General features: G+C 46.1%; 49 protein-coding genes (1 of these 49 running past the window's edge). 31 read left to right on the top strand and 18 right to left on the bottom strand.

Translation table 11 applies throughout. From position 1 onward, the window contains the following. The 9 genes from NDI35_RS20945 to NDI35_RS20905 form a co-directional block, all read left to right on the top strand. Window positions 1-134, top strand: partial view of a Uma2 family endonuclease gene (locus NDI35_RS20945; protein ID WP_445314413.1) — the final stretch only. 433 nt of this gene lie to the left of the window's left edge; the window shows 134 of its 567 coding nt (coding positions 434-567); the start codon falls outside the window, past its left edge; it ends in the stop codon at window positions 132-134. 148 nt (window positions 135-282) lie between these two features. Continuing rightward, on the top strand, window positions 283-2,037 hold the full coding sequence (gene recN / locus NDI35_RS20940; protein ID WP_445314412.1) for a DNA repair protein RecN: 1,755 nt from the start codon (window positions 283-285) through the stop codon (window positions 2,035-2,037). Window positions 2,038-2,637: 600 nt separating this feature from the next. Next, entirely contained in the window at window positions 2,638-5,820 is a 3,183-nt protein-coding gene (locus NDI35_RS20935; protein WP_445314411.1) for a GAF domain-containing protein, read from the top strand. Window positions 5,821-6,273: 453 nt separating this feature from the next. Beyond that, entirely contained in the window at window positions 6,274-6,822 is a 549-nt protein-coding gene (locus NDI35_RS20930; RefSeq protein ID WP_445314410.1) for an inorganic pyrophosphatase, read from the top strand. A gap of 160 nt (window positions 6,823-6,982) precedes the next feature. Beyond that, complete coding sequence (locus NDI35_RS20925) at window positions 6,983-8,329, top strand: serine/threonine protein kinase (protein ID WP_445314409.1); 1,347 nt, start codon at window positions 6,983-6,985, stop codon at window positions 8,327-8,329. A gap of 159 nt (window positions 8,330-8,488) precedes the next feature. After that, window positions 8,489-10,063: a serine/threonine protein kinase gene (locus NDI35_RS20920; RefSeq protein WP_445314408.1), complete on the top strand. Its 1,575-nt coding sequence runs from the start codon at window positions 8,489-8,491 to the stop codon at window positions 10,061-10,063. 246 nt (window positions 10,064-10,309) lie between these two features. After that, entirely contained in the window at window positions 10,310-10,822 is a 513-nt protein-coding gene (locus NDI35_RS20915) for an inorganic diphosphatase (protein WP_006634582.1), read from the top strand. A 523-nt stretch (window positions 10,823-11,345) separates the two neighbouring features. Beyond that, a complete protein-coding gene (locus NDI35_RS20910) occupies window positions 11,346-12,254 on the top strand; it encodes an MBL fold metallo-hydrolase (protein WP_333345662.1) in 909 nt (302 codons plus the stop codon). A 20-nt stretch (window positions 12,255-12,274) separates the two neighbouring features. Beyond that, on the top strand, window positions 12,275-12,841 hold the full coding sequence (locus NDI35_RS20905; protein WP_445314407.1) for a diheme cytochrome C: 567 nt from the start codon (window positions 12,275-12,277) through the stop codon (window positions 12,839-12,841). A 118-nt stretch (window positions 12,842-12,959) separates the two neighbouring features. Here NDI35_RS20905 and NDI35_RS20900 read toward each other — a convergent pair whose 3' ends face one another. The 5 genes from NDI35_RS20900 to NDI35_RS20880 all read right to left on the bottom strand — a co-directional run bounded on the left by NDI35_RS20900 (window position 12,960) and on the right by NDI35_RS20880 (window position 19,335). Further along, a complete protein-coding gene (locus tag NDI35_RS20900; protein ID WP_445314406.1) occupies window positions 12,960-13,640 on the bottom strand; it encodes a hypothetical protein in 681 nt (226 codons plus the stop codon). A 24-nt stretch (window positions 13,641-13,664) separates the two neighbouring features. Beyond that, entirely contained in the window at window positions 13,665-14,225 is a 561-nt protein-coding gene (locus NDI35_RS20895; RefSeq protein ID WP_445314405.1) for a Uma2 family endonuclease, read from the bottom strand. Window positions 14,226-14,271: 46 nt separating this feature from the next. Continuing rightward, window positions 14,272-15,408 carry a phosphodiester glycosidase family protein gene (locus NDI35_RS20890; RefSeq protein ID WP_445314404.1) on the bottom strand — a complete coding sequence of 379 codons (1,137 nt, stop codon included), beginning with the start codon at window positions 15,406-15,408 and terminating at the stop codon, window positions 14,272-14,274. Window positions 15,409-15,546: 138 nt separating this feature from the next. Beyond that, on the bottom strand, window positions 15,547-18,672 hold the full coding sequence (gene ppc, locus NDI35_RS20885) for a phosphoenolpyruvate carboxylase (RefSeq protein ID WP_445314403.1): 3,126 nt from the start codon (window positions 18,670-18,672) through the stop codon (window positions 15,547-15,549). Window positions 18,673-19,092: 420 nt separating this feature from the next. Continuing rightward, the gene (locus NDI35_RS20880; protein WP_445314402.1) at window positions 19,093-19,335 is read right to left on the bottom strand and encodes a hypothetical protein; all 243 of its coding nucleotides are present in this window, start codon (window positions 19,333-19,335) and stop codon (window positions 19,093-19,095) included. Between the two features lie 617 nt (window positions 19,336-19,952). Between NDI35_RS20880 and NDI35_RS20875 the strand changes: the two genes are divergently transcribed. The 4 genes from NDI35_RS20875 to NDI35_RS20860 all read left to right on the top strand — a co-directional run bounded on the left by NDI35_RS20875 (window position 19,953) and on the right by NDI35_RS20860 (window position 27,368). Further along, on the top strand, window positions 19,953-23,471 hold the full coding sequence (locus tag NDI35_RS20875; RefSeq protein WP_445314401.1) for a hypothetical protein: 3,519 nt from the start codon (window positions 19,953-19,955) through the stop codon (window positions 23,469-23,471). Window positions 23,472-23,586: 115 nt separating this feature from the next. After that, window positions 23,587-26,457, top strand: a complete 2,871-nt coding sequence (locus NDI35_RS20870; protein WP_445314434.1) for a zinc-dependent metalloprotease — start codon at window positions 23,587-23,589, stop codon at window positions 26,455-26,457. Window positions 26,458-26,616: 159 nt separating this feature from the next. After that, window positions 26,617-27,045: an element excision factor XisH family protein gene (locus NDI35_RS20865; protein ID WP_333301874.1), complete on the top strand. Its 429-nt coding sequence runs from the start codon at window positions 26,617-26,619 to the stop codon at window positions 27,043-27,045. Continuing rightward, window positions 27,021-27,368 carry a XisI protein gene (locus tag NDI35_RS20860; protein ID WP_445314400.1) on the top strand — a complete coding sequence of 116 codons (348 nt, stop codon included), beginning with the start codon at window positions 27,021-27,023 and terminating at the stop codon, window positions 27,366-27,368. Before NDI35_RS20865 ends, NDI35_RS20860 begins: the two co-directional genes overlap by 25 nt. A gap of 105 nt (window positions 27,369-27,473) precedes the next feature. Here NDI35_RS20860 and NDI35_RS20855 read toward each other — a convergent pair whose 3' ends face one another. From NDI35_RS20855 to NDI35_RS20805, 11 genes are all read right to left on the bottom strand, one after another. After that, window positions 27,474-28,097 carry a Uma2 family endonuclease gene (locus NDI35_RS20855; RefSeq protein WP_333204656.1) on the bottom strand — a complete coding sequence of 208 codons (624 nt, stop codon included), beginning with the start codon at window positions 28,095-28,097 and terminating at the stop codon, window positions 27,474-27,476. A gap of 79 nt (window positions 28,098-28,176) precedes the next feature. Beyond that, window positions 28,177-28,527, bottom strand: a complete 351-nt coding sequence (locus tag NDI35_RS20850; RefSeq protein WP_445314399.1) for a DUF5615 family PIN-like protein — start codon at window positions 28,525-28,527, stop codon at window positions 28,177-28,179. Next, complete coding sequence (locus NDI35_RS20845) at window positions 28,524-28,853, bottom strand: DUF433 domain-containing protein (RefSeq protein WP_445314398.1); 330 nt, start codon at window positions 28,851-28,853, stop codon at window positions 28,524-28,526. The genes NDI35_RS20850 and NDI35_RS20845 overlap by 4 nt, the downstream gene beginning before the upstream one ends. A 14-nt stretch (window positions 28,854-28,867) precedes the next feature. After that, a complete protein-coding gene (locus NDI35_RS20840) occupies window positions 28,868-29,284 on the bottom strand; it encodes a hypothetical protein (protein ID WP_445314397.1) in 417 nt (138 codons plus the stop codon). 55 nt (window positions 29,285-29,339) lie between these two features. Further along, entirely contained in the window at window positions 29,340-29,483 is a 144-nt protein-coding gene (locus NDI35_RS20835; protein ID WP_445314396.1) for a hypothetical protein, read from the bottom strand. A 27-nt stretch (window positions 29,484-29,510) separates the two neighbouring features. Then, entirely contained in the window at window positions 29,511-31,211 is a 1,701-nt protein-coding gene (locus NDI35_RS20830) for an AIPR family protein (protein ID WP_445314395.1), read from the bottom strand. A 63-nt stretch (window positions 31,212-31,274) separates the two neighbouring features. After that, a complete protein-coding gene (locus NDI35_RS20825) occupies window positions 31,275-31,511 on the bottom strand; it encodes a DUF433 domain-containing protein (RefSeq protein ID WP_445314394.1) in 237 nt (78 codons plus the stop codon). Between the two features lie 123 nt (window positions 31,512-31,634). Then, window positions 31,635-31,874, bottom strand: a complete 240-nt coding sequence (locus tag NDI35_RS20820) for a DUF4926 domain-containing protein (RefSeq protein ID WP_333161570.1) — start codon at window positions 31,872-31,874, stop codon at window positions 31,635-31,637. 10 nt (window positions 31,875-31,884) lie between these two features. Then, on the bottom strand, window positions 31,885-32,220 hold the full coding sequence (locus NDI35_RS20815) for a DUF6883 domain-containing protein (RefSeq protein WP_445314393.1): 336 nt from the start codon (window positions 32,218-32,220) through the stop codon (window positions 31,885-31,887). A gap of 54 nt (window positions 32,221-32,274) precedes the next feature. Beyond that, on the bottom strand, window positions 32,275-32,520 hold the full coding sequence (locus NDI35_RS20810; protein ID WP_445314392.1) for a DUF433 domain-containing protein: 246 nt from the start codon (window positions 32,518-32,520) through the stop codon (window positions 32,275-32,277). 510 nt (window positions 32,521-33,030) lie between these two features. After that, window positions 33,031-33,213 carry a GNAT family N-acetyltransferase gene (locus NDI35_RS20805; protein ID WP_445314433.1) on the bottom strand — a complete coding sequence of 61 codons (183 nt, stop codon included), beginning with the start codon at window positions 33,211-33,213 and terminating at the stop codon, window positions 33,031-33,033. 45 nt (window positions 33,214-33,258) lie between these two features. Here NDI35_RS20805 and NDI35_RS20800 point away from each other — a divergent pair, with 45 nt between their 5' ends. Then, a complete protein-coding gene (locus NDI35_RS20800; protein ID WP_445314391.1) occupies window positions 33,259-34,029 on the top strand; it encodes a CPBP family intramembrane glutamic endopeptidase in 771 nt (256 codons plus the stop codon). 15 nt (window positions 34,030-34,044) lie between these two features. Then, complete coding sequence (locus NDI35_RS20795) at window positions 34,045-34,584, top strand: DUF1349 domain-containing protein (protein ID WP_445314390.1); 540 nt, start codon at window positions 34,045-34,047, stop codon at window positions 34,582-34,584. Between the two features lie 157 nt (window positions 34,585-34,741). Here NDI35_RS20795 and NDI35_RS20790 read toward each other — a convergent pair whose 3' ends face one another. Together NDI35_RS20790 and NDI35_RS20785 are read right to left on the bottom strand one after the other, a co-directional pair. Next, entirely contained in the window at window positions 34,742-35,020 is a 279-nt protein-coding gene (locus NDI35_RS20790; RefSeq protein ID WP_445314389.1) for a photosystem I reaction center subunit PsaK, read from the bottom strand. 298 nt (window positions 35,021-35,318) lie between these two features. Beyond that, window positions 35,319-35,531 (bottom strand): chlorophyll a/b-binding protein, encoded by a 213-nt coding sequence (locus tag NDI35_RS20785; protein WP_333041855.1) that lies wholly within the window; start codon window positions 35,529-35,531, stop codon window positions 35,319-35,321. A 618-nt stretch (window positions 35,532-36,149) separates the two neighbouring features. Here NDI35_RS20785 and hflX point away from each other — a divergent pair. The 16 genes from hflX (at window position 36,150) to NDI35_RS20705 (ending at window position 57,454) form a co-directional block, all read left to right on the top strand. After that, entirely contained in the window at window positions 36,150-37,703 is a 1,554-nt protein-coding gene (hflX, locus tag NDI35_RS20780) for a GTPase HflX (RefSeq protein WP_510182641.1), read from the top strand. A gap of 532 nt (window positions 37,704-38,235) precedes the next feature. Next, the gene (locus tag NDI35_RS20775) at window positions 38,236-38,565 is read left to right on the top strand and encodes a PEP-CTERM sorting domain-containing protein (RefSeq protein WP_445314388.1); all 330 of its coding nucleotides are present in this window, start codon (window positions 38,236-38,238) and stop codon (window positions 38,563-38,565) included. A 491-nt stretch (window positions 38,566-39,056) separates the two neighbouring features. Beyond that, window positions 39,057-39,320 carry a glutaredoxin 3 gene (gene grxC, locus NDI35_RS20770; protein ID WP_333225656.1) on the top strand — a complete coding sequence of 88 codons (264 nt, stop codon included), beginning with the start codon at window positions 39,057-39,059 and terminating at the stop codon, window positions 39,318-39,320. A gap of 67 nt (window positions 39,321-39,387) precedes the next feature. Continuing rightward, entirely contained in the window at window positions 39,388-40,374 is a 987-nt protein-coding gene (gshB, locus tag NDI35_RS20765) for a glutathione synthase (protein WP_445314387.1), read from the top strand. A 163-nt stretch (window positions 40,375-40,537) separates the two neighbouring features. Beyond that, a complete protein-coding gene (locus NDI35_RS20760; protein ID WP_445314386.1) occupies window positions 40,538-41,677 on the top strand; it encodes a Gfo/Idh/MocA family protein in 1,140 nt (379 codons plus the stop codon). A gap of 108 nt (window positions 41,678-41,785) precedes the next feature. Next, on the top strand, window positions 41,786-43,624 hold the full coding sequence (locus tag NDI35_RS20755) for a CHAT domain-containing protein (protein ID WP_445314385.1): 1,839 nt from the start codon (window positions 41,786-41,788) through the stop codon (window positions 43,622-43,624). 166 nt (window positions 43,625-43,790) lie between these two features. Continuing rightward, entirely contained in the window at window positions 43,791-44,372 is a 582-nt protein-coding gene (locus NDI35_RS20750; RefSeq protein ID WP_445314384.1) for a hypothetical protein, read from the top strand. Between the two features lie 749 nt (window positions 44,373-45,121). Continuing rightward, on the top strand, window positions 45,122-47,623 hold the full coding sequence (locus NDI35_RS20745) for a glycosyltransferase family 2 protein (protein ID WP_445314383.1): 2,502 nt from the start codon (window positions 45,122-45,124) through the stop codon (window positions 47,621-47,623). Window positions 47,624-47,669: 46 nt separating this feature from the next. Continuing rightward, entirely contained in the window at window positions 47,670-47,876 is a 207-nt protein-coding gene (locus NDI35_RS20740) for a hypothetical protein (RefSeq protein ID WP_445314382.1), read from the top strand. Between the two features lie 79 nt (window positions 47,877-47,955). Continuing rightward, window positions 47,956-48,234 carry an AAA-like domain-containing protein gene (locus NDI35_RS20735; RefSeq protein WP_445314381.1) on the top strand — a complete coding sequence of 93 codons (279 nt, stop codon included), beginning with the start codon at window positions 47,956-47,958 and terminating at the stop codon, window positions 48,232-48,234. Window positions 48,235-48,428: 194 nt separating this feature from the next. After that, window positions 48,429-49,217 carry an SAM-dependent methyltransferase gene (locus tag NDI35_RS20730; RefSeq protein WP_445314380.1) on the top strand — a complete coding sequence of 263 codons (789 nt, stop codon included), beginning with the start codon at window positions 48,429-48,431 and terminating at the stop codon, window positions 49,215-49,217. Between the two features lie 85 nt (window positions 49,218-49,302). Further along, window positions 49,303-50,160, top strand: coding sequence for a tetratricopeptide repeat protein (locus tag NDI35_RS20725; RefSeq protein ID WP_445314431.1), 858 nt, complete (start codon window positions 49,303-49,305; stop codon window positions 50,158-50,160). A 59-nt stretch (window positions 50,161-50,219) separates the two neighbouring features. Beyond that, window positions 50,220-51,287, top strand: a complete 1,068-nt coding sequence (locus NDI35_RS20720; RefSeq protein ID WP_445314379.1) for a tetratricopeptide repeat protein — start codon at window positions 50,220-50,222, stop codon at window positions 51,285-51,287. A gap of 21 nt (window positions 51,288-51,308) precedes the next feature. After that, complete coding sequence (locus NDI35_RS20715) at window positions 51,309-51,620, top strand: hypothetical protein (RefSeq protein ID WP_445314378.1); 312 nt, start codon at window positions 51,309-51,311, stop codon at window positions 51,618-51,620. Window positions 51,621-51,717: 97 nt separating this feature from the next. Beyond that, window positions 51,718-51,996, top strand: coding sequence for a hypothetical protein (locus NDI35_RS20710; protein WP_445314377.1), 279 nt, complete (start codon window positions 51,718-51,720; stop codon window positions 51,994-51,996). A gap of 112 nt (window positions 51,997-52,108) precedes the next feature. Further along, window positions 52,109-57,454, top strand: coding sequence for an AAA family ATPase (locus NDI35_RS20705; RefSeq protein ID WP_445314376.1), 5,346 nt, complete (start codon window positions 52,109-52,111; stop codon window positions 57,452-57,454). Window positions 57,455-57,671: the final 217 nt, after the last annotated feature.

The raw sequence follows: 57,671 nt of genomic DNA, 5'->3' as shown, positions 1-57,671 counted from the left end.
GATCGATATTAATTTATCCCCCTGGAAAGCAACCAGAAATTTTAGCAAAACCCGAAGAATTGTTGCCAGTTCCAGATTGGGCAGCAGAATTGCGGCTGACGGTAGGAGATTTGTTTGGGTGGTTGAAACCATAGCAGAACTCAGTTGACAGTTGACAGTTGACAGTTGACAGTTGACAGTTGTTATTGGGTATCAATAATTTTCCAGGCTCTCCCTCCAATTAGCAATTAGCAATTACCAATTACCAATTAACAATTAACAATTAACAATTCCCCATTCCTCATGTTGCTATACCTCCGAATAGAAAACTTTGCCTTAATTGACTGCCTAGATCTAGAATTTGGCCCGAGTTTGAACGTATTTACAGGGGAAACCGGCGCTGGTAAATCGATTATCCTAGATGCGATCGATGCAGTTTTGGGCGGGAAAGTCGATCGCCGATCGATTCGCACCGGAGCAGCGCGGGCAATATTGGAAGCTACCTTTGAATTGGACAAAGCCGCAGCTTTGTGGCTGGGCGAGCAAGAAATCGAACCCATAGACGGAAATTTAGCCGTTTGCAGCCGGGAAATTAACGCATCAAGCGGTGCTCTACGCACCAGATCCCGCTTGAACGGAATTCTCGTCAACCGCCAGTTAATGGACCAACTGCGCGATCGGCTGGTCGAAATTACCGCCCAAGGCCAAACCGTCCACCTCGGACAAGAAACCCTCCAGCGAGAATGGCTCGATTTATACGGCGGCAAAAAGCTCGCTGAAGCGCGATCGATCATCGCCTCCGCGTGGCTGGGAGCCAACAACGCCAAAACAGCCCTCAAACGCAGGCGTCAGTCGGAACAGCAGCGACTGCAAAGACTTGATTTGTTAGAATACCAAGTCCGAGAACTCGGCGAAGCCCACATCGAAGACGCCGACGAACTTGAACAGCTAGAACACGAATCAATCCGGCTGGGCCACGTCGTCGAATTGCAGCAGCAGAGTTACCAAGTCCACCAAGCCCTGTACCAAAACGAGGGCGACAGCGCCTCAGCCGCCGACTTGTTGAGCAAAGCCGAAGTAATTTTAAGCGACATGGCGGTTTACGATGTGCAGTTGCAACCAATCTTAGAAATGGTCAGCGATGCTTTAGCTCAAGCCACAGAAGCCAGCCGGCAAATTAGCAGCTACGGCGAACAATTAGAAGCAGATCCCGAAAGACTCGAAGAAGTAGAAGATCGGATTCGCGAACTCAAACAAATTTGTCGCAAATACGGGCCGCTCAAAGAAGCGATCGCCTACTACCAAAGCATTCAAAACGAACTAAATGAACTTTTAGAAGGAGGCGAGTCAATGGAAGCCTTAGAACTCGCATATCAGAACGCTTTAGAGCAATTAAAAGACGCTTGCAGCCACCTGACCACTCTGCGGCGCGAAGCCGCCCTCAAACTAGAAACGCACCTCGTAGGAGAACTTAAGCCGTTAGCAATGGAAAAAGTGCAATTTCAAGTCGAGATGTCGCCTTGTACCCCAACCGCGACCGGTGCCGACCAAATCGCCTTTTGTTTCAGCCCCAACCCGGGCGAACCCCTGCAACCTCTGGGCGCGATCGCCTCCGGGGGAGAAATGAGCCGCTTTCTACTCGCCATCAAAGCCTGTTTTTCCCAAATAGAAAGTGCTGGTACGCTGATTTTTGACGAAATCGACGCTGGAGTCTCCGGGAGAGTCGCCGGGGCGATCGCCAAAAAACTCTACCAACTTTCCGACAAACACCAAGTTCTCTGCGTCACCCACCAGCCGCTGATCGCCGCGATGGCTGATTTTCATTTTCGCGTCAACAAACAGACGATCGAAGCAGAACCAAGTATCGGCGAACCTGCAGCCGACTCAGAACCAGTCGAACGCACAGTAGTCAGAGTTGCCGCCCTCAACAGTGAGCAGCGGCGGGAAGAACTGGCCCAACTCGCCAGTGGCCGCTCAGCAACAGAAGCAATCGCCTTCGCCGAATCCCTGCTTGTCGAAGCCGCCGGATTGCGCCAAACTCAGTCTGCCCAACCCTAATCACACCCTCAAGCCGATTGGGGGGTTAAAAGGCGGAGTTTTTTCCGAGTCGGAGGTTACACTAAAAATATCAACCGCAAATTTTACAAAAAAAAGCTCAAAGCCCTGTGAATTTAGTGGGATGAATGCTAAGAGCAGCAAAATAGAGAGAAATTCTAGTTAAAAACCACAATTGTGTAGAGAAGGGCACACATCACTAGCAACTGGTAGTGTCACAATTGCGGCTAGTCCCACAAGGCCACCCCTCTTTCAGCAGTCCTCCCGCCAGTACGCATTCATGTTCGTGCGGGCGATCGGCTCAAAGATCGGCAGAACTTACTTAAACCAGGCACGCACAATGTCAAAATCACTTAATAAACCATTTAAACAAGATTCGCGATCTCTAAAAAGATTGCAGCACTCCCACCGCCTCGTTACTCTCCCACCCTCCGTTCAGCAGCAAGGCGAACTGAATTTCCCTTGCCTTGTGGCCGGAGTTCTGTAAACTGGGAAATACTTTCACACATACTTGAGTCTTGTGCGACAGGTGACTCACTAATCCACTTCCCCGCTCTCTTCGCTTAGAGACTAACCCTTACACTTAAGCTTCTGTAAAGGTCTATGAAATCTGCATCTTCCACCAATTACTCTTCTCTGGACAACGTGATTGATGTCGCTGTTGTCGGCGGTGAAAATCATCATCAGGAACATTATTCTCCCCCGGAAATTAGAAGCGGTGCAATTATCCCGCGCCAAGGAAACCTCTCCGGCATTCTCGACCTTCTAAATAAGCAAAGTTTCACAGTAGTAGTTAAGGAAGTAGAAGACAAACTTAAGGTTGTCAATCAAACCCTGGGAATGCTCGACAATATCCTGGAGAGCGAGGGATTTGATGCCATCCTCAACGAGATGTTGCAGTCGATTACCCTCAAAACAGGGGAATTGCTGAATGCCGCTCGCAGCACGATATTTTTATTAGACGAAGAAAAGAATGAACTCTGGGCGATCGTCGCTAAAGACGAAAATGGCAAAAGTCTAGAGATCCGAGTTCCCGCCCATGTGGGCATTGCCGGAGAAGTAGCCACGGAAAAAAAAGTGGTGAACATTCCTTATGATTTTTATAACGACCCTCGCTCTGCTAACGCCAAAAAAGTTGAGGAAACTACAGGATATCGCACTTATACAATGCTGGCGATGCCCCTGATCAACGAAGAAACAGGAGAGTTAGTAGCAGTAGTTCAACTGATTAATAAACTCAAACCCAACCACGAACATTATGGTACTTTAGAATCACAGATTGACAAGGCAGGATTTACTCAAGAAGACGAACAAGTTTTTCGAGAATTTGCCCCGTCGATTCGCCTAATTCTAGAGTCTTCTAAATCTTTCTACGCAGCAACTCAAAGACAACGGGCAGCGACAGCGCTGATGAATGCTGTCAACGCTCTTTCTCAGAGCAGTTTAGACTTAGAAGATACCCTAAAAAGGGTGATGGATCAGGCCCAAGAACTCATGAACGCCGATCGCAGCACCCTGTGGCTGATCGATGAAGATAAAGACGAACTGTGGACGAAAATCCCGTTCGCCGGCAGCCTGAAAGAACTTCGCATACCCAGAACAGCAGGTTTTGCAGGCATCGTCGCCGAATCCGGGGAACCGCTGCTAATTCCCTTTGACGTATACGATGACCCCCGCGCCGAAACAGCCAAACAAACAGACAAAAAAACTGGATACCGCACTTGCAGTATGCTTTGTATGCCAGTATTTAACTCGGACAAAAAATTGATTGGCGTCACCCAATTAGTCAACAAAAAAAAACAAGGAGAATTCCCCCCCTACAACCCCCAAGATTGGCCTCACGCCCCCGATCAGTGGAAAGCGAGTTTCAATCGCAACGATCTGGAATTTATGAAGGCGTTTAACATCCAAGCAGGAGTCGCCCTACAAAACGCCAAACTGTTTGCCGAAGTCAAACAGCAAGAACAAAGACAAAAAGATATGCTGCACGCCTTGACTAACGGCGTGATTTCTACAGATAAAAAAGGCAATATAGTAGCGACCAATCCCAGTGCCAAAAAATTACTGGGTGTCAGCGATGCAGAATTAGCCGAAGGTCAATCTTTGCGCGAGTTAATTAAGTTAGAAAAAGGCGATTTTGCCAAATGGTTTGATGCGTCTTTGTCTCCCGAAGACGATAAGGACCGCCAGCAGTATTACCCGGATCAAGTTTTGCTTTCCTTGGAAGGAGAAGGGCAGAGTATCAATCTCTCCATTAATTCAATGACTGACGCTACCGACCCCAACAAGGTCAACGGCGCGTTAGTCGTCATGGAAGATATTAGCAGCGCCAAGCAAATCAAAAACTTGATGTACCGTTACATGACTCCAGAAGTAGCCGAAGCTTTGTTAGCTTCAGGCGATACTGGATTGGGCGGTAAGCGCAAAAACGTTTCGGTGCTGTTCTCAGACATTCGCAGCTATACCACACTTACGGAAAAATTGCAAGCCGAAGAAGTGGTAGTGATGCTGAATAAATATTTTGAAGTGATGGTAGATGTCGTATTCGAGTACGGAGGGACTCTCGACAAATACATCGGTGACGCTCTGATGGCAGTTTTTGGCTCTCCAGCGCCCCTAGAGGATCATGCTTGGTGCGCCATGCAAACGGCGGTGAAAATGCGGGAAAAACTGGCGGAGTTTAATCGAGAGCGTATGGCACATGGGGAATTGCCGATCGGCATCGGTATGGGCGTGCATTCCGATGAAGTTGTCAGCGGCAACATCGGTAGTAGCAAACGCATGGAATTGACTTCGATCGGAGACGGCGTAAACCTCGCCTCTCGCTTAGAAGGCGCTAGCAAGCAGTACGGCACAGACTTGATCATCAGCGACAATACTTACCGAGATTATGCCGATCGCCTCTACGTGCGAGAACTCGACTTTATTACTGTCAAAGGCAAAAGCGAACCCGTAATCGTTTACGAACTCGTCGGCATCCGCGAGGGATACTCGCCAGTGGGCAAGTCACTAACCGAAACACAGCAACAAGTTATAGAACATTACACCAAGGGGCGCGAATATTACAAAACTCCAGTTAGCCAAAGACTCTCAGGAAGTGAGGTGAAAAACATCTTAAAGGATGTCGCCGAAATGCCAGAGGCAGAGATTAAGAAACTGTCCTACAATCTAGAGCAACAGTTGGAACACGAACTAAGGAAGCTGTTATATCAACTGCAAAAGCTGTCAGAGTACGACCCGAAAAACCTGTCCGAAGCAGACAAACTCATCGTACTGTTGCAGCCAGAAATCCAACTGCTGAAATTGGAAGGAATCAAAAACCTCTCGGAAGACGAAGCCAAAATGCTGCTGCAAGCAAAAATCAAGCCCTTATCAGCAGACGATATTAAATACTTGCAAGAAGGCGAAGTCAAAAAGCTCTTGGAAGCAGACATCTTAGAACCCTCAAATCCCCAAATCAAGAGGCTGAAACCCGCAGAGATCAGGCAGCTATTGCAGGCGAAAATTAAAAGTCGGGCTTGCGAGACAGTTGCAGAAATGTTAGATGAGGAATTTGAAAACCTGGGACTCGATCGGGTGAAAAAACTGCTGAGCGAGTTTAAGAAAGCCTTAGAACCAAAAGCCAAGCAAGCCTTTACAGACGCTAAACGCGAATTTAACGCCGTTCTGGAAGTTGACCCGAAAAACAAGGCAGCTAAATTGCACGTCGATCGCTGTATGTTATTTCAGCATCAGTTTTCAGATGTACTCAACTGGGATGGTGTGTGGAATCTCACAGAAAAATAGCAGTAGCCTACAGCAAATCCTCGCGGTGGCGCCAGGGTTCCGGGTGGGGGCGATCGCGATCGGGGGTGCGCCTCCCATCCCACCACCAATTAACCTTAATATCCTATTGAGGTAATTGTAAATAAGATCCAACAGGTAGTATGGTTATATAACCGGATTTGAACTTGCAAGCGAGATGCCGGGGTTTCGCCCTAGGTGTTTCCTTCGCACTACCTACCGCAACAAATTTAGCACTTCTATTATTTGAAGCGCTTAAAAATAGTTATGACTGGCGGCAGCGTTACCCGGTTTCTGAGAAAAATCTTGGAGAAAGGCGACGAAACATCCGCTCAAAAACCGGGTTTCTCACCCCGCCCGCGTAAGTCTTAATAGCGTTAGCAGCTCATAAAAAGAGCTTCCTTCGCAGATAGTCAATGTTCGAGTCTTAGATATAGAAAACCACTAGCGTCAGTTATGAATAATTGGAATTCGCAATCGGGAGATGTTGAGTGGGTAGATCAGGTTTACCAACTATTGCTGGAGATTGCTCGGAGCTCCCTGTCAGATATCCCCAGAATCCCGGAAAACATCACTGTTAAGGCTATCCCTCTGATCCAGAAGGTCCAAAGCATTCAGGAAAGACCTGACGGGCAAGTGTTCAAATCTGGTTCCTTTTCAGTAAACGATCACGAATGGGTCGATCGAGTCTGCCAACTATTGGTAGAACTAACCAGCGCGTCTTTGTCCGAACAGCCCAAAATGCCGGAAAACCTTGCAGGCAGATCTTTAGCCCTCGCCGATCGAGCACAAAAAATTAAAGAAGACATCGAAGAAAATGCAGCCCAAACCCCAGCAGATGAAGATGACAATTCTTTACAGCCTCCAGACGCGCTGCTTTCCCTCTTGCACCACAGTTTGAAAACTCAGCGCGCCAAAAGCTACAACCCCGATGCTCCCGAATGGCAGCAAGTCTTGAGCCTGCTCGACGTAGTGCAGTCAATTTACAAGCAAATCCAAAATTAAATTCAAGCTTAACTCAGGGGCGTCTTTATTGTGCACGATCGCTGGCTCTTAAAGGCAGTTGCTCTTTGACATAAAAATTTTTTTGCTGTAGCCCGAACATTTCCGATTATTGCACTTTTGTCAACTACACTAGGTTTAATCGGTTCTAGGGCAAGAGAACATGAGCGGAGAAAACATCGGCGATTTGTCAAAAGAAATATTAGCCGATCGCTATCAGTGCGATCGGCGGCTCGGCAAGCAAGCAGGAAGGCAAACTTTACTCGCCGGCGACTTAAAAACCCAACAGCAAGTAGTAGTCAAACTCCTCTCATTCAGCAGCGATTTTAACTGGGAAGACTTAAAACTGTTCGAGCGAGAAGTCGAAACCTTAAAATCCCTATCCCATCCCGCAATTCCCCGATATCTCGACTCCTTTGAAATCGACACGCCCCACCGCAAAGGATTCGCCCTAGTTCAGACTTACATCCCAGCCAAATCCCTACAAGAATATCTTTCAGACGGCCGCACCTTCAGCGAAAGGGAAGTCAAACAATTAGCCACAGCATTATTAGACATCCTCGCCTACCTGCACCAGCGACAGCCCCCGGTCATTCACCGCGACATTAAACCCAGCAATATTTTACTCAAGAATCGATCGGGTAACAGCGTCGGCGAAGTCTACCTAGTCGATTTCGGTGCAGTTCAAACCCTAGCCACCCAACAGGGAAAAACCGTCACCGTTGTCGGCACGTATGGCTATATGCCGCCGGAACAATTTGGCGGCAGGGCAGTTCCCGCTTCCGACTTGTACAGTTTGGGAGCAACCTTAATCGCCTTAATTACCAAGCAGCATCCTGCCGATTTGCCGCAGCAAGATTTGCAGATTGAATTCGAGCAATTCACCAAATTAAGTCCCGCTTTTACCAATTGGCTGAAGTGGATGACGCATCCCAGTTTAGATCGCCGTCCAGCCTCAGTCCAGAGCGCAAAAGAAGCTCTAGAAAAACCGCCGCAAATCAATAAATCTTCCCTGCCATTGAGGAAACAGCCCGTGTATCATCCCCTGGCCTTATTGCCTCGTGCGATCTGGTACAGTTTTGTTACCGGAGTTATAGCGGCAGGAGCTTGTGCACTTATTTACGGCTCCTTGTTTATGGGTTTGATGACAACGACGGGTTGGATCGGGATAACTTTAGGCGGGATAACGATGATAATTATGGCACTCTTTTTGAGTCTTCATTTCGGCTTGCTGCTGGGGTTGGGAAATGGAATAATCATAACGATCGTGACCCTATTCTGGTTTCATCCCCTCACTAACCCCAAACTTCACCGACAGGTTTTAAGTTCAATTAGTATGCTAATCTCCACCTTGATAACTATCTATTTCTTTAAAAATATGAATTTTAAACCTGAATGGGATTCCAATTATATTTTCTTTGCGATTGTACCCTCGCTAATTACAGCACTATCTCAGGGGGAAATTAGCAAGTTTATTGCCCGGGGGTATCAAAAAAACAGCGGACTGTAAACTTTAAAATAAGAGCGTGTATGGTTGATTATTTATCATTTTTAGCGGTAGTGAATAATCACAAACTACCGCCGAAATACCACACTTTTAGAATAAGTCAGGTATCTAATCTAATCAAAGCAAAGTGTTAAATTTAAAGTTAAAATAAAGGTCAACAACATGACTGGCAAAGTATTAGCAGAACGCTACGAAGTGCAGCGACTACTGGGAAAACAAACAGGTCGCCAAACGCTGCTGGCTCGTGATTTGCAAACTCAAAAATTAGTTGTCATCAAACAGCTATTTCTCGGTAGCGATTTTGAATGGCAAGATCTCAAGCTATTTGAACGAGAAGCGGAAACTTTAAAAGCACTTTCTCACCCAGCAATTCCCCGCTACCTCGACTATCTGGAAATTGACGAACCAGACAGTAAAGGATTTGCCTTGGTACAGACTTATGTAGAGGGAAAAACTTTGGAAGAGCATTTGCGATCGGGGCGTACTTTTAGCGTAAATGAACTGAAAGAATTAGTAAAAAAGTTGTTAGAAATTTTGAATTATTTGCACAAGCAAAATCCGCCTGTTATTCACCGCGATATTAAACCCAGCAATATTTTACTGCACAGCAGATCCGGTAACTCGATCGGAAAAATTTATTTAGTTGATTTCGGTTCGGTGCAGAACCAAGCTGCAAAATTTGGCGGTACAATTACAGTAGTAGGAACTTATGGATATATGGCACCGGAACAATTTGGCGGGCGCTCCGTTCCGGCTTCCGATCTCTACAGTTTAGGTGCAACTTTAATTTATTTGGTAACGGGTTTGCATCCCACGGAAATGTCGCAGAAGGATTTGAAAATTAAATTTGCCGATCAAGCCACGCACCTCAATCCTAGTTTAATTGATTGGCTGGAGTGGATGACAGAACCGAGTTTGTCAAAACGGTTATCTTCGGCCCAGGAAGCATGGCGCTCGCTCAAAAATCCCCGATCGATCGAGAAAACTCACAAAGATTATATAACATTGCAGCCACCTGGTAGCGAGATTAAACTCACAAAAAATTCGGAGTTTGTAGAAATTGTAATTCCGTCGCAGGAAGTGAGTTTGGGTTTAAGTGCCCTGCTTGTGACCGCGGTAGCTGCGAATATTGTCCCCTTCGGCTGTCTTTTAGTTTATATTTTAAATGCAATCAACGACGGCAGTAAAATCACTAATTTACCGATAGATAGTCAAGTTATTATTATGATAGCCGGCGGTTACTTAGCTCTGGTTGGAGTAATGTTAGCTAGGGTAGGAGTAATGTTTCTGTTGGCACTGTTTCGCCGAGAAATTCGCCTCAGAATCGATCGCAAGCAAATCTCCTATAGCAGCCATCTGCTGGGGTTGAGATGGAATCATGCCAAGCCAGCTCCCAGGAAGGAGATTTGCCAGTTGGAAATTCAACAACGTGAATATAGAAACAGCGGTATTGGTGTAAAAGTTATAAAAGTTATAAAATTTATGATTTTTGCTTTTTCAATCCCTAGAGAGTTATATCAAACGGCATCATTACTTATGCAGGAGGGCCACTCGGAACCGAAATTAGGGAAAGTCTATCAGATGATTGTTCAAGCCGGCAACCACAAATATCAGTTAGGACTGAAGGAGGGACTAAGTGAATCAGAAATCAAGTGGTTAGCAACAGAACTGAGCCAGTGGTTGAGATTGAAAATTCAAAGAACTTTGACAGACGGTCAAAAGAAGAGATCGATGTGAAAATATCTCCCTCGCCCAAACCAAGCATTCCCCTCTCAAACTGTGGGATGGGCGTCCCGCCCGTCCGTTCTCTCTTGTGTGGGATGGGCGTCTCGCCCGTCCAGGGTATTCCCCCAGCCGGCGACACACTCCCCCGCTTTCGGTCAATCTCATGCAGCCGAAAGGCCCGATCGCCCGTAAAATGCTATCAAAGGGATTTGGCAAGTAGCACTCATCCCAATCATCTGTTAACTTGGAGATATTGTTGTGGACTTATCGCTAATTCCGGCACAGCCGAAACCAGGACTGCTCAACGTCCTCATCGAAATTACTGCCGGTAGCAAAAACAAGTACGAATTTGATAAAGACTTGCAAGCCTTTGCTCTCGATCGGGTGCTTTCTTCCTCAGTCCAATATCCGTGCGACTACGGCTTCATACCCAACACCTTAGCCGATGATGGCGACCCCCTCGACGGCATGGTGATGATGGATGAGCCCACATTTCCAGGGTGCATAATCGCAGCCCGTCCGATCGGAATGCTGGAAATGATCGACGGAGGCGACAGGGACGAAAAACTTTTGTGCGTTCCCGACAAAGACCCCCGCTATGCTCACTATAAGTCCCTCAAAGACGTAGCCCCCCACCGCTTGGACGAAATAGCCGAATTTTTTAGAACCTACAAAAATTTGGAGAAAAAAGTCACGGAAATTCTGGGTTGGCAAGATGTCGATCAAGTAATGCCGTTAGTGGAAAAGTGCATCGCAGCCGATCGCAAATAAGCCCCTAGCCCGCACTCCTCGACTGCAACCCGACTAAAAACTCAGGGGGCCGAACTTAAGGCGATCGCTGCACGTCAGGGGATGCAGTCGAGGAACGGGTGGCTATAAGGTCAAATCAGTCGTCAATGCCGAGTCACCGGAACGGCATTCCTCAAAACCCCGCGCCGGCCCCAATCTTGAAAAAATACTACTCCTAGAGTAAGATGAAGCGCAAATTATACCCCTGGGGAATGCGTTCTACGTTTGAGGAAATTTTACCCTAACACTTAGATCGATCGGCGCTATCTTAATCTCAGAACACGGAACACGCCGGGCAGCCCGCATGATGCAAAAAATAATCTCTCAAGCGTGACATCTCCTACACCAACCCGTAAGGTTGAGAATTCTAACAGCCCAAGTGTTCGGCACTCGGATGGTTTCCCGATAAAGCGCTTGATTATAGTACAGATTGCTAAAAACTAAAAACTAAAAAGTAAAAACTAAGATTTCAACTCCCAAGTTCCTGCCGCCAAAACTAAAAAAAATGCCAGATTCCGCACCCTCTCTACCCAATCCACAGCCTTCCGATCGCAAAGCCACAATGGAAAATAGTCCTTTGACCGAGTTTGTCGTTCAGTTTTGGGGCGTGCGGGGCAGCATCGCCACCCCCGGCACCAAAACACTTCGCTACGGAGGGAACACCTCCTGTGTAGAAATGCGATTGGGCAAAAAACGCCTGATTTTTGACGGCGGCACCGGTCTGCGAGTTCTCGGCCTCAATCTGCTGCGGCAAATGCCGGTGGAAGCCCATATGTTTTTTAGTCATACTCACTGGGATCACATTCAAGGGTTTCCGTTTTTTACTCCAGCCTTTATCCCGGGGAACTGCTTTCACATTTACGGTGCGATCGCCCCCAACGGCACTACAATCAAACACCGTCTTGCTGACCAAATGGTGCACCCCAATTTTCCCGTCCCCATCCAAGTGATGCAATCAGACCTCAAATTCAACGATTTGACGCCTGGGGATATTATCGAACTCGACGATGTGAAAATAGAAACGGCACTGCTGAACCATCCCAACACCGCGATCGGATATCGAGTCACCTGGGAGGGACACACAGCCGTCTACTGCACCGATACAGAGCACTTTCCCGATCGCCTGGACGACAACGTGTTACACCTAGCTCGCAACGCCGACGTGCTGATTTACGACGCCAACTACACCAACGAAGAGTATTACGACTTCAAAACCCCAAAAGTCGGCTGGGGACACTCGACTTGGCAAGCAGGAGTAGAAATAGCGAAAGCTGCTGGAGTCAAAAAAATCGTGATGTTTCACCATGATCCGGGTCACGACGACAATTTTCTCGATCGTACAGAAGCAGAGGTGCAGGCAGCGTTCGCCAATAGCTGCTTAGCCCGCGAAGGCATGAGCATACCCGTGATTTAACCAAAAATAAATTCAGAATTATGAAACAGGAAAAACCCCGCAAACGTCGCAGAGTAGGCTTGCGGGGGCTTTACTCAACGTTGCTAGTGTTGATAATTGTCTGCTGTACCTGCGGCGGATGGGTTGCAGATCAGACTGCCTACTCTCGCACTCCCGCGCGACTTGCTCAGGTGTCTTCGATCGAGGATACTGGTACGGTCGATCGTATTCCCGATCGCTACCAACTCGGACAGCAACTGTACCTAGAAAACTGCGCCACCTGTCACATCGCTTTACCGCCGCAAGTATTACCTACAGAAACCTGGCGCCGGTTGCTGCAAGATCCCCAACACTACGGACAAACCATCAAACTGCTAGTAGACCCGCCCCGCCTGCTAGTGTGGAACTACCTGCAAACTTTTTCCCGTCCCCAAGCCAAAGACGAAGAACTCGCCTACCGAGTCGCCAGTTCTCGCTATTTCAAAGCACTGCACCCCAAAGTCAAAATGTCACAACCCGCCAATATCAGCAGTTGCGTTACTTGTCACCCCGGCGCATCTCAATACAATTTCCGCAAGCTTACCGCCGAGTGGCAAAACTCTCCGTAAGGAATGCAGGTACTTATCCACAAACTATTGAGTAGGGGGGTTATGCGCGCTGATTGGAGGGTGGGTTTATCGCCCGAAGGCAGATGAAGAGATATCAGACTTGGTGTTTGTAAATATTTCACGGATTGCTTTTAATTACTCGATAGAACGTAGTCTTACCAGGGTAATGGTCAAAAGCACCTTCAAAGCTCGCATCAGATAACCAATCAAATCGAGTGGTAAAAGGGGAGTTGGATAGAATGAGAGTACATTTATCGTTTGCACAAATTCCGATATGCCAAAGCCCTTTCTCATAGTCCGTACCATTAGCAACCGCGATGTTACCGCGTCTTGTATGACGTTGTTCTAACCGATGCCCGATTCCACCATCTAGAGCCTCAACAACGGATGGAACATAGAGAAGATTTTGGCCAATTTGATAGTTCAATGCTTTCTTCACAGCCATATTAACCATCCAAGCGCAGGCAAGTTTTCCATTACTGGTATGAGGTTCGTATTGACTACTTCTACCTAATAAATCAGGTGAGATCGCAGCCTGGAATATCTTCTCTGGAATGGCGAACTTTACAGGAATAGGTTGGTTTAAAGTCTGACCAGGTTGTTGAGATTGAATTATCGCAAGGAGACGACGATATTCTGTATCTGATGCTGTCAATATTGTTGTGTTTGCTTTGTAAGCATCATATGTAGCTTTAGCCCATCGCGCAGTTGGTTTTCCTACAATAGCTATGACTAATAGAACTCCGACAGTAACTAAAAACTCAACACTAGGCTTAATTTTTTTCTGGCTAATGCTCATATGGAATATGCTCTAAAATACCAACTAAACAGGCAAAAACAGTTCGGAAAAAATAATTTCCCTCTCAGGAAAAGCTAGCATTCTAATCGCCGCATTATCTGCAACAACTATCTCAGATTCATAGCCTCCCGGTGCAGGATTCCGGTAAATATATGCCTCCCGCGCCGCTACATCTAAAATCCAATATTCAGGGATATTTGCTCTAGAATAAATCGGGGCTTTTTCCCGGCGGTCAATTTGTAATGTCGCGTAAGAAACTTCAATTAACAGCAAGATTTCGCTAGGATTTGGGTGATGGTCGCTATAAGCACCCGGATCGATACAAACAACTGCTATATCTGGTTCCGGTTCCGAAGTTGCTAAAGTAATTGGCAACTGCACGCGAATTGCTGCTAAATCTCTTAGCAAATGTTGTAGATATCGATCGCTGCGTTGAGTTGTAGCAGCATGGATTGGTGTTTGGGGACTCATTTCAACAATTCTCCCATCTAGCAATTCAATCTTATCATCTTCATTGAGAATCCCAGCTTCAATCATGCGATGATATTCTTCGACTGTCCAGATTTTTTCTCTTGTTGCTGTCATAATCTGTGCCTGCAAAAGCTTACTTAATATTATATCTATTGTGAATTCACTCAAAAAAAACGGACGGATTGGGGGAAGGTCGAGATCCCTTTTGAAAGCGTTCCCAGGACTGTTTTAACTCAGCCGGCGCTGGATATTCACGATCGTAAACCACCAGCACATTCGTCAAATTCCGGCCCGGCGGCAATAAAATCTGCCCTTGATGAGCCAAACCCACCGAAGCGCCCCCGTCCAAATTCATCGCTTCAAAACAGCCGATCGCCTGCATAACTTTAGCTTCTACTTCCAAAGACAAACTATCAAGAAAAGTCACCAAAAATAACTTATCTCTCGAAGCCGGAAAGCCGATCGCCGTTCTCGAACCCACGCCCAAAACACCAGCATCTTTAAAACCTTCCGACAAAGGAGACAGCCAAACTTTCCCCGCTTTAACCAATCTCGGCCCGCAAGTCAGAGAAAACCAATGTTGACTCCAATCCGGCTTACCTTCAGTTCTAGCCGTCACCATTTCCAATTGATTTCCCGCTTTAATTCCCAAAGTCGTGCCGTAATTTTCCCATCGGCTATATTTCAGAAACTTACCCGCCGCCACCATATTTCCCAGCACAGATTTCTGCTCATCTTTACCAAAAAAAGTCCCATTAGCAACAACAGCAGCCCGGTAACGCGCCACCATATTTTCAAAAGGTTCGTCGCCCCGCGTTACTTTAGAAGTATTAGCAAAATCTGCATTATTAGCTAACCCAATTGTGATATAATTTTCTGGGTCGGCGAGGTCAATAGTTGTGAGATAAAAACTGACGCCAGCTACATTTTTGCTGCTGACTTGTACAGGTTTTGCTTCCTTAGCAGAACGTCTGATAATTTGAGGTTGAGACGGCTGCACGGCAGGAGAATTTTCGGGCAATTTTACAATAGGATTACTCGGCAGAGGTGGATTGTTTTTTCCCGATTTTACAACGGGATTGCTGGGCAGAGGTTGAGGAGTTTGATTTGATTGTATACTTGATAAAAAAGCGAGTGACTTTTGCCACAGTTGACCTGCGAGAGTCAAGAAACTATCTCGGTTTTGGGCGATCGCAAAATAGTCAGCCGCAACCCGCGCCAAAGCTATGCCCGTTAAAAATAAAAAAGTGCGCCGCAGCATCGGGCGACAACCTTCAGACTGTTTGCGTTTAGACATAAAAAAATCTCAGCTAGGATAGCGAACAGTTTCCTATGGCTGTGACTACAATGGGCGATCGCCTGAATTCTGAAAATACCAGTAGCAAGGTGCTCCATCGCGCACCTCACCACTAATTCACAACTCAAAACTATTTGCCTAGCCGGTATTCCGCATCCCCGCAGCAATACCATTAATCGTCAGCAGAGCTCCCCGCAACAATTCACCCTTGCTGTAACGCGAGTGAATCACCCCCGGAACCCCCCCACTACCATGCTGCCGCAAGCGTTTCAGCAGCGAAACCTGCAACAAACCCAAAGGCACAATCGTCGCATTTCGCAACTGCACCGAACGCTGCAGCGATGGATCTCCGTCCAACAAACGTTGGTGTCCGGTAATCGTTAAAACCAAATCGCGAATCAAGTGAAATTCCGCAGCAATTTGATCGAATAAAGCCTTAAAACGCTCCTTATCAGCAGGCAAAGCTAACTCCTGCACGTAGTGTTCGGCAATCTGCAAATCCACCTTAGATAAAGTCATTTCCACCTTAGAAATTACCATTCTAAAAAATGGCCATTTCAAGTAGAAATACTGCAAAAGTTTCATGTGTTCTTCCGGTTCCTCCAGCAAAAACTCTTGCAAAGCTGTGCCAACACCGTACCAAGAAGGCAGCAAAAAGCGGCTTTGAGTCCAGCTAAACACCCACGGAATTGCTCGCAAACCGCTGATGTCTTTTTTGCCACCGCGTCGCGCCGGACGAGAACTAATTTGCAACTGGCTGATTTCCTGAATCGGGGTAACTTGGTGGAAAAAATCGACTAAATCCGGCTGTTCGTAGATTAAATGGCGGTAGTGCGATCGCGATTTCACCGACAACTCCTCCATAATCTCATTCCAAGGGTCGATGCCATCAAAACCAGTGTGCAGCAAACTAGCTTGAATTACCGCCGCCGCCACAGTTTCCAAATTGTAAAGCGCCAACTCAGGCAAAGAATATTTAGAAGCCAAAACCTCGCCTTGTTCAGTAATCTTAATTCGCCCGCTAATACTTTTTCCAGGCTGAGCCAAAATTGCCTTGTAAGCAGGCCCGCCGCCGCGCCCTACAGAACCGCCTCGGCCGTGAAAAATTCGCAACTCCACACCGTGTTTTTCCGCAACCATTTGCAAAGCCTTTTGAGCTTTGTGTATTTCCCAATTGCTGCTGAGGAAACCAGAATCTTTATTGCTGTCCGAATAGCCCAGCATCACCTCTTGCAATTTGAGAGTTTCGATTGGACATTGGATATGTTCTTCGCTTTTTTCTGCTAGTTCCTGCGCGTATCCTCCTGCTAGCAAAGCTCGATAAAGAGGCAGTTCAAATATTTTTTGCATTACTTCCGGCGCTTTTTTCAAATCTTCCACCGTTTCAAAGAGCGGAACTACTTGAATGTTGCTAATTCCTGTCGCTGGATCGTAAAGTCCCGCTTCTTTTGCTAACAGCAAAACCGCCAGTAAATCGCTAACATCGTGGCTCATGCTGATGATGTAAGTTTGGCAAATTTCCTCGCCAAACTCCTGCTGCATTTGCCGCAATATTCGGAAGGTATTGATCGTCTCGCAAGTTTTGGGAGAAAACGGCAATTCTGCTGGAATTAAAGGGCGACGCGTTTGCAGTTCCGTTGCCAGCCAAATAATTCGATCGCATTCCGACATTTGATTGTAAGACTTGGGCAAAATTTGCAAGTATTCAGCAATTTCCCTCAAAGCGTCCGAGTGTACAGTTGACTCTTGGCGAATATCTAGGTAAGCCAAATTAAACCCGTAAATTTCTACTTGGCAGAGCAGATTTTCCAAGTCCCGACAGCTCAAACCTGTTTCCACTAAATTGTGCTCGATGAGCTTGAGTTCGGTCAAAAACTCAGCGCCCGATCGATAAAGGCCGGTCATTCCGGGATGTTCTGACAAAGCTTCGCGTTCCCGCTGCAACTCGTCTCCTTTGTAGAGCCGCCAATTACGATCGCGCGTATTTTCCAGCCGCTGGAGCACGTAGGCCAGCTTCAACCGATAAGGTTCTTGGCGGTAGCGGATTGCCCACTGCTCATAAACCTCCGGGAATTCCGATTTGTCGCGATCGAGAGATTCCAGCAATTCCGGCAGCACGTCGCTCCAGTGCAGCGACAAACTCAAAAGTTCGTTCAGCCGCTTCACTGCGCTGATGTACTTCTCTAGCACTAAGTGGCGCTGATAGCAAGCCGTTTGCCAAGTAACTTTCGGAGTCACAGAAGGATTGCCGTCCCTGTCCGAGCCCACCCAAGAACCGAACTTGCAAAAATTGTAACTCGGCGGTTTCAGATAAGGATAAGAAGCGTGGAGCGCTTGCTTTAAGCGCTGGTAGAGTTCGGGAATAGCATCAAACAGAACTTCCTCGAAGTAGTGGAGAGTGTACTCCACCTCGTCAAGTACAGTCGGCTTGAACTGGTGCAGTTCGTCAGTGCGCCACCAGAGGCGAATTTCTTCCATCAGTTGCTCTTGGAGAGCCGCCGCTTCCCAGCAAGACACCGGGTAGGGGCTTTGAGAGTCTGCCCCGATCACCTGAAATTTCTCGTCAACTTGGTCTAGCTGTTGCAGAATCTTCGCCATTCGTCGCTGCTTGGTGCGGATCGTGTGGCGAACAATTTCCGTCGGGTGAGCGGTGAATACCAAGCGGATGTCTAACTGATCGATCAAGCGCTGGATTTGCTGGCTCGGTACGTTCAAGCGCAGCAGCATCGGGAACAGTTGGTGAAAAGTGCCGGCATCTCGGGCGATCGTCTCGCTGCTGTCTGCCTTGCTCAGAGTCATTTGGGCGGGGCTAGGGCCTTCTCGGTGGCGGGGGCGATCGGGGGCATCCGTTGCTTGTCCGGGCAGCTTAGAAAACATCCGCCCACCAGCGTCGTTGCTGCTAGCGTAAGCTAGCTGTTGGTCTCGCTGTTCGTAGTGCTGTTCGACAATGTTGATCAACTGAAAATACAGTGCAAAAGCCCTAGCGGCGCGGATGGCGGCGTTGAGGTCGAGCTTTTCGATTAGCTGTACGACATTCGACTCGCGAAAGTGAGTGGCTTGTCCCTCGGCGGAATTGACCGATCGCATTTGTTGGAGCAAATCCACCAATTCCTGCCCGCACTCCTGTCGCAGCACCGATTCCCACAAGTCCTCTACAACTTTGAGGCGATTTCGCAGAAACAGGTCTGATTTTGAGTAAGCGGGAGAATGGGAAATAGATGTTGCATCAATAGCCTGTTCTGAAGACTGGAGGACTGAACTCATCGGGCTGTTCCTCAATAGCTGCGGGTGTCAAGAAAATTGTATGGTTTAGTTTCGCCTAAAACACTTTTGTTTGCAGTCAAATTTGAGACAACTTCTTGCAACGTAGAAAGTAGAAGGCACTTATGTACAAAGTATAAGGAAAGATTAATTCTTAGACCACAGATTGTACCTATTGTCAAGCTTTCATATCACTTTACTTGCGATTTTAGATTTTAGACGATCGGCGTGAGACGTTCTGCCAGGGGTCAGTTGAGTCGCGCCAAGTCGAACAATTTGAGATTTATTCCAAAGATGAATCTGGGGAGTTGAACTAGGGTCGAAAATTTTTATCTCTCCCCGACTCCTGTCGGGGGCTGGTATCCGTTTTTGGGCGGGGTAAAAAAAATTAACTTCTAGCTGCAGCATCCTTCCTTGGGCTTTCTAATCCTGTGATTGAGGAAAGTTGAGTACGGGAAGGCGCGAACCCCGAAAGACTTCTTCGCTTTCAACGCCGATCGACGAAACAAACTCAGCAGCAGCTTTAGCTACCACCAACCCGCCCAGCATTGGTAAGGCGACCAAGCTCAATAAAATGTCTGAGGGAACTGGCAATTTTGGACTGTTAGGTGTTTGAGTTTTGAGCAAGTCTTGGTTTTCCGACGGCATAAATTCCTCCTGTGTCAATCTGTAATCCTCAGTTTACAGGGCAAATAATCATCTTGACCGCTGCTTTCTGACTAATGACTTCTGAGCTCAAATCCGGTGACATCCGAATGATATCCTGCAAGCGATCGTCCCCGCGTAGCCAAGTCTATAAATATCTTCTCGCGAGATCTTAAGCGCGCACTCGGAAAAAAGGTTTTGTATAAAATCGGGATACTCCCCGAATGCGATCGATCGTGCGACTCTCTCCGCGGAGCATGACGAAACCACAGCACTACAGTCGGAAAATAATAGACATTTCCAGAAAAGCCAGTCTTGAACCGGCAGGATGCCTGTTCCACAAGAATTATGAGAGAGATCTAATTATTATTCGGATGCAAACGCAAACGATATGACTAATAACGAATAACTTGTTGCTTGGCTTAATTTGGGCCTATCTGTGCCAAAATGTCGAGGTATTATCAAAAAAATATTCCCCAACGGCTCGAAGCCGAGGGGATACAAGGCAAGACACTAAGTCCAGCATGGCTTAAACCAGACAAAACGGTTAGGCTCGGCAAATCAAATAATTGTCGGTAAAATCTGTAACTGTGCTATTTCTAGAAAACAAAACCAGCTTTGGCAAAATTTAGAGTTTCATGTTGAATGCGAACGGGAGCATATTGGCAGACAATCGATCGAGCGCCTCGCAGTGGGCGCAAGAAGCTTTAGGGCTTCCCGAAGTTCAAGTACAAGCGCGTTTGCGGGGAAATCACCTGCACATTTTGTGCGAAGCAGCGCAGTGTCCGTCTCAAGAATTGGTGACGGCGAGATTTACCAGCGCCCTCGAACACACTGATTTAACGCGACTGCTGCCCGATCGACCTAAAATTTACCAGTTGTTTCTGTGCGGCCGCAAAATCGGTTCCCGACAAAATGACTGGACAGTCCGGCTCGATTGCAGCAGTCCCAAGCGACAGCAACAGCCACAGCAACCGGAACCAAAAGTTGCCGAAGTGCCGCCGCCAGCGAGTTCCCCCGACGAACCGCCAGCAAACTCTAAAAGAGGCGGATTTTTCGGCAAATTTAAGAATGACAACCAAAAACTCAAACAGACACCAAAACCGGTAGAAACAGCAGCCCACCCGCCGCAAGTACGGGAAGAACTGGATTTTGACGCCGACAGCCTGCCCATCGCCTCCCGCATTCAATACCCAGAAGCTTTTGAAACTTCCCCCGTGACGATCGACACTTCGGCTGCTGCGGCGCGGGAAGCCGTCGGTTCCGCCGTTCCCCCGCAGCAGAAAGCGAACCGTGGCGCGGTGGCTTTGATTCAATCCCCTGAAGCTGACTCAGGCGAGGGCGATCCTGATGGAACATTGACGGTTTCGCCAGAAACGTTGGCGCGCCGGGGCTATCCAGATGCGATCGCCAGCTATCTCAGCGAAATCCTCGGCCCGATGGGAGTTTCGGTGAAAGTCAGCATTCGCGAAAAAGAACTCAAGAGCAGCCGAGAAACCCTGTCGGTGAATGGGCCGGAAAATATCAAACCCAAAGAACGCCGACTGCTGGTGCTGTGCGAGTCAGCTTACAGCCCCGACCCCTCATTGCTGGCCGAACCCATCGCCGGCAGGCTGCGGAAACTGCAACTAGAGGATTTCCGGGAAGCAGTGATCGCCAGCCAAGTCAGCGGCGAAGCGAAGCCGGACTGGCTGCTGCGGGTGGATTTGACTTCGCCGGACAAAATTCTTAAGGAATGGGCCAGGTGGGGAGACGTACAGTCGATCGCCAAACTGCTAAATCAACACTTGGCTGCATCGAGAGTCGAAGTGCGGGCAACCCTCAAAGAAGCAACCCTCCACCTGTTTTGCAGCAAAACTGCCAAAAAAGGACAAAAGCCTAAACGGCAAGAATACCCCGACAAGCAGCAAACCACCGACACGATCGCCCCTTTGTTAGCCTCCTTTGCGCCCCAAGGCATCCGCGCAGCTACTATCTACGGCGTAGAACCAGCCAAGGACTCTCAGGCGGCGCCGGAGTCCCCGGTGTGGATAGACTGGGTGGACTTGCCTGCCGCCCACCACCCCGACTTGGCGGCAAACGCTAGAACGCTGGCGATCGAGGGCGACCAATTGGCTTTGACTTTTTTATTGAACAGGTTGCTCAACCCCAATCTCAGACGCAAGCTGGAAACAGGAGGGATTCGGGCTGTCGTGCTGCAAAAAGCCAACGTGCTGCACGTCATGACAGAAGCTTTGACTTGCCCTTCTCAGTCGAAGATAGGCCCGCCGGTGGCGAAATTTTTGCGGCACTTACAAATTCCAGGAGTGGCAGGGGTGCGAGTCTACGGACGGCGCGCCGGCCAGAAACTGCCGCTGTGGCGCTACGCAATCGACCTCAGAACCGCTGTTGACGAAGAATCAGCGACGGCACCCGCACCGGCTCCCTCCCAAGGGGCTGTGTTGGAAAAGGAACCGGTGCCGGAGTTTGCGCCGGCGGAGGATGGGAGTTTTTCGGGTTTGGGCGACAATTTGGTGTTCGATGCTCCGGCGCCCAACTCCTGGCGGCCCCGCTTCAAAATCAGACTCCCCGGATACAATCTGGGCGAGCAGTTAGTTCAAGCTGCGGTGCAACCGCTTGTCGCTTCGGGTTTGTTTGTTCCCAACGATGGTTTGTCAACGAATGCTGCTGCGCCGGGGGGCGTGAGAGCCGATCGCGCGGCGGGAATGGCTTTGATTTGGGCGATCGCCGGCTGTCTGCTGACTTTCAATACCGATTGGCTCCTCGGTCTATTTCTGCAATCTGCGACGGTCAGTCAAGCTCCTAGCGCCTCCGAAGTTTGCAGCGGGCCAAATTGTCAGAATTCAGCTCCCAAGGCTTTAGGCGACGTTACAGCCAGACTTCCGAACGAAACCGCGAACCCCGTTCCCCCTTCTGGGGAGGTGAATTTGCCTCGAATTCCCTTGCAACCGTCGCCGGAAGCCAACCAGCAAGAGGCTTTTAATGGCTCTGGCTTTACGAAACCGGGAAATACTAGCGTTCCTGTAGCTGATGTTTCCGCTCCTCCGGTGTTCCCAACTTTGAGGAGCCAGCAACTTGATGAGCAGATAGCGCGCTATCAAGAGTACATCCACCTGCACAAAAAACCGCCGGATATTTTAATTGTCGGTAGTTCGAGGGCGCTGCGGGGCATCGACCCGGCGGTTTTGGAAACAGCTTTGGCAGCTTCGGGGTATCCGGGGCTGAGGGCTTACAATTTTGGGGTTAATGGAGCTACTCTCCAAGTTGTAGATTCGATCATCCGCCGGATTTTGCCGCCGCAACAACTGCCGAAATTGCTGGTGTTGGCTGACGGGGCGAGGGCTCTCAACAGCGGGCGGCCGGATTTGACTTTTAGCGCGATCGCCTCTTCGGAAGGTTACAGGCAATTGAGCCGGGGTAGTTTTCTGATCCGCACCAATCAATTAGAATCCGAAACATCGGACGAAACCGCCAACAATCCGGTGGCGACTGCCACTGAATTGGTGAACAATTTGGGACAAACTCAAGCTAACGTTCAGCAATTGGTGAGTCAAAAGTTGGTTGAGGGTTCTGCAATTTACAAAAAGCGCGATCGGCTCAAAGGGTTTTTGCGATCGATCGTTAATCCCTCAGCCCCTGTGACAACCGACAGCCCTCAAACCGCAGCCCAGGGTGAACAAACAACTGAAAATGCCCAGCCCACTGCTGTGAGTAAACCTGTCAGCGAGTATCAACCAAATGGCTTTTTGCCGATCGATATACGCTTCAATCCCGAAACTTACTTTCAGAAGCACCCGAAAGTATCTGGTTATTACGACTCCGACTATCAAAATTTTAAATTGGTAGGCGAACAAGCTCTAGCACTCAAAAATCTGATCGAATTTACCAAGGTTCGCAACATCAATCTCGTGTTTGTGAATATGCCTCTGACGGAAGATTATTTAGACCCGGTGCGGACAGGTTACGAACAAGAATTCCGGCAATATATGCAAGAATTAGCAGCTCAAAGCGGACTAATTTTCCTAGATAAGAGTTTATTGTGGCCCCAGGCGCGGGAATCTTTTTCCGACCCCAGCCACCTCAACCGTTACGGTGCTGTTGCAGTTTCTAAGCGGTTGGCTCAAGATCCCATGATTCCCTGGCCAGCGAAACAATAGTTTTGACAGTTGTGACTTTTGAGTTTTGAGTTATTTTAGAAGTTAAATGCTCCCAACGTTGCGAGTGCTGCGCGACTATCTCAAAACTATTCTTTCCTGTGGCTGGATACTGAAAATGAAAAGATTGATATTTCCTGAAAATAGCAAAAATCAACAGATCAAAAGTCCCAGAAAAAATTGGCCTTTGATATTTTTTATATTATCTGTAGCATTTTTCTGTTTCAGTTTGTATAAAGGTTTATTTTTACCTTTAGCTTTATCGTCTCCGCCACCCAGCAACGAACAAAGTAGCGAACAGCCAACTCTGGCACCCTTTGAACAGGTTGTTAAAGACACGCAAAAGTTAGAGGGATTATTTACCCTTTACCGCAATCAAGCAACTGATAAAGTATATCTGGAAATTAAACCAGAACAATTCAACAAAAAGTTCCTGTGCTTTGTGACATTGGCATCGGGTTTGGGGGAAGCGGGCATTTTGAGCGGAATGCCGATCGGCGATTTCTTGTTTCAACTGCGGCGCGTCCAAAATAACGTGCAGTTTGTGATACCAAATATAAATTTTCGCACCAGTCCGGGCGACCCGCAAGCAGGTTCGGTAGCACGGGGATTTAGCGAGTCGATTCTCTATTCTTTGCCTCTCAAAAGCATTCATCCGCAAAGACAAACTCTGCTGATCGATTTAGGCGATTTGCTGATGAGCGAAAAACGCGATTTACCAGGGGTAAAAGCGATTTTGCCGATGCTTTTGGGCGCTTCTTACTCGATCGATGCAGACAAGTCTTCTTTTAAAGATGTTAAAGCGTTTCCGCTGAATGTGGAGATTGCTTCTGTATATGGTTTTTCTAGCGATAATGACAGTGAACTTAACTATTTACCTTCGATTCCTGACAGTCGGGCTTTTAACCTCCGCATTCACTACAGTTTCTCGGAAGTGCCGCTAAATAACGGCTATCGGCCCAGACTTGCGGACGAGCGAGTGGGCTATTTTCTCACAGCATATAAGGACTTTTCTGACAAGAGTAGCCGGGAGCCTTTTGTGCGCTATATCAATCGCTGGCATTTGCAAAAGCAAATCCCGACAGCGCCGATGTCGCCTCCGGTGCAGCCGATCGTCTTTTGGATTGAAAATAATGTGCCTCCCGAATACCGAAACGCAATTCGCGAGGGCGTTTTGGAGTGGAACAAAGCTTTTGAAAAGGCAGGTTTTACTGAAGCAATTCAGGTCAAACAAATGCCGGACAATGCTAAATGGGACCCGGCTGACGTTCGCTACAATACTATCCGCTGGTCGAGTTCTTTTGAGCCTCAGTTTGCCGGCATCGGGCCCTCTCGCACTAACCCGCTGACGGGGGAAATTTTGGATGCTGACATTCTGCTGGATGCTAATGTTGTCCGGGAAATCAAACAGGGTTATCGGTCTTTGGTGGAACAAAATAGATCGCTATCTAAGAGTTTTCAAGGGCGAAACGGTTCTAATACCAATCCCTGTCAGTTCGGGATGTATTCTCGCTATTTGAATGTGCTAGAAAATGGGGATTTAGGAAAAAGCAGCGGGGAAAATGCTCAAGGTGGAATGGCTGATGATTTGCCGACTTTGGTAGAAAGATACCAAGAGCAAAAGCGCTCGCCTTTATCGCGGTTGATGTCGAGTTCGGATATGTGTTTTGGGTTGGAATCGAGCCGCCAGTTTGCGATGGGGGCAATGTCGATGGATCTGTTGCAAAATGCAGCGCCTAGCAGTGGGGCGATTGACAATTATGTTAATCAATATATCAGATATTTGGCGGCGCACGAAGTCGGTCACACTCTTGGTTTGAGGCACAATTTTCACGGGAGTACGATGCTGCAACCGGAGGATTTGAACAATACTCAGGTAACTCGCACGCAAGGTATGATTGCGTCGGTGATGGATTATGTACCGATTAATTTGGCACCTGCCGGAACTGTGCAGGGCGACTATTATCCAACGATTGTAGGGCCTTATGACGATTGGGCGATCGAGTACGGTTACAAGGTGATTGGCGGCGTAAACCCGAACAGCGACTTACCAGCGCTGCAACAAATTGCCAGCCGCGCTGCGGAACCCCAATTAGCTTACGCGCCGGATGAGGATTCTGTCGATCTCGATCCCGCTGCAAATACCTTCGATCTCAGCGCTAATATGCTGAGGTATTCGCAATGGCAATTGGATAATGCTAGGGCGATGTGGAAGCGTTTGGAAAAGCGAATTCCGGTTGGGGGAGATGGTTATAACGAACTGCGGGTGATGTTTGATTCGGTGTTCGGGTATTATCTCAACCAGGTGATGAATGCTACTTTGTACGTCGGGGGACAGTCGTTTAATCGGATTCGCCCCGGTGATGCTAATGCGAAGTTGCCGTTTGTGCCGATCGAACTTTCTCAGCAGCGTGAAGCTTTAGCAACATTAGAGAAGTACGTTTTTGCGCCGGATGCGTTTAGTTTTGCGCCGGAATTGCTGAATAAATTGGCGCCTTCGCGCTGGGAGCACTGGGGAAGTCCGGCTTTGGTGTTTCCTCTAGATTACCCGATCGGCGATCGAATTACTTTTTTGCAGCGGTTTGTATTGCGGGTTTTGCTATCTCCGATGCGCTTGGCGAGACTGCGGGATGCAGAGTTAAAATCCGCGCCGGAAACTGCTTTGAGGTTGCCGGAAGTGTTGAATACTGTGCAAAAGGATATCTGGCAAGAGGTTTTGCAGCCGGAAAAGAAGATGCAAATTTCAACTTTTCGCCGTTCTTTGCAGCGGGAACATTTAGCAATTTTGATCGGAATGGTGCTGCGAAAAACGAATGTTCCAGAGGATGCGCGGAGTTTGGCTTGGTACGAGTTGCGGCAGTTGCGGGAGGGTTTGAGCAAGAGTATTCGGAATTTGGATCGGAATGCTGATGCTTATACGCGGGCTCATTTGGAGGAAACGCGCGATCGAATTTCTAAGGTTTTGAATTCGCAAATTCAGTCGAATTAATTTGGGGGTTCAGAAACCGGGTTTTTTAGGAAGATATTTCGTTTCCGCCCGCAGATTTGGTCAAAAACCCGGTTTCGGAGAATCTTAGTCAAGTTAAAATAATTCTGAACTTGCGTCGTATACGATAGATAGACAGGGAAGCTAAAAAGAATAGCCCTTATGCCTGCCAAAGACCTTTATCACGATACTGTCTGCACTGCCCTCATCAAAGATGGCTGGACAATCACTCATGACCCACTGATTCTCAAAATTGGGGGCCGCTCGGTCTTTGTCGATTTGGGCGCCCAGAAACTAATTGCGGCGGAACGAGGGTCTGAAAAAATTGCGATCGAGATCAAAAGCTTTCTGGGCCCTTCGCCGATTAATGACCTCGAAAATGCTTGGGGGCAGTTCTTTATGTACGCCAGAACGCTGCAAAGACGAGAGCCAGAGCGTCGTCTATACCTAGCTGTTAATCGCAACACCTTTGAAACGTTGTTTAAAGAAGAAGCTGGGCAATTGCTGCTAGAAGAACCAGGTTTTCGCCTGATAGTTTTTGACCCAAACACGGAGGAGATTATCCAATGGCAACCGCAAATCAACCCGTAGACGAATGGCGTGAGACGTTGGAGAAAATTCTCCAATACTATGCGGATCTTCCTTATACTTATGGGGATGTGATTACCTATGTGGTGGTCAGCCGCGATCGCAACCATTTTATGCTGATACATGAAGGTTGGGAAAATCATCTGCGAGTTCATGGTACTGTGGTTCACGCCGAAATTCGCAATGACAAAATCTGGATTCATTATGATGGCATTGAAGACGGCATCACTGATGAACTCGTCGCCTCTGGCGTACCCAAAGACCACATTGTTCTTGCTTTCCATCCACCCGAAGTCCGACAGCATACTGGATATGCGATCGCATAGCTTCTCATCTTGACCGAGATTTTAGATAACATCAGCTTGGTAGCGTATATCGTACCTTAATAATTTTTTGGCAATACTGAGTACCTTACAGATAAGTTAGAAACACTAAACTTCTGTCATGGCAAGAATTTGAGCGATGGTTAATACCAACTGAGGAAAAGTTGGAGAAACAATAATGGCTTCTCCTTGATATCGCTGTGCCTGATATTCACCATCGATTAAGCGGTTGATAGTCACCGTAGACTGTTTTGGAGAACCAATATACTGAACGCCTCCCAACCCTGCATAATCAACGATCCAATACTCCAGGATTCCTAAAGTTTCATACTCATTCAATTTGATGCGGTAATCATCCCGCCAATTCGTACTGACAACTTCGATCACCAAGGGAGGTGGAATATAGGCAGCAGCAGAGGCAGAACTTTGACGCATTCTGACCCATTCTTCCTTGGCAAACACCACAATGTCGGCTTTACGACTCGATTCACTTTCGCCCGGGGCAGCGTTCAATCTGACTTGTTTACTTTGTCGAGGAACGTAGGGAAGGTTCAAGGATTGGCAATGATCCACCAAGAGACGACATAATCCATCGACGACATCCTCATGTTTGGCTGTGGGTTCACTCAGGGGCATGGCAACTCCATTGACTAGCTCGAATGACCTGCCGGAGTCGTCATCCCAGTTGAGAAATTCCTCGAAGGAAAGGGTTTTTTGGGCGATCGCAACCATTGATATTAACCTTTTGCGTAGGTTGGCTCTCTGTTGTCTGTTTCTAGCTTAACGCTTTCGATATCCATTTTAGTGTGCATCAAAGGGGTAGCTTAGCAATACGATCGACCCATTCCTCTGCACTAGATACTGCCCAAATCAAGAGTAGTTCTTCGATGACAACTTCCATCGGTATTTTTCGGGAAACAATAATGACTCCAGCACTCTGATTAGTAGTAATGAACTCAGCAAATTCCGATGGCATTGTTTTGCGATCGTGGCTGACAAGAACACGTCTTTGCTGTGCTGCAATTGCCAGCACTTCTAAATCTTTAACGCCTTCTAACCCAGCAGCAAAAGCAGTTTGAAAGTCGATTGTAGATTCTCGTCGCAGTAATCCTGTGACGATCGCCTGATTTAAGTCAGCATCAGCTTGATAGCGCACATTCACGATCGCACCTGCTGTCTTGCTGCCTTAGCTGCCATCAGTTTGTTGTACAAAGCTCGATCGCTGGTTTGTAGAGGTTGAGGCATGGCATCAAATGCAGCTTCTTCGGCGGCTAAGTAAGCGTCGATTTCAGCGCGGTTGCCTAGATAAAAGGCGATCGCGCCATAAACCTGTTCCAGTGTCAGTAGTGGGAAAGACTGAACAATAGTTTCGGGCGATAATCCTTGTTGGAAAGCATAGGCGATCGAGTCAAGAGAAATCCGAGTTCCTTCAACCCAATAGGCACCATTCCGATACTCTATGTAAGTTTTAACTGCTAAAACTGGCATACATTTTTTTGATTCTAACTACTTATTATCATAGACGGAAGAACCCGCAGGCAGCCGAGGGTTTGCATGAGCTCCGTCAGAGGTTGGTTGCGGAAAGTTGCGAGTTGAATTAAGGCTTGAATGCGGGCAACATTGAGTTTTTCAAGGCGATCGCTCATTTGGATCAGTTGCTTGTGTTCTTCGGGAGTCAGGGTTTCGGCATGACGCTTGGCGATGAGGGCATGGTATTCTTCCCAGGTTTGTGCACTAAAGCCGATGTTAATTTGTTGCAGCAAGTCGGCTTTAGTAGGTTGGGTGGTTGGAAGTCTAGGCTGGAGGCGTTCTTGCAGGGCGTTGAGGATGTAGCGATCGGGTTCAACGCCCTGTCGAGATGCTTCAGTGCGGATATGCTGTTCGAGTTCGGGAGAGAGGTTGAGGGTGATGGTGGTCATGGTTATCTTGGCAGCAACATCTATTCATCATTTTAGCGATCGGGCTTTCAGCTTTTTACTGCCCGCGTCCTGGTTTGCAATCTACAAAACCTAACGCTTCTGTGTCGAGAAAACTGGCGATCGCCATTTCGATCACCGCTGCGATCGGATATTCAATTTCCGCAGCACGGGCAATTAGAGCTGCTTTAATCAGAAACACAGTGTGTAATGGTTAGTCACATACTTGTTACGCTTGACTCTCCAATGTATCCCACAACTGTGAGAATGATTCTACCCGTCCACGAGCAATAAGCTTTTTATGAGATGCAATTACTTTATTCGTTAAGATACGCAACAAATTCGGAGCCTTATATGTTGCTTTGAAGTCAAAATTTTCTCCACCTGCCTCCTTAAATTCACCATTCAAATCAATGATTAAATCACCTAAGATTATATGAATACATTTGAGAAGATTCTCTTTCTGAACAGTGTCTTTATAAAAATCTTCTGGTTTTTTGTAGAAAGCTTTACCAACATCATCATCCGATAAAACCTCTGCAAGAAGATAAAGTAAGAAGAACTTAGTAATCTGATAACCGCCAAATAATGAAGGTTCAATCTTTGGTAAATCTTTCTCTATTTCTTTATACAGATCAAATAAAACGACAATCCTTCCACCACTAACTTCTGGACGAGCAAAGATCTCTTGATGTAAATCATCAAATATCTTGCTATATCTTTGAACAGCCCACGGTCGCTTTAAATCAAAGGCAAGTAAAATTTGTCCAGCAAGCGTATTTTCAATTACTATTCGCTGTTCAGGATCATCTCCACGCTTGATCTCATATAAATAATCTGGATAATATTGATTAATTTCTTCTTGAAGTCTAACCTGAGTTGGTGTGTTAGATCTGAAATCTCTAGCTTTAATTCCATTCTGATTATTACTGTTGTAAGTAATTCTTGAAATGAGATCTGATTTATTGGAGTTTACTTGAATAATTCGAGTTAGTATTCTTAGATCTTGAGTAACTTTAGCTTTATTTCTATAAAGACTTGATACTGTTTGACAACCATTTACTACGGAATATCCTTGAATTTTTATTTTTACTTTTTCTTCATCTGAGGTATCTAATCTGTCACAAATGATGGTTATTCCGTTATGGTAAAGCAGGAAATTACTATGCTCAGAAGCATTATTTACGCTCTTTCCAATATCCTTATTAACTTTCGTTTTTTCCAGATCTTTTCTTAAGTTCAAATCAAAAAGCTGTTGGTTTTCAATACCTTCCATCCGAACTAAGTCAACTGCTGATAGTGGAGCAATTACAACTTTTGCAGTATTGCCAACATTATATTCAATATAGTCATATCCAAAAACGTCAAAGGCAATTTCTGATGTTGCTGGTATTGCCTTCTCGCTAGGTACATACATTTGAATAATAAGAGGCTTATCCCACACCTTGAGCTGAGTTGTCTGAGAAGTAGCTTCTAGAAAACTATCGGCATTAGAATCTTTTACAGCATTCGTAACGAAAATTCCTCGAATCGTATATTTCGAGGATGTAAGAAGATCTTTGTACTCAATCAATAAATTCTTAAGCTGTGAGTTACCCGTTGTTGAAATCATTGACTGCACGCCTTCAAGCGTTTCTAGTTGCTCTAGGCTTCCTACAAATTCTTTAAGCTGAGTGTCTCCCAAGGTTTTACTGGGATTCTGTACAGTCTTAGATTGAAAAATGTCTATACACTCTTCACTTTCATTGACATAAATTCCATCAATTCCCTTATCCCCGCGCCCATCACAAACAATGTCTTGGACTTCAATAATATCCAATCTATATATGTTTACTAAAAACCAACTTAAAAAGGCACTTGCTTCTTCACGCCCTGGAACTTTGTAGGGCTGAGCAATCTGAACAAGACTTGCGTAATCTAGGTTAAGCATAAATTCTCATATAGAGCAACACTACTATTATACAGAGTTTGACACTCCATCGCCGTAGAATTGTCATGCGGCCAAAACAGGACGATCGAGCTTGCGGACTGCATACAGAAGCGCAGCTTTAATATCATCAAGTTCCAAGTCTGGCAATTCTTCGATAATTTGCTCAACACTTAAACCCGCAGCCAGCAACTCTAGGATATCGATGACTCGAATCCGCATTCCCCGGATACAGGGACGATCGCCACATTGTCTTGGGTTCACTGTGATTTGGTCAAACAGATCAGCAACGGATGCTGGCATTGGTTAAAATTGTTTGAAACCTTTGTCTCTAGCTTACTTCATTTATCGCCCCAAACTCACACCACGATATAATTCTGCGATCGCCACTTCCAACTCAACACTCTGTAAAGTATTATTCGTAGCTTAGGCGTAGGCAGGAAGCGGCTCATAAACGAGTTGCATGAGTTTTTCGGAGGGAATGGTTTCCATTGCATAGGTATTACCTTGAGCATCGGCAAAATCTACTAGATAAGCGCGATCCTCAAAGCTCATGAGAATAGTGCCAACTTGTCCCGGTCGGAGCAAAATTGGCTGAGAGGTTGCTTTATGGATTGCGTGAATTTCTTCGGTCAAGGCAACAACATCATACTCGTGTAACGTCATTATAGTATCCTCACTTATTGACAGGATAGGTATTAGTTAGCCGGGGAAAGTCTTCATCGGTGCGAATCATCCAACATGACAGCACCCAAGAGCTTCCTGTTTCCGTAGTTATGAAAAATTTGATATCATACTGGGTTCCATAGTTGTCTGTTTTATAAATTTCTGCCTCCTGATTGAGCGCACATTCTAATAAAGCGACTTCTAAAATAGCTTTGTTTTCTAGTGTAATTCCCAATCGATTTCTAAACAGGATGGCTTTATCTTTTCCTTTGGGATGCTGCATATTTAGTGAGTATCGCTCAAGCTTGTCGCCCAGCAGTGCCTTGTCTCCGTTGGGTAGTTTCATCTGTCCAAATGGTTAAATCACTGGGTGGAAAGTTTTCATTTGCTAGAAACCCCATTAACTTGCCTCAGCAAAGAGTAAATGTGTGTAAAATACGTCTTCTTTGAGGCACTCAGCCGCGAAAGCAAACACAGCTTGTAGAGATTCAGCATTAAGCGTTGGGTAGTTTTCTAGAATTTGTTGGTGCGTCCAACCTTCTGAAAATAGCCCTAGAACGAACTCCACTGATATTCGTGTCCCCTTAATTATAGGCTTGCCAAGCAGAATTTTAGGATTTGAGTGAATGTGTGCTTTCCAGTTCATAACCAGTTCGCCTCTCTATAGTTTTCATCTATTATGAGTATAATTAAGATTATAAAATTTATGACCGCAGCAATATCTATTGACATTGGTACGCTCATTACACGCCCTCCTGGACTGCATGATGGATGTCCCCACATCGTCGGTAAAGGCGTTACAGTTCGCCGGATCGTAACCTGATACAAGCGAGGATTGAATGCTGAAGAGATTTGCGATCGCATCCGACATCTCACCCTCGCCGAAGTCTACGCCGCACTCACCTAGTATCATGCCAACACCCAAGAAATTGAAACTTATTTGCTCCATCAAGCAGCAGAAGCCAAGCGTCTTGAAGCTTGGCACAGCAACTTTGGTAAATATGAAATGCTAAGATAATAAATAATACATCGCCCACCGAAAAATCTACTAGATAAGCACTATCCTCAAACTGGGAAAGAGAAACAGATTTTTACCGGATAAATTTAGGGAGTGTAGGAGGAATATCGGCAATGAAGTAAAGTTTGGTAACAAGACTCAACACTTGTGCTTCTTGAGTAAACTGTAAAGTTCGAGCTCTTCAAACTGCCCTCGGTGAAAAACACGCTCTTTGTGGCTACCTTCCTGCGTCATTCCCAGCTTTTGTAGCACCTTAGCCGAGGCTATATTCCGCCTGAGACAAGTTGCATAAATGCGATCGAGCTTTAATGTTTCAAATATTCAAGACTGATTTAATGTAATTGATTCGTTTTTTTCTCAAAAATTATGTCTGCTAACACTGCAAAAAATCATTACTTCCGATTGGCATTGTTCTGGGCGTTTCTGGGTAGTTTGGGAAGCTTGGCGGTGTTCCCTTATGCGCTGTCTCTCAATCCGGCAGTAAGTCAACTGCCTGCACCGCTACCTGTTTTGGCGATCGCCTCCGCCCTGCAAACCGGAATTTTTCTAATTCTCTTTTGTTGGATTGGGCTTCGCCTCGGTAACTCGATCGGACTTGATACGCCCATAGCTCGTGCTTTGGTATATCGACAGCCTTTGGCGCCAATATCTAAATCTGCCCTTAACACGGCGCTAATTGTAGGCTGCATCGGTGGAATCGTCCTGATTGGATTGAGTTTAGCTTTCCAACCTTGGATGCCGCCAATGGCAACTCCAACAACGCTCGAAATTGACCTCTGGAAACGCATATTAGCTTCCTTCTACGGAGGCATCACCGAAGAACTCTTGCTGCGACTGTTCGGTATGACATTGATGGCGTGGCTACTTTGGAAGATTTTTGAGCGAGACAAACCGCAACCCTCTACATTGATTTTTTGGCTGGCGATCGTGGCGGCTGCAATATTGTTTGGTGTGGGTCATTTGCCTGCGGCTGCGAATGTCTGGGCATTAACCCCGATCGTCGTTATCCGCACCATTACACTCAATGCCCTCTTAGGGATTCCCTTTGGTTTTCTTTACTGGCGTTGGGGATTAGAATACGCTATGTTATCTCATTTTTTGGCCGATTTGGTACTGCACGGAATTGGAGGAAGTTAGCAGGAGATGCAAACAATGCAATGGTACAACGAACCTTTACAATGGCATGAGGATAACGATGTTATCCACATTACCGCCGGCGCAAAAACTGACTTTTGGCGGCAAACTCATTACGGATTCATTCGCGATAACGGCAACTTTTACTACCGTCAAGTGTCAGGCGACTTTACAGCCGAAGTCAAAATTACTGGTTGCTATCGATCGCTCTACGATCAAGCAGGATTGATGATTCGAGAGAACGAAAATATCTGGCTCAAGTGCGGCATTGAGTTTGTTGAGGGAGTGCAAAACGTCAGTGCGGTTGTGACACGAGACTATTCCGATTGGTCTGTTATGCCGCTTGAAGTGCCGCCTGTTTCCCTGTGGCTGCGGGTAAAGCGCCGAGCTGAAACGGTGGAAGTGCAATACTCGTTGAATGGGGAAGACTATTCAATGATGCGACTGGCATATCTAACTGAGTCACCAATCGTTCAAGTTGGGTTAATGTGTGCAGCTCCCCAAGGTGAAGGCTTTGCAGTCGAATTTGAAGGGTTTAAGCATAGTAAGCTGATCTAATGTGGATGGTAAAAAAAACCCATTTCTGGGTCACTCCATATATAAAATTAAAATTAGGGGTGAGTGCTTTTCACTTACCCCTGCCATTTTGTTGGCGCTTTTTAACTTACTAGAAATTGTAGCAATAAATTACCACAAAAAAGCGACACAATTTCTCTTAAGAATACTTGTCGATGTTGAGGGTCAAAATCGTGAATACTCCCAGCAAATGACCTGCGCTCATGCAAGCCAGAAATGCCGGTACGCTAACATTGTTGAACAAAGACGGGAAGGGCAAAGGCATTTTCGGCCCGACGTGGGGATACCAAATTCGGCGGCTGAGAACTAGCAATGCTAAGATATTGCAAACAAACATCACCAGAGGCTTTTGCCAATTTCCTGATGCTGTGTCAGTCACAGTTGATGCTACTACTGCCAGTAAATTTGAGTTAATCATGGTTGATGCTCCTATTTTTCATAAACTATCAGAAATGCTCGATGAGATTTCTTGCTAAAAATACAGCAGGGGCGATCGCCTTTACGCAATAAATATCTGTTGCTGTCAATCTTCACCGCGCCAGCGACAGCGCCCCCACCCCTAATCATCGAATTACAGCAAGAAGTCTTTTAATGCCATTCAAAAGTAACGAAAGATACAAAGGTACAAAACCATACTCGCTGCCATTTGTAACTTTTAGCCTGTCTGGCAGTGGTGGCATTTACTCACGCTGCCAGACAGGAAATACCGCTACTCATTACTGAGCAATGTAGGTAGGCAGAAAGTGAAGTATGTCACGGAGAACGCTATATCCAGCGGCATCCCAAAGCAAATAAGCTAAGAAACCGATCATCGCTAAGCGACCGTTCCAAAGTTCTGCTTGCGGGTTGAAGCCAAACAAAAAGGCATTCCGATCTTTGCCGTTGTAAGCATTAGCTGTAGGAGGCAAGTTAGTAGGACGAGTTTCCATGTTTTTACATTCCTTAACAATGTTTCGCTTCTCATGGTAGCGGCCTAATTTCTGCTTTGCTATCTGCCTGTAGGCTCAAGATAAACACAAGTCTAAAGGAGGATTTTGAAACCGAAAAGAAAGTGTTAAGTTTTGTTGAGGGAGATTTTTTAAGAGATCGCCTGTATCTGTAGATACTAAATACAACTGCAAGTTGATATGGCCGCTGTGAAAGGCTCCATCGTCCCGTAGCGACAAACAACGGCGCTGGTGACTCGACAATACTGAATCCGCGACCTCCTAGACGCAAGAAAATTTAGTAAATTTCAACTCAAAAGCCGAACACATCGCGCGGGAGTTAATTAAAATAGGAGATAAACAGAGCGATCGGGAGAAACAGTTATCGAAACCATCTACGGCAATCTTCAAGGTTTAAAGTCCAGCCAGCTCAAGCAACTCGAAAAGCTTTACCACCAGCGACTACCGGGCGATCGCATCACCACTGCAGAATTTGCCCAGCGCGTCGCTGCCATCAGCACGGAAATAGACAAACCAATCTGCACCTACATCAACCGTCGCGGACAAGTAATTCGCGTCGGCGTCGGTTCACCCCGCCAAACGCAGATTGCGCCCCTAGAATTGCCCCGCTACGGGGGAGGTCGCCTCAGCGGCATTCGCTGCATCGCCACCCACCTAAAGCCAGAAACCCCAAGCGAAGCAGCCCTCACAGCAATGGCAATTCAGCGCCTAGACGCCCTCGTTTGGCTGACACTGACCGGCGGCGGATTTCAGCGTCGCGGGGGCGGTGCGACTGGTTACATCCAAGAAGCTTATCTCGCTCACCTGATACCCCAGGGAGACCAGCCCAATTTTGAGTTCTCTGTTTTGAGCGCTCAGTTAGAACCAGATTCAACTGATGAAATAGAAGAGCCTTCAATTCCAAAGTCACTAATTCAAACTCCACACTTTCCGTGGAAAATATCAGAACCGTTGAATTTGGACGAACTCGCCGACCAAGACTTTCTGGATTTGGTGGAAGGACTCGAAGCAGAGTTTCAAGCAGAGTTTGTCGCTAAGCAGGTCGATGCAGACCAAGACAAAGTGCTGTTGGTAGGTATCATGACTCAGCACATGACTCAGTTGGAGTTTGAGGACGGGCTGGCAGAAATCACGCGGCTGGTTGAAAGCGCCGGAGGTCAGGTGCTGCAAACAGTGCGCCAAAAACGATCGCGCCCCCATCCGCAAACCGTCGTCGGCGAAGGCAAAGTTCAGGAAATTTCCCTCACCGCTCAGACGATTAGCGCTAACCTCGTGGTATTCGATCGCGACCTGGCACCGGCACAAATACGGAACTTGGAAACTCAGATAGGTATCCGCGTCGTCGATCGAACAGAGGTAATTCTCGACATCTTTGCCCAAAGAGCTCGAACGAGCGAGGGTAAATTGCAAGTCGAACTCGCTCAGCTAGAGTATGCCCTGCCCCGGCTCAGAGGTCGCGGTCAGGCAATGTCGAGACAGGGTGGCGGCATCGGTACCAGAGGCCCTGGGGAAACCAAGCTAGAAACCGAACGGCGGACGATCGCCAAACGCATTTCTCGATTGCAGCAAGAAGTAAATCAACTGCTGGCGCACCGCTTCCGGCTGCGGCAGAACCGCCATCATCACGATGTACCCTCAGTGGCGATCGTCGGCTACACCAACGCCGGTAAATCGACTCTGCTTAACCTGCTCACAAATTCCGAAGTCTACGCCGCCGACCAGTTATTTGCCACCCTCGACCCCACAACTCGACGGTTGACCATTCCCAGCGTTACCGGGGAACCCCTGTCGATCGTCCTCACAGATACAGTGGGCTTTATTCGCGAACTGCCCCCCGCCTTGATCGACGCTTTCCGGGCTACCCTCGAAGAAGTCACTGACGCCGATGCTTTGCTGCATCTGGTCGATCTCTCCCATCCCGCGTGGCAGAGCCAAATTCGATCGGTCATGAATATTTTGACCGATATGCCCGTAACTCCCGGCCCAGCCCTTGTAGTTTTTAACAAAATCGATGCCGTAGATGGAGAGACTCTGGCCCTGGCCCGAGAAGAATTTCCTCAAGCAGTATTTATTTCGGCCGCCAAAGGTCTGGGGATGGAAACTCTCCGCGACAGACTTGCTCAGCTTATTCAATACGTCCTCTACCCTCGGTAAATACTTAAATATTCCTTTTGAATAGTTGACATCGGGGAATATACGTACATATACTGAGGACAGATCTAGTCGAACTATGAGATTATAAAAGAGTAGTCAGATTGTGCATGGCAAAGTACAATACAGCAACTCTATTTGGCGATCGGTTAAATTATTAATTTCCGGAGGTCGCGGTCAAGGTAAAAAGACTCTTTGTTAATGGCTGTAACGGCTATGGGTTCAGAGGTTACAAAAAGAGGGTTACAAAAAGAGGTTGCAAAAAGATGTTGCTTCACTCTCGCCCCACCACCTAGCCCAACCACGGTACGCGATGTCAAGACGCAAAGTCAAGGTGAAAGAGAAGGTGAAAGAGAATAATATTATTATTCAAGTGTTTGGGTACTCACCTCAAGCGCTATACTATCTTTTACAGACGTTCGCCAGAGAATACATCCATTGATTGTAAGAACTCTAAAATCCTTGCCCGTCGTACAGCGCTAATCTCTAGGACTATTTCTATTTTTCGATTTTACCACTGTTTAACTAAATAGTTATGTGTACGCCACTGGCAAAACTAGCAATTGGACTCTCTGCCACAATGGCAACAGCGTTTTACTACCTAGCTGTTGCCCCTCCGGCAGCAGCAGTAGATGTGTGCGGTCCGGGAAATTATTCTACTGCCTGTGCCCCGACCCCGGCATCGACACCAACGGCATCCGATCCACAGCCGACCCAGCCGAGTTTGTCCCAAAGATACACCACACCTTCGAGAGACTCAACTTCTATTCCTGAACCGGGTACTGCGATCGCAGTCCTACTGACAGGTGCAGGAATGATCTGTTCGTGCAGAAAGCGAAACAATCAGGTTGGTCCGCAGCGCTAGGCAGGCTGATGACCAACCTGTTTGCCTTCAAAATGTGTCAGTTTTTTGAAGGGTGGGTATTTGTTTACCTAACATATAAAAAATAAAAAATTGTATAAAAAATAACTTGACACCTAGCTTGTGCGCTGCAAAGAGAGCCGGATGTTGAAGAAAGAAAGCTATAGCGACTTCAGTGAGGGTAAAAACAATGAAGAAGGCAAAGGCACTTCCCGGCAAGGGTTTCAGCAATGAATAACCTCCGCTGCAAAAGATAAGGTTGCTATATGTTGCAAGATATTATAATAAAAATTAAAATATAAAAATTAAAATAAGATTGGTTAAGATCAATCCTTCGGACAGTTGTTGATAGCTAACCGTAGAATAAGGGTTTCAAGGCTCCAAGGGAAGTTGGCTACCAACGAAAAATCCAGGGTTTCAGCCTAGGAATTAAAAACAGTCCGCATTATGGTTAAGATTACAATTAAAAAATATTGTTATTATTTGAGCGCCCCATGACCCCTAAAGTAGAAATTTACACTTGGAGAACCTGCCCGTTTTGCGTTCGTGCCAAAGCACTACTAAAGCGAAAAGGGATTGATTTTACAGAGTACGCGATCGACGGAGATGAAGCAGCACGGGTTCAAATGAGCGATCGAGCCAACGGAGGCCGTACCCTGCCACAAATATTCATTAACGACCAACACATAGGTGGCTGCGACGACATCCACAAACTTGATGCTCTAGGCCAGCTAGACCCGCTGCTAGCAGCAAAATGAGGCATTCCCTGTCGAATTTTCAGTTAGCCCTAATTTTCCTGCGACCAATTCTTAATTTTAATTGACAATGAAATTTGCATTCATCATCGATCCCCTCGCGCGACTAATTCCAGGACACGATACCAGCGTAGCGCTGATGGAGGCAGCTCAAGAGTTGGGTCACGAAGTCTGGGCGACTCAAGCCAACGAACTAAGCGTCATCGGCGGAAAAACCTGGGCAATGCTGAGTCGGGTAGCCCTCACCCCAGTCAAACTGGTAGATGGACGCTGGGAGGCTGCTGAGGCTTGGTACCAGGTAGAACATCCTACTTTGCAGCCTCTGGAAGCAATGGACGCAGTATTTATGCGGACAGACCCGCCAGTCAACATTCCTTACCTCTACGCTACTTACCTTCTAGACGGCATCGATCCGGCTAAAACTTTGGTAGTTAACAGTCCCAAAGGATTGCGGGCGGCGAATGAAAAGATGTATGCTTTGCAATTTGAGGGAGCGATCCCAGAGACAATTGTTTCTCAAAACAAGCAGGTAATTCGGCAATTTGTTGAGAAAAAAGGAGCAGCAGTTCTTAAACCCTTGGGTGGCAAAGCTGGCGAGGGGATTTTGTTCTTGGAGGCGGGCGATCGCAATCTCAACTCCCTGGTCGAAATTAGCACTCAACAAGGGCAAATTCCAGTGATGGTTCAGACTTATCTGCCGGAAGCCAAAGAGGGAGATAAACGGATTATATTGTTGAACGGCAAGCCCATCGGTGCTATCAACCGCATTCCCACTGGCAATGAATTTCGCGGCAACATGGCCGTCGGCGGCCGAGTCGCAAAAACAGAAATTACCGATCGCGAACTGCAAATTTGTGCTCAGTTAGAACCAGTGCTGCAACGAGACGGACTGTACTTTGTCGGCATTGATATTATTGGCGGTTATCTCACAGAAGTTAATGTCACCAGCCCTACAGGGATCAGAGAAATTGACTTGTTTGACGGCGTTAATTTGGGCAAACAAGTAATTGAATGGGTGGAGAAGGAAGAAGGAAGAAGGAAGAAGGAAGAAGGATGAGGGAAGAAGGAAAGCACGACACAGATTAGGACACGGATACACGGATTAATTATCGAACGTCAGGCAGATGTTGAAGTCATTAGTTATTGGTTAGTTGCTACCAATGCCCAATGCCCAATGCCCAATGCCCCATTCCCCATTCCCCATTCCCAATTATTAAATTATGTCAAAAATTGGCGTTGCAGTAGTCGGTACAGGTTTCGGTCAAAAAGTGCACCTTCCCGGATTCCAGGCCCATCACCGGACAGAGGTTGTGGCTGTTTACCACCGGAATTTAGACAAAGCAAAGGATCTCGCCTCTACCCACAATATCCCCTTCGCTTGCGACTCGATCGCCGATATAGTAGCGATCCCCGAAGTGGCGGGCGTCAGCATTTCCACACCGCCATTTTTGCATTATGAAATGGCAAAAACCGTCTTGGAAGCAGGCAAGCATTTATTATTAGAAAAACCCACAGCCCTTACAGCAAATGAAGCCAGGGAACTTTACCGATTGGCAAACAACGAATCTCAAACCGATTTTAACAATGGTGGTTCCCGATCAATTGCCACAATGGACTTTGAGTTTCGCTTCATCCCCGCATGGCAAATGCTAGCAGAATTATTGGCAGCAGAATATGTGGGAGAAAAGCGTTTAATTAAGATAGATTGGCTGGTGTCGAGCCGCGCTGATGCGAGTCGCCCCTGGAATTGGTACGCGCAAAAAGAGCGAGGCGGCGGAGTTTTGGGCGCGACGGGTTCTCACGTTTTTGATTATATTAGTTGGCTGTTCGGCCCGCCCCAGAGGCTTTCTGGGCAATTGATTACAGGAATTTCGGCGCGACCTGATCCGAATGATTCGGGAAACTTAAAATTAGTTGATGCCGATGATTCGTGCACGTTGATGTTGGAATTAGCTGGGGGAACTCCTTGTCAAGTTTGTTTGAGTTCTGTTACTTATCAAGGGCGGGGACACTGGGTGGAAATATACGGGAGTAAGGGTACGTTGGTGTTGGGAAGCGACAACCAGCAAGATTACGTCCACGGATTTCGCTTGTGGGGTTCCCAAGGTGGAGAACCTTTAGCTGAAATCAAAATTCCTCAAAGATTGGAGTTTCCTCAAGTTTATCCAGACGGGAGAATTGCACCGTTTATTCGAGTAGTAGATAGGTGGGTAGAAGCAATAGATGCCGGTAAATCTTTGATACCGTCGCTCAGAGAAGGGGTTTACTCGCAGTTGTTGATGGATTTGACCCAAGAGTCGAATGCTACGGGAACTTGGGTAGATTTACCGAGTATAGATAAATTTTTGGGCACTAAGTAAAAGTAAAAACTGCCAAAGCAATCTCACGCACTCGATCGCACCCCAAAACCGATAAACTACAAATAGAGAAACTCAATCCAACCCTATATCCAGAGTCGGTAGTTGTGAATGGCGCGCCCTGAAAGTCCTTGCCTCAGTATAGCGATCGCTCGCCTGAGAACCGCTGGGGCAAACCATTTTGCCACTTGGGTTCTACAAGCTCCCTATCCCAGCGGGTACGTTCACCACGACTGTATGTGGCCCGATACCCTCTCCCAATCATGGAAAGCTTGGCAGGAAATGTTTTCGCCCTCCGGGACAATTCACGAATTGCCCCTAAATCCTGATGGCAGTTTCGTCTCGCCGGAAAACAACCAGAATATACTGGCAGAAACTGAACAACGAAGTCCGCATTCGCTAGACCTCGCTCCAGCGACGCCCTCTGTGCCGCTCCACCTCGGCCAGCGGGGGTGGGGCGACAAAGGGGATCAGCATCCGCCTCGGCCACCGGCAAGCTACAGCAGTCGCCTGATGCAGCATTTGGGGATTAATCTTTGGCAGTGGCTGTTTGAAGGGCCAATTCAGGGTAGTCTCCAGGAAAGTAAAGGTATTGCGATCGGGCAAAATCTACCCCTGCGAGTGCGCGTAGACTTGCGCGAACCGTATTTAATTGCTTTGCCTTGGGAAATTATGCAGCCTCAAGCCGGTCAACCGGCAATTTCTCTGTCGCAGCAACTGCTGTTCAGCCGCACTACCAGCAATGTTGAACCTTTGCCACCCCTGCAGCCTGCGGAGTCGCTCAACATTTTGCTAGTTTTGGGACAAGCAGAACCAGGCGGCGGTGCTAATTCTCAATTTTCCAACAGCAATAACGGTCATTTGCAGTTGGGAGAAGAAGCACTCGCCTTAGCGGGCGTTCTGGAAAGTGCTTTTCAAACCGACGACAGCGGCAAATATTTTGACATCAGCGTTCCGACTCGCGTCGATACTCTGATCGAACCTACTCCGGCGGAACTCATTTCTCGGCTGGAAACGCAAGCTTACAACATTCTGTTTTACGCCGGCCACGGGATACCGGGCCCCGATGGCGGTTTGCTGTTTTTGGGGCCGGAAACGGCGATTAATGGCACTGAACTGGCTCAGGTTTTAGTTCGGTGTCGCGTGACTCTGGCGGTGTTTAATGCCTGCTGGGGAGCTCAGCCGGCGGTGGAGAGACTGCACTCAACTAAGGGCCAGCAACAGGCGATCGCCCGCAGCAGTTTGGCTGAGGTACTGATCCATCACGGGGTGCCGGCGGTGTTGGGGATGCGGGACTCGATCGCCGATCGCGAGGCCCTGAGTTTTATCCAAACTTTTGCCCAAGCTTTGGCCGGACGGATGTCGATCGATCGGGCAGTCGCCGTCGCCAGACAGCAGTTACTAACGCTTTACAAGTTCAATCAACCGGCTTGGACGCTGCCTGTGCTGTATATGCACCCTGAGTTTGACGGTCAGCTAACTGAGCCGGTAGATGACCTCAAAACTGAATTGCCTTTAAATTCTTCTACTTGGCTGGGACGGTTGCCGTCTTGTGCTTATTTGCGGGGGCGCGATCGACCCAATGGCAAATCCACCGAGTCGACCAATCAGGTTTGGCCGATTCGCGCAGGTATGGTTCGAGTCGGACGCTGGGAAGAAAACGACGTAGTGATTCGAGAACAGTGGGTTTCTCAAAAACACGCCGAGATTTTCTGCCGAAACACGATCGGAGATAGCCGGGAAGAACCTAGCTACTTCCTGCGCGATTTTTCTCGTTACGGGACTCTAGTTTTGGGATCTGAGGGATGGCAGAGAGTTCACCACCAAGAATTGCTGCTACGCAGCGGGACTCAGCTAAAATTTGGCAGTTCTCAAGGTCAGATTTTTGAGTTCACTATTGAGGTTCCTAAAACTTCGGGCTACAGTGAGACTGATTGCGGAACGAATTAAGGTGCGGGTGTAGCTAATGAAGCCAAGCGGCGAGTAGCACAGCAAAGTTCTGGGCGTTGAGTCTCCAGTCTGAATTTAAAAGAGTTATTTACCACTGATAGCTCGCAACTAGCTCTTGGCACAGTCCCCCTTCTGTCTTTTCCTTTTCCCACTTAGGTATTACATCATGGCTACCCAATCTCCTGATTCTGAATATTTTCGCGACTCACAAACTCAAGCCCAGATGGAACTTCTCGCCACAATAGTTCAGACTGATGTTGTTTATCCCTGGAATCCTGCACAGCTTGAATCCGAATCTTATTTGGCTGCCCTAGAGCAGGAATTTGCGCTATCTGATTCCTTCAGCGACAGCGATATTGCCCTGAAGTCCCAAGTTTTATTTTCGCAATTAGAACAAGTTTGGCTGACGACTGCTCTGCAAAAGTCTTTGCGCGAGAAATTTGCTCGCGTTCCTCAAGATTTTCTCGCCAGCATCGCTCAAAGCGTTCAAAACGCCACTGTTAAGTATCAATCTTTAGCTGACCAAATGGTAGAGTGCGTCTTAGATATTTTGCCTCAGTGGGCTGAGGAAGATTTGCAGGTGTTGGCACGTCCTTTGGCTTATGCCATGCGAGATGTTGATTCGGAAGGGGGGGAATTGGTCATGGCGACTAAAAGACCTTGGGCCCAATTGTCGGAAATAGAACAAGCCCGAGTTAGTTTGGCTGTCGCCCGCTATGCAATCTCGCAATTAGAAATTGCTGATTAGTTTTTTGATGGCTGGGTTTTTGTGCTGCGATCGCAGTAATTTTTTTAATTAAAATAAAATTAATCTACCTTTAGTTAGATGTCGAATTCGTCTAATTGTTAAATCCTATGGATTGCTATAGTTTGATATAGAAATCCTATTTGATTTGTAGACAAGATAATTTTTTTTGAACTATAGCAAGCGCGCCCGACGGTTAGGATTCAGATGTGGCAGCATTTTCAATAAGCTTTTTATGGGCGGCGTCGCAGAAACGGCCCACAAAAAATATTTTTTATTGTGGAACAGGCCCGAAAGCCTTTTGCTGACATTGCTGCAAGATGTAAGTTAGGAGGTTCTTAATTGCTGAAATCCTTGCCCAAGATTGCTTCTGACCGAAAGCATCCAGGATACAAGCCCCCGAATTTATCCGTGGGGTCAATGCTTCAATCTAAAATCGTTCGACTGAGCGTCTGGGCCCTGAGCCTGTCGAAGGGTCACGCCGAAGTCTAAAATCTAAAATCTAAAATCGATTGACTTCTCTCCTAGGTAACTAAAGCGTTCTTCCTTCTTCCTTCAGCTATATTTTGCCAGGTTTGGACTCGTTAAGAAGTTTGGCAACAGCAAGCAGGATGAATTATCATACAATGGTCAGAATGTTAAAAAATGTAAATATAATAATTGGGGTGTGTCGGAATTTTCAACTGAATTAAAAAGTGGACAGCAGGAAACCGTTACTGTTGCATGCACGATCGGGACTTTAAAATTATTTTATGACAACTTCAAGATTTGATCTTCAAGACTTGAAACGCCGCTTTTGGCGGATTTCGCGGGTGCCGATGGCAACGCTAGTCGTGTTGGGGGCAGTTGCTTTCGCAGGTGCGATCGCCGCAGCCTGGTTTGGCAGTGAAGGTACAGTCAGCGGTATTTTTGCCACAATCAACAGTTGGCAGCAAAACCCGCCTGTGTGGCTGCAAGTGCCTGCTACGAGCAAGATGTATTTGTTACTGCCGACTATCGCGCTTGTCTCCGTTGCTTTGGCTGCAATTAAAATTTCGCCTCAACCGCAGAAATGGTCGCGCGCTGTGGTAGTGGCAATAGTTCTGGCTTTAACCATTCGCTACGTTTTATGGCGATCGCTCGCTACTCTAAATTTAACCGATCCCCTCAACGGTATCTTTAGTTTGGGGCTGTTTTTCCTAGAAATGCTACTGGTTTTCAATACCAGTATTCAACTGTATTTAATGCTGAGAATGAAAGACCGGCGTCGAGAAGCCGATCGCATGGCCGTTGCAGTTGAAGCTGGAAACTTCACACCGCCCGTAGATATTTTTATCCCAACTTACAACGAACCGGCTTTTATTTTACGGCGCACTGTAATCGGCTGTCAAGCTTTAGATTATGCCAACAAAAAAGTATATTTGCTCGACGATACCAAGCGCCATGAAATCAAGTTGCTGGCAAAAGAACTGGGATGCGAGTATATAACCAGACCCGATAATATTCACGCCAAAGCTGGAAACATTAACCATGCCACAGCCCTAACTAATGGCGAACTAATTGTTGTTTTTGATGCAGATTTTATCCCCACTAAAAACTTTTTAACTCGAACAGTTGGATTTTTTCAAAATCCCGAAATCGCCCTCGTTCAAACACCGCAAAGCTTTTACAACCACGATCCTATCTCCCGTAATTTAGGTTTAGAAAATGTGCTCGCGCCGGAAGAAGAAATCTTTTACAGGCAAATTGAAATTATCAAAGATAGCGCCGACAGCGTGGTTTGTTGCGGTACATCTTTCGTAGTGAGGCGAAGTGCTTTAGAAGCAGCGGGAGGCTTGGTCACAGATTCAATTTGCGAAGATTATTTTACCGGAATTCGGCTGTCAGCAACCGGGTATCGCTTAGTTTATTTAGATGAAAAATTGAGTGCTGGTTTGGCGGCTGAAAATATAGAAGCTCATCTAAATCAAAGGCTACGCTGGGCGCGAGGCACGCTTCAGGCATTTTTTATTGATTCCAATCCTTTAACAATTCGCGGTCTCCGATTTGTACAAAGGCTGTCTCATTTGGAAGGATTGCTGCACTGGTTTACCAGTTTAACCAAGGTTTTATATCTGTTGATACCTTTAGCTTATTCGTTTCTCGGCATAATTCCTTTGCGGGCAAGTGCGCGGGAATTGCTGTACTTTTTCCTGCCTTACTATTTGGTGCAACTTACTGTGTTTTCTTGGCTGAACCGCAGATCGGGATCGGCTTTGCTTTCGGATATTTATTCGTTCGTCCAGTGTATTCCTTTAGCGGTGACGGTAGTGAGTTCCATGCTGAATCCCTTTGGGAAAGGGTTTCAGGTGACGCCAAAAGGAATGGCGAGCGATCGCTTTCGTTTTAACTGGAATTTGGGATGGCCTTTGATTGTCTTGTTTGCAGCTACAGCAGTCAGTTTGTGGCACAATTTAAACATTAATTTAGTTAAAAATGTTGGCACCGTACAGTCAATATCAGAAAGTACAAATTTGTCAAAAGGAATGAGTTTGGGATGGATTTGGAGCGCTTACAACCTGCTGATGCTGGGGATTGCATTGCTGATTTTGGTGGATATTCCTAAGCCGGATATTTACGAATGGTTCAATTTACGCAGGGTTGTACAATTGAATATTGGCGGTAAAAGTTTTTGGGGTATAACCACTGTAATTTCGGAAAGTGGCGCGGAAGTTGCTCTGACGCAGTGGCCAAGTTTTCCGGTGAAAGGTAAAGGTAGTAAAGAAAGTTTGACCCCAGCAGAGATTTTGCCAAAATATGCCGTTCAGACAAGTTTATTGCAGGGTAAAATAAAAGCGCTTTCTCGCAGTGCGGCAGTCAAAGCAAGGAGAGCGCTAGCGCCGTCGGTTGTTGAGTTGGGCACTGAGCGTCGTTTAGCCAAAGGTTTGATTGATTGCGATTTGGCGACTCTGAAAATTATGGAAGAGAACTGTTTTATTCCTGTGGCTAAGATTGAGTTGGTGAGTGATAAATCTCAGTGGGAGTCGAGTTTTCGGGATGGAAAAGAGTGCAGTGTTGTGGAATTTCCCACTGTGCGAATTGCGTTCGATCGCCTGAACATTAGCCAGCACCGCTGTTTGATCGAAATGCTTTACTGTCGCCCGGGGCAGTGGCAGCGGCAGGAAACTCCCGGAGAATGGCGATCGCTGTGGCTGTTGCTGAGAATTGCTTTGAAACCGAGGGCTGTTTTTGAGAGGAATAGGTCAGTTAGACCGATCGCAGTTTCGCAGCTTTAGAGTGAATTTCTCCTAGTTGGGAATTTTTCACCCCAAATATCAGCAGATGAAGGCTGAGGGATTTTTAGAGAATCTTACCTCATCTCTTTTAAGTAATGGTGCAAAAATTTTTATACATTTTCAGTTAGCAAATAGAGATAATTTTCAAGATTTGGATAATTTCTTAGGGTGGTTCTACGAACGTCGGTTTGGGTTGGCAACTGGGAAATCAAATAGCAGAATTTGGGGAGTAGCTGTTTGGCATCCTGGTTAGCTGCAAGATGTACTTCCAGCAGTATTTGCTACTCTCAACAACCAAACTTTTAGTGTTAGCTTGAGGCGATATCGATCGCTTGTTTGCCTATCCCAATTTGACGATCGACTTTTGCGGAATTTTGCGAATTTGGCACGAGAAAGGAAAAAATCGGGGAATTGGGCGAAAACTCCGGTTAGTCGTGGTACACTCCACTAAGCTGTATATCCCGCGGAGTGTAAATAAATCGCCGTTTAATGTGAGGCTACGGCCCTTTAAAAGCGACCAAGTGCAGGATTTGGCGCAAGGGCAAGGACTGGATTGGTCAGCGGAAGATGCCCAGCAACTGACGGGTTTTGTAAACAGGAATACCTATTGAGTACGGGTAGGTCTTTATCATATCGGGCGTGGGGATGTCACTCCAGAGCAAGTGTTGCAAAACTCTCCCATCTGTGCCGGAATTTATGGCGATCGCCTACAACGACAACTTTAGCAGCTTTAATTATATAACTAGCAATTTGCGTTACTACCATAACTGAAACACATTTTGCGATCGCTGGGAGGAAGTTACATTTGAAAACGGGATCTTTAACTGTTGTCGGGACGGGAATTCAATTAGTTGGTCATCTGACCTTAGCAGCGAAGGCGTCGATCGAGCAAGCTGACAAAGTTCTGTTCGCCGTAGCTGACCCAGTTACTGCTAAATGGCTACAGACACTCAATCCCACCGCAGAAGCCTTACCTTACAATACTAACAATCAGCGGCGTAGAGAAACTTATCGAGAAATGGTCGATCGCATTTTGGCTGAAGTTCGTCAGGGGTTGAATGTCTGTGCGGTTTTTTACGGTCATCCCGGCGTTTTCGCTTACCCTACCCATGAAGCAATTAAACAGGCGCGTCGTGAAGGTTTTAGGGCGCAAATGTTACCAGGAATTTCAGCGGAAGATTGCTTATTTGCTGACCTTGGTATCGATCCAGGGCGCAACGGATGTCAAAGTTTTGAAGCCACTGATTTTCTGATTCGGCAGCGTAAATTTGACCCCACCAGTGCTTTAATTTTGTGGCAGATTGCGACGATCGGCAATCTGGGTTTTTATCAAGAAGAGATTCAATTGCGGGGTCTAAATGTGTTAACTGAAGTGTTAGAAACACACTATAGTTCTGACCACGAAGTAATTGTTTACGAAGCAGCGGTTTATTACCCGGTTTGCGAGCCAGTTATCCAGCATATACCTGTGTCCAAACTGGCTGAAAGTCGTGTTACTCTAGTTTCGACACTTTATGTTCCGCCTCAAGCGCCTGCACCTGTAGACAGTGAAATGATGGTAAGGTTGGGTATGTCTTTTGTTAAAGAAACTTAAGGTATTTTGCAAAGAGAATGTAGTAAAAACTACATTTTTTCCAGCAGATAAAAAGTGTATGTGTTAGAGGAGAAAAAATGTGGTAATGTCGCTTTATATAGAACAAAACCCTGACGATGCTAGGGCTCTAGCTCATCATGGTGAAAACCATCGGCTGACGGGACATTTTGAAGCAGCTTTAGACGATTTCAACCGATCGCTCGACTTGGAACCTAACAATGCTTGGGCGATCGCACACCGGGGCGAAACCTATTATTTGATGAAACGCTATCAGGAGGCTTTCGCAGATTTCAACCGCGCCATTGAACTGAACCCTGATTATAATTGGGCGATCGCTCACCGAGGCGTAACCTACCGCTTTCTGGGAGAAGCATATTACACAAAGGCACTGGCTGACTTGGATCGAGCAATTGAGCATCAGCCGGATTACGTTTGGGCGATCGCTTATCGCTGCCGCGTCTATGAGTTGATGAAGTGCTACAAGCAATCCCTGATTGACTTCGATCGAGCGATCGCCCTTGATGAAACAATATTTGCAGGGAAAAATCAGCACACAGAGAAAGGGTTAATCTTTTGCTATGACGGTCAATATTTTGAGGCGATCGCCTGTTGCGAACAGAGGTTGCAACAGGTTGCTGATGATACTACAGCTTTGTACTGCATCGCAGTATCTAAGGCGCGTTGGCAAGGAGTGGACAAAGCAGCAAGCGAAATCGAGCGATCGCGGACAGCATTGCTTTCTCAATGGGAAACGGGCGATCGGGGAGATATTCTCTACCGACTCTGCGGCTTGGCAATTTTGGCAGGGAACTGCGAACAAGCATGGCAATATCTGCGAGAAGCTATTCCTATCAATGATGAAGCCATTGAGTTAGTCGGTCACGATCCAGCTTGGTTGGATTGGCGGGACGACCCGAGAACTCAGGCATTACTCGCTAGTTAAGTGTTTGAGAAAACAAATTTCAAGTAATTAAACATCAAGTGTCTTTTCAGGATAATTTTATGCAGATGGATATCAGCGATATGATGATGGCTCAACAAGCAGAAACTCTTCGCTTGTCAGGGGCTTACGAACAGGCGATCGAGATCTTTGAACAACTCCAAATGTATCCTGACAATGCTTGGGTTAATGCTCACTTAGGAGCAACCTATTACCATTTGATGGATTATGGGAAAGCAGAACATTATTTAAAGAAAGCGATCGACAAAAACGATAAGTATTTCTGGGCTCATGCACAGCTAGGTGAAACCTATCGTCTTCGAGCAATTACGGAAAATAACAAAAGACCAGAATATGTTGAATTAGCTATCGAGCATTTCCAAAAAGCGCTTGATAAACCACCAGAAGACAGCAACTATGCGTGGGCCTTAGCTCACTTGGGGGCAACCCATCGCCTGTATATAACTAAGGGTATCAGCCAATTCCTGAAGGAGCCGATATCTCAGCAACCTAATCCAGAGAATTATTGCGGAAAAGAAAAGATAAAACAACACGCCGAAGACGCTTTGAAATGCCTTAACAGAGCGATTGAACTCATGCCTACATACGCTTGGGCATGGGGTATGCGATCGACAGTTTACAGATTGACTCAAGACTACGAAAATTCATTCTGGGATGTGGAAGTTGAAGCTGTAATAGCTCCGAATATGGAAATTATGCAACAGTCTTCTTCTCCCGTTTCATTCTTAAAAAGTGGCAGGATAAATCTTTACGAACACGCTTTCCTGTCTTTTTATTTGACCAAGAAACCATCAGAACCCGAGGATAAAAAAAGACACTACGTTAGGGCGATCGCTTTTCTCCAACAAGCTTTGATACTTAGTCCAGGTGACTTGATGGCTAAGCTAATTCTCACCATAATTGAAGCTAACCAAAAGAAGGAAGAAAGGGGGTCATTAAAACCAAATGAGATTAAAAACATTCAAAGAAAATTAGAGCAGTTTTTTAAAGATACAGAAGTGGAGTTTTGCCAAAAATGTAAAAAGCTATTGCGACATCAAATTAATGTTCCAAAACCGTCAGTTAGTATCGAGCAGTTGAAATGGATAAATAGTCATGCTGAGGAGTGACATAAATTAAAGAAGCTTATTTTGGAAGAGGTGATAAAGAACCCTACATCAGGTGTTGAAAAAGAGCCTCAATTATGGCTATGGAAAAACTTTGAGCTGACAGAGATGTGGAGTTATATTCTTTTCTTTCTTTGTGAAATAAGCCATCTTCTGGGAAACAAAAGTAATATTGGTACAGAAACGGCTTATCTAGAGCTTGCATTCCTCATCAATCCTTACTACGTTACAGAAAGGCTTTATCAAACTCCAGTGTTTTCACATGAACACAGAACAAAGATATTTAAAAAGTTGCACGATGAGGGAATAGTGTTAAAATTTTCTGAACCCAATTAATGAAACCCTTAATTGCCCGAAAATCAACGAAAAAAATTAATGACGATTAGTTTAGTTTTTCACTGTTCGTGACCTTAGAGATTTAGGAGAATATCCCATGAGTAACCTATTGGATTTATTAACAGATTTAGCACTTGACACGAAAAAACAAAGTGCTTTCCTCAACAACCCCAGTTCCTTAATGGACGAAGTGGGTTTAACGGAAGCAGAACAAACTGCAATGATGAGTGGTGAAAACGCTAAAATTGCCGCACTCTTTGCAGAGGGACGAGTTCCGTTTGCTATTACTTTTGTCGATCCCGGCCCCGATCCCTTGCCAGATCCAGACCCTTTTCCTCCTTCTCCACCGCCAGAACCCAAACCTGACTCTGACTAGGATGTGGATTTGAAGTCAAACCACTAATAATTTTCTACACTTGGGAAAGTAGATTGATATTTCCTGATCTCAAACCGCACTTGTTGCGGTTTTTTATCCTCAAAACATAAGTATGCAAAATTACCAAATTACTGAAAAACTGCATGAGAGCAGTAACTCCTTAGTCTATCGCGGATATCGGCAAGCAGACAATCTGCCTGTTATCCTCAAAATGCTCAAACAAGCCTATCCTTTACCTGAAAAAATTGCCTGGTTTAAGCGAGAGTATGAAATAACCCAAAACATTAACTTACCAGGCGTAATAGATGTTTACAGCTTCCAAAACCTAGAAAATCAGTGGGTAATTGCGTTAGAAGATTTTGGCGGTGAATCCCTCAATCAGATAATTGCTAAGAAACAATTTACAATTGCTGAATTTCTCCATCTGGCAATTGAAATTGTTGACATTCTCGGTCAGATTCACCAGCAGTATATTATCCACAAAGATATTAACCCATCAAATATTGTTTTAAATCAGCAGACAGGTAAGCTGAAGCTAATTGATTTTGGAATTTCCACAACACTGTCGCAAGAAAACCCAACCTTTCTTAACCCGAACGTATTAGAAGGAACGCTGGCTTATATCTCGCCAGAACAAACAGGTCGCATGAATCGAACAATCGATTACCGCACAGATTTTTACTCGCTGGGGATAACTTTTTATGAATTACTAACCGGACAGTTACCTTTCCCCACGAATGATGTTTTGGAATTAGTGCATTGTCATATTGCTAAACAACCTACCCCACCGCACGAAGTCAAACCAGAAGTTCCACCAATTATTTCGGCGATCGTGTTGAAATTAATGGCAAAAAATGCTGAGGAACGCTACTTGTCAGCATATCAAATAAAGGCAGATTTACAAGAATGTCTCAAACAGTGGCAGAGCAAAGAGCAAATTGACCCTTTCCCAATCGCTCGGCACAATATTTCCGATCGATTTCAAATTCCCCAAAAACTGTACGGGCGAGAACGGGAAATTTCTGCCTTATTAGCTGCTTTTGAGCGAGTTAGTCAAGGAGCCAGTGAAATGATGCTGGTTTCTGGATATTCTGGGATTGGAAAAACAGTATTAATCCAGGAGATATATAAGCCGCTGACTCAACAACGCGGTTATTTTATTTCGGGTAAGTTTGACCAGTTTCAACGAGATACTCCCTACGCATCCTTAATTCAGGCATTTCGTTCATTAGTACGGCAGTTACTAACAGAAAGCGATGCCCAAATTAGCAAGTGGCGAGATAAATTCCAAGCGGAATTAGGGGAAGCTGGATGGGTAATCGTTGAAGTTATTCCTGAAGTAGAACTAATTATTGGTTCCCAACCACCCTTACCAGATCTGCCGCCAGCAGAACAGAGAAATCGCTTTAATCGGGTTTTGCAAAAATTTATTAATATATTCACACAACTCGAACATCCCTTAGTAATTTTCTTAGACGACTTACAGTGGGCAGATAGAGCCTCGCTGGAATTAATTCAACTGCTGATGACAGTAGCAGATAATAAATATCTATTTCTAATTGGTGCATATCGGGATAATGAAGTAAGCGAAGCACATCCGCTAACTCAAATTTTGGAAAATATTGCCAAAGCAAAAGTAACAACCATTAATAAAATATTTTTGACACCTTTAGCCTTAACCGATATTACGCAACTTTTAGTTGATACGCTTTTTGCGGAATCAAAAAATGCTAAGCCACTTGCCAAATTGCTCCAGCAAAAAACTGGTGGTAATCCGTTTTTTATCAATGAATTCTTAAAATCCCTGCATTCTGAAGCATGGTTATATTTTAACTACGAATATCAGAAATGGCAGTGGGACTTAGAACAAATAAAAGCGCAACCAATTACAGATAACGTTTTAGATCTGACGAGCAAAAATGTCAAAAAACTCCCGACAGCAACTCAGGCAGTCTTAAAATTAGCAGCTTGCGTGGGGAATCAGTTTGACTTGAGAACGCTGGCGATTATCTATGAAAAATCCCTCCAAGAAACAGCAACAGATTTACGGTCAGCACTCCAATCCGGTCTAGTTATACCACTCAGCCATGCCTATCAGTTGGCGGAACTTGATGTAGCAGGTTTGTCCGATCGGTTGGTTGCAGAATACAAATTTGCTCACGATCGCATTCAACAAGCAGTTTACTCTCTCATCTCCGAAGCAGATAGACAGTCAGTACATCTGCGCGTGGGCAGGTTGTTACTGGAAAATACACCATCTGAAGAAGTGGCACAGAAGCTGTTTGATATTGTCAATCAGTTGAACAAAGGCCGAGCGCTGATAGATCAACAAATAGAGCGATACGAGTTAGCCAAATTCAACTTACAGGCAGGTAAAAAAGCCAAATCTTCAGCAGCTAGCCAACCAGCTTTCAATTACCTTCAGATCGGCTTAAGTTTGTTAAATAAAAAGAGTTGGTCGCAGCAGTACAACCTTACCTTAGATTTGTATTTAGAAGCAGCAGAAACAGCTTATACAATTGCTAACTACGATGAAATGGAGCGCTTATCTGGGGTAGTTTTGCAAAAAGCCCAAACGCTGTTAGAGAAAGTAAAAATATATGAAATTAAAATGCAAGCTTATTGCGCCCAAACTAAATTCCTAGAGGCGATCGACATTGGGCTAGAAGTTCTGAAATTACTTGGCGTAGAATTACCGCAACGACCGAATCAATCCGATCTGACACAAGAGATGGAGCAGATAAAATCTGCCTTAGCAGGCAGGCAAGCTCAGGATCTAATCGACTTACCGCCAATGACCGACCCGTATAAACTAGCAGCTATACGGGTGATAAACTGCTTGTTGAGTCCTGCGTTCGTAGCAATTAATCAACTGAGCTTGTTAACTTGGTGCCGACAGGTGAATTTATCGATTCAGTATGGTAATTCTGCTAGCTCTGCTTATGCGTATATAGGTTATGGGCTGATCCTTTGCTCGTCAGGAGAGCTTGACGCTGGCTATCAGTTTGGAAAACTTGCTTTGAACTTACTAGAACGATTCAAAGATAAAACATTCAAAGCAAGAATTTATGTAATATATATGGGATTTATCAAGCATTGGAATGAACCTCTCAGAGACACATCTTCTTTTTGCATGGAAGCTTATCAAAGTGCGATAGAAACTGGAGATCTTGAATATACTGCTAGTGTTAGGCAGGTCTATGCTTTCGCTTTGTACCTCAGCGGTGTAGAGCTGATCGATGCCAAAAAAGAAATGGCGAAAGCCCTTGAAGTTACTTATCAAACTAAACAGGAAGCATACATTCATTGGTGTCAAATCTTTATGCAGGCGATCCTGAACTTGGCGGAACAAGTAGAAAATCCGTGCTGTTTGATTGGTGAAGTATACGACGAACAAAAGATGATACCCGTTCATCAAGCAGGTGGCGATCGGACTGCGCTCATGAAGGTTTATTCACTTAAAGTTCTCCTCTGTTATCTGTTTGAGGAATTTCAGCAAGCTGTGGAGAATGCAGACCGCTTTGAAGAATACTCAGCTAATGCAGCTTCCTTTTTTATTCTCCCTGTTGTCTATTTGTATGATATGTTAGCCCGACTAGCGCTCTATCCTAATTCCTCAGAAACAGAAAGAGCAGAAATCCTGACAAAGGTGGCTACTAAACAAGAAAAAATGGAAACATGGGCAAAGCAGGCTCCCATGAATTACCTGCACAAATTCTATCTAGTGGAAGCGGAACGCGATCGCGTATTAGGCAACGATAAAGATGCCAGAGAATATTACGACAAAGCCATCATCTTAGCCCGCGAAAACGAATATCTCAACGAAGAAGCCCTCGCCTACGAACTAGCAGGCAGGTTTTATTTAGCCAGAAATCAAAATCATGTTGCCCGTCACTACCTGCAAGATGCCCACTACGCCTATCAGCGTTGGGGGGCTGTAGCTAAAGTCAAAGATTTGGAGGCGCGATACCCGCAATTTTTAGCCCTTCAGTCGCTTAGTTCAACCCGAACAGATACTGAAAATAATATCATCAATCCAATCACCACAACTGGTAGCAATTCCGGCGAAACGTTAGATTTTGCCGCCGTAATGAAAGCATCCCAAGCTATCTCCGGTGAAATCGTTCTCGAACAATTGTTAAACCAGGTGATGAAAACTGTGATTGAAAACGCAGGCGCCCAAAAAGGTTTTCTCATCTTGGATAAAGGCGGGAGTTGGGCGATTGAAGCGGAAGCAGCAGTAGAATGCGAGATCGTTACCATTATGCAATCCATTCCCGTAGATTCTGTAGATCCTGCAACTGGAATGCCCCTGCTGTCAACCGCCATCGTTAACTACGTCGCTCGCAGCCACGAAAATGTAGTATTAAATAACGCCACCGATGAAGGACTATTTACTGGGGATTCTTACATTACCGCTACTGAGCCCAAATCGATTCTCTGCACTCCCCTACTCAATCAAGGCAAACTCGGTGGTATACTCTATTTAGAAAATAATTTGGCGATCGGCGCATTTACCTCGGAAAGAGTCGAAACTTTAAAAATCATTGCTGCTCAAGCTGCGATCTCAATTGAAAATGCAAGTCTCTACGAACAATTAGAAGATTACAACCGAACTTTAGAGCAAAAAGTAGAAGACCGTACCGCAGAATTAGCCCAAGCTAATACAGAAATATTGAGTTTGAACGAACGGCTAAAAGTAGAAAACCTTCGCATGAGTGCCGAACTAGACGTAACCCGCCGCCTGCAACAAATGATTTTGCCTCAACAGCAGGAACTAGAGTCAATTGCAGGGCTAGAAATTGCTGCATTCATGGAACCGGCTGATGAAGTTGGCGGCGACTACTACGACGTACTAAATTACGGTGGCAAAGCCACAATTGGCATCGGCGATGTGACAGGACACGGTTTAGAAAGCGGCGTGTTAATGATTATGGCACAAACAGCAATTCGCACTTTGTTGGTTCACAATGAAACCGACCCAGTTAAATTATTGCAGACAGTCAACCAAACGCTTTTTGACAACGTTGAGCGCATCAATTGCGGTAAAAGTATGAGCCTTTCTTTGCTGGAATATCGGGGGGACAACATCCTGCGTTTGAGCGGACAGCACGAAGAGGTGATTGTCGTGCGTTCTAGCGGCGAAGTAGAGCGGATTGATACTATAGAGTTAGGCTTTCCCATCGCCTTGGAACCAGATATTGCCGATTTCATTGCTACTACTGAAATACAGTTAAATTCCGGGGATGTTGTCGTACTCTACACAGATGGAATTACCGAAGCTTTTGATATGAATCAAAAGGAATACGGTATTGAGCCATTGATTGAACTTGTTGCCCTTAACCGGGAAAAGTCAACAGCAGAAATCAAGCAAGCTATTATTGACGACGTGCGGCGATACATCGGGGAGCAAAAAGTATTTGATGACATTACTTTGGTAGTAATCAAACAGAAGTAAGTATGGGATAATTTAGTGGCGGCAGTGTCAAATATCTTTCGAGGCTTTGGGGAAAAATATATAAGGAATGAAAATTTAATAACTTTAGCGTCTGCTAAATAGTCGGAACTGCACGATAATTCCATTTTGGTAGATATTCATCAAAAATAATTTTCATTGTTTCTTTAAATCCCTTAGCTACTTTTCGACCAGTTTCATAAATTTTATCGATTACATT

The organism is Microcoleus vaginatus FACHB-2002, from assembly GCF_040004035.1.
Lineage (GTDB): Bacteria > Cyanobacteriota > Cyanobacteriia > Cyanobacteriales > Microcoleaceae > Microcoleus > Microcoleus vaginatus_C.
This window is presented reverse-complemented; position numbering and strand designations above follow the sequence as displayed.

Bases quoted from the DNA above. Each gene is read 5' to 3' on its own strand.
- gshB (WP_445314387.1), top strand. From the start codon at position 39,388: ATGAAATTTGCATTCATCATCGATCCCCTCGCGCGACTAATTCCAGGA.
- NDI35_RS20930 (WP_445314410.1), top strand. From the start codon at position 6,274: ATGAATAATTGGAATTCGCAATCGGGAGATGTTGAGTGGGTAGATCAG.
- NDI35_RS20920 (WP_445314408.1), top strand. From the start codon at position 8,489: ATGACTGGCAAAGTATTAGCAGAACGCTACGAAGTGCAGCGACTACTG.
- NDI35_RS20935 (WP_445314411.1), top strand. From the start codon at position 2,638: ATGAAATCTGCATCTTCCACCAATTACTCTTCTCTGGACAACGTGATT.
- NDI35_RS20755 (WP_445314385.1), top strand. From the start codon at position 41,786: ATGGCGCGCCCTGAAAGTCCTTGCCTCAGTATAGCGATCGCTCGCCTG.
- ppc (WP_445314403.1), bottom strand. From the start codon at position 18,672: ATGAGTTCAGTCCTCCAGTCTTCAGAACAGGCTATTGATGCAACATCT.
- NDI35_RS20910 (WP_333345662.1), top strand. From the start codon at position 11,346: ATGCCAGATTCCGCACCCTCTCTACCCAATCCACAGCCTTCCGATCGC.
- NDI35_RS20740 (WP_445314382.1), top strand. From the start codon at position 47,670: ATGAAGGCTGAGGGATTTTTAGAGAATCTTACCTCATCTCTTTTAAGT.
- NDI35_RS20750 (WP_445314384.1), top strand. From the start codon at position 43,791: ATGGCTACCCAATCTCCTGATTCTGAATATTTTCGCGACTCACAAACT.
- NDI35_RS20720 (WP_445314379.1), top strand. From the start codon at position 50,220: ATGCAGATGGATATCAGCGATATGATGATGGCTCAACAAGCAGAAACT.
- NDI35_RS20790 (WP_445314389.1), bottom strand. From the start codon at position 35,020: ATGATTAACTCAAATTTACTGGCAGTAGTAGCATCAACTGTGACTGAC.
- NDI35_RS20745 (WP_445314383.1), top strand. From the start codon at position 45,122: ATGACAACTTCAAGATTTGATCTTCAAGACTTGAAACGCCGCTTTTGG.
- NDI35_RS20795 (WP_445314390.1), top strand. From the start codon at position 34,045: ATGCAATGGTACAACGAACCTTTACAATGGCATGAGGATAACGATGTT.
- NDI35_RS20875 (WP_445314401.1), top strand. From the start codon at position 19,953: ATGTTGAATGCGAACGGGAGCATATTGGCAGACAATCGATCGAGCGCC.
- NDI35_RS20710 (WP_445314377.1), top strand. From the start codon at position 51,718: ATGAGTAACCTATTGGATTTATTAACAGATTTAGCACTTGACACGAAA.
- NDI35_RS20925 (WP_445314409.1), top strand. From the start codon at position 6,983: ATGAGCGGAGAAAACATCGGCGATTTGTCAAAAGAAATATTAGCCGAT.
- NDI35_RS20725 (WP_445314431.1), top strand. From the start codon at position 49,303: ATGTCGCTTTATATAGAACAAAACCCTGACGATGCTAGGGCTCTAGCT.
- NDI35_RS20900 (WP_445314406.1), bottom strand. From the start codon at position 13,640: ATGAGCATTAGCCAGAAAAAAATTAAGCCTAGTGTTGAGTTTTTAGTT.
- NDI35_RS20890 (WP_445314404.1), bottom strand. From the start codon at position 15,408: ATGTCTAAACGCAAACAGTCTGAAGGTTGTCGCCCGATGCTGCGGCGC.
- NDI35_RS20860 (WP_445314400.1), top strand. From the start codon at position 27,021: ATGGCAACCGCAAATCAACCCGTAGACGAATGGCGTGAGACGTTGGAG.
- NDI35_RS20760 (WP_445314386.1), top strand. From the start codon at position 40,538: ATGTCAAAAATTGGCGTTGCAGTAGTCGGTACAGGTTTCGGTCAAAAA.
- NDI35_RS20905 (WP_445314407.1), top strand. From the start codon at position 12,275: ATGAAACAGGAAAAACCCCGCAAACGTCGCAGAGTAGGCTTGCGGGGG.
- recN (WP_445314412.1), top strand. From the start codon at position 283: ATGTTGCTATACCTCCGAATAGAAAACTTTGCCTTAATTGACTGCCTA.
- NDI35_RS20775 (WP_445314388.1), top strand. From the start codon at position 38,236: ATGTGTACGCCACTGGCAAAACTAGCAATTGGACTCTCTGCCACAATG.
- NDI35_RS20810 (WP_445314392.1), bottom strand. From the start codon at position 32,520: ATGAACTGGAAAGCACACATTCACTCAAATCCTAAAATTCTGCTTGGC.
- NDI35_RS20825 (WP_445314394.1), bottom strand. From the start codon at position 31,511: ATGCCAGCATCCGTTGCTGATCTGTTTGACCAAATCACAGTGAACCCA.
- NDI35_RS20785 (WP_333041855.1), bottom strand. From the start codon at position 35,531: ATGGAAACTCGTCCTACTAACTTGCCTCCTACAGCTAATGCTTACAAC.
- NDI35_RS20895 (WP_445314405.1), bottom strand. From the start codon at position 14,225: ATGACAGCAACAAGAGAAAAAATCTGGACAGTCGAAGAATATCATCGC.
- NDI35_RS20705 (WP_445314376.1), top strand. From the start codon at position 52,109: ATGCAAAATTACCAAATTACTGAAAAACTGCATGAGAGCAGTAACTCC.
- NDI35_RS20870 (WP_445314434.1), top strand. From the start codon at position 23,587: ATGAAAAGATTGATATTTCCTGAAAATAGCAAAAATCAACAGATCAAA.
- NDI35_RS20840 (WP_445314397.1), bottom strand. From the start codon at position 29,284: ATGACCACCATCACCCTCAACCTCTCTCCCGAACTCGAACAGCATATC.
- NDI35_RS20815 (WP_445314393.1), bottom strand. From the start codon at position 32,220: ATGAAACTACCCAACGGAGACAAGGCACTGCTGGGCGACAAGCTTGAG.
- NDI35_RS20855 (WP_333204656.1), bottom strand. From the start codon at position 28,097: ATGGTTGCGATCGCCCAAAAAACCCTTTCCTTCGAGGAATTTCTCAAC.
- NDI35_RS20865 (WP_333301874.1), top strand. From the start codon at position 26,617: ATGCCTGCCAAAGACCTTTATCACGATACTGTCTGCACTGCCCTCATC.
- grxC (WP_333225656.1), top strand. From the start codon at position 39,057: ATGACCCCTAAAGTAGAAATTTACACTTGGAGAACCTGCCCGTTTTGC.
- NDI35_RS20845 (WP_445314398.1), bottom strand. From the start codon at position 28,853: ATGCCAGTTTTAGCAGTTAAAACTTACATAGAGTATCGGAATGGTGCC.
- NDI35_RS20830 (WP_445314395.1), bottom strand. From the start codon at position 31,211: ATGCTTAACCTAGATTACGCAAGTCTTGTTCAGATTGCTCAGCCCTAC.
- NDI35_RS20800 (WP_445314391.1), top strand. From the start codon at position 33,259: ATGTCTGCTAACACTGCAAAAAATCATTACTTCCGATTGGCATTGTTC.
- NDI35_RS20820 (WP_333161570.1), bottom strand. From the start codon at position 31,874: ATGACGTTACACGAGTATGATGTTGTTGCCTTGACCGAAGAAATTCAC.